General features: G+C 68.3%; 61 protein-coding genes and 1 pseudogene (2 of these 62 running past the window's edge). 22 read left to right on the top strand and 40 right to left on the bottom strand.

Annotated features, from left to right (window positions below):
• The 3 genes in view from JVH1_RS27095 to hppD are tightly spaced (at most 33 nt apart) and all read right to left on the bottom strand, a layout consistent with a single transcriptional unit that may run on beyond the window.
• Positions 1-225, bottom strand: the 5' portion of a protein-coding gene (locus tag JVH1_RS27095; protein WP_009474717.1) for a VOC family protein. 288 nt of this gene lie to the left of the window's left edge; 225 of the gene's 513 nt are visible here — the first part of the coding sequence; the start codon lies at positions 223-225; its stop codon lies off the left edge, out of view.
• A complete protein-coding gene (locus JVH1_RS27090) occupies positions 222-986 on the bottom strand; it encodes an SDR family NAD(P)-dependent oxidoreductase (protein ID WP_011594895.1) in 765 nt (254 codons plus the stop codon). Before JVH1_RS27090 ends, JVH1_RS27095 begins: the two co-directional genes overlap by 4 nt.
• 33 nt (positions 987-1019) lie before the next feature.
• Positions 1020-2228, bottom strand: a complete 1209-nt coding sequence (gene hppD / locus JVH1_RS27085) for a 4-hydroxyphenylpyruvate dioxygenase (RefSeq protein ID WP_009474719.1) — start codon at positions 2226-2228, stop codon at positions 1020-1022.
• Between the two features lie 115 nt (positions 2229-2343).
• Between hppD and JVH1_RS27080 the strand changes: the two genes are divergently transcribed.
• Positions 2344-2859, top strand: a complete 516-nt coding sequence (locus JVH1_RS27080; protein WP_009474720.1) for an Lrp/AsnC family transcriptional regulator — start codon at positions 2344-2346, stop codon at positions 2857-2859.
• Here the strand turns inward: JVH1_RS27080 and JVH1_RS27075 are convergent.
• Positions 2819-3277 carry a MarR family winged helix-turn-helix transcriptional regulator gene (locus tag JVH1_RS27075; protein ID WP_029539324.1) on the bottom strand — a complete coding sequence of 153 codons (459 nt, stop codon included), beginning with the start codon at positions 3275-3277 and terminating at the stop codon, positions 2819-2821. The genes JVH1_RS27080 and JVH1_RS27075 overlap by 41 nt on opposite strands.
• Before the next feature lie 76 nt (positions 3278-3353).
• Between JVH1_RS27075 and JVH1_RS27070 the strand changes: the two genes are divergently transcribed.
• Together JVH1_RS27070 and JVH1_RS27065 are read left to right on the top strand one after the other, a co-directional pair.
• Positions 3354-4208, top strand: coding sequence for an alpha/beta fold hydrolase (locus tag JVH1_RS27070; protein ID WP_009474722.1), 855 nt, complete (start codon positions 3354-3356; stop codon positions 4206-4208).
• 118 nt (positions 4209-4326) lie between these two features.
• Positions 4327-4461, top strand: coding sequence for a hypothetical protein (locus JVH1_RS27065; protein ID WP_272942753.1), 135 nt, complete (start codon positions 4327-4329; stop codon positions 4459-4461).
• Positions 4462-4515: 54 nt separating this feature from the next.
• On the opposite strand, the gene JVH1_RS27060 is transcribed toward JVH1_RS27065, so the two are convergent.
• On the bottom strand, positions 4516-4842 hold the full coding sequence (locus tag JVH1_RS27060) for a DUF3099 domain-containing protein (protein ID WP_237724095.1): 327 nt from the start codon (positions 4840-4842) through the stop codon (positions 4516-4518).
• Between the two features lie 79 nt (positions 4843-4921).
• Here JVH1_RS27060 and JVH1_RS27055 point away from each other — a divergent pair, with 79 nt between their 5' ends.
• On the top strand, positions 4922-5425 hold the full coding sequence (locus JVH1_RS27055; RefSeq protein ID WP_009474725.1) for a hypothetical protein: 504 nt from the start codon (positions 4922-4924) through the stop codon (positions 5423-5425).
• A 60-nt stretch (positions 5426-5485) separates the two neighbouring features.
• Positions 5486-7432: an acyl-CoA dehydrogenase gene (locus JVH1_RS27050; protein WP_009474726.1), complete on the top strand. Its 1947-nt coding sequence runs from the start codon at positions 5486-5488 to the stop codon at positions 7430-7432.
• Here the strand turns inward: JVH1_RS27050 and JVH1_RS27045 are convergent.
• From JVH1_RS27045 to JVH1_RS27005, 9 genes are all read right to left on the bottom strand, one after another.
• The gene (locus JVH1_RS27045; RefSeq protein WP_043778818.1) at positions 7364-7699 is read right to left on the bottom strand and encodes a hypothetical protein; all 336 of its coding nucleotides are present in this window, start codon (positions 7697-7699) and stop codon (positions 7364-7366) included. The genes JVH1_RS27050 and JVH1_RS27045 overlap by 69 nt on opposite strands.
• On the bottom strand, positions 7696-8178 hold the full coding sequence (locus JVH1_RS27040) for a hypothetical protein (RefSeq protein ID WP_009474727.1): 483 nt from the start codon (positions 8176-8178) through the stop codon (positions 7696-7698). The genes JVH1_RS27045 and JVH1_RS27040 overlap by 4 nt, the downstream gene beginning before the upstream one ends.
• 255 nt (positions 8179-8433) lie before the next feature.
• The gene (locus JVH1_RS27035) at positions 8434-9039 is read right to left on the bottom strand and encodes a hypothetical protein (protein WP_009474729.1); all 606 of its coding nucleotides are present in this window, start codon (positions 9037-9039) and stop codon (positions 8434-8436) included.
• A gap of 28 nt (positions 9040-9067) precedes the next feature.
• Positions 9068-10042 (bottom strand): porphobilinogen synthase, encoded by a 975-nt coding sequence (gene hemB / locus JVH1_RS27030; RefSeq protein ID WP_043778866.1) that lies wholly within the window; start codon positions 10040-10042, stop codon positions 9068-9070.
• A 78-nt stretch (positions 10043-10120) separates the two neighbouring features.
• Entirely contained in the window at positions 10121-11686 is a 1566-nt protein-coding gene (locus JVH1_RS27025; RefSeq protein WP_005251986.1) for a bifunctional uroporphyrinogen-III C-methyltransferase/uroporphyrinogen-III synthase, read from the bottom strand.
• A gap of 75 nt (positions 11687-11761) precedes the next feature.
• Positions 11762-12727: a hydroxymethylbilane synthase gene (gene hemC, locus JVH1_RS27020; RefSeq protein ID WP_009474731.1), complete on the bottom strand. Its 966-nt coding sequence runs from the start codon at positions 12725-12727 to the stop codon at positions 11762-11764.
• Entirely contained in the window at positions 12724-14163 is a 1440-nt protein-coding gene (locus JVH1_RS27015; RefSeq protein ID WP_016882766.1) for a glutamyl-tRNA reductase, read from the bottom strand. Before JVH1_RS27015 ends, hemC begins: the two co-directional genes overlap by 4 nt.
• On the bottom strand, positions 14160-15014 hold the full coding sequence (locus tag JVH1_RS27010; RefSeq protein WP_029539322.1) for a redox-sensing transcriptional repressor Rex: 855 nt from the start codon (positions 15012-15014) through the stop codon (positions 14160-14162). Before JVH1_RS27010 ends, JVH1_RS27015 begins: the two co-directional genes overlap by 4 nt.
• A gap of 140 nt (positions 15015-15154) precedes the next feature.
• Positions 15155-15415 carry a glutaredoxin family protein gene (locus JVH1_RS27005; RefSeq protein ID WP_009474734.1) on the bottom strand — a complete coding sequence of 87 codons (261 nt, stop codon included), beginning with the start codon at positions 15413-15415 and terminating at the stop codon, positions 15155-15157.
• Between the two features lie 178 nt (positions 15416-15593).
• Here JVH1_RS27005 and JVH1_RS27000 point away from each other — a divergent pair, with 178 nt between their 5' ends.
• Positions 15594-16580, top strand: a complete 987-nt coding sequence (locus JVH1_RS27000) for an HAD family phosphatase (RefSeq protein WP_009474735.1) — start codon at positions 15594-15596, stop codon at positions 16578-16580.
• A gap of 20 nt (positions 16581-16600) precedes the next feature.
• Here the strand turns inward: JVH1_RS27000 and JVH1_RS26995 are convergent, their stop codons facing one another.
• From JVH1_RS26995 to JVH1_RS26950, 10 genes are all read right to left on the bottom strand, one after another.
• Positions 16601-17620 carry a lysophospholipid acyltransferase family protein gene (locus JVH1_RS26995; RefSeq protein ID WP_016882763.1) on the bottom strand — a complete coding sequence of 340 codons (1020 nt, stop codon included), beginning with the start codon at positions 17618-17620 and terminating at the stop codon, positions 16601-16603.
• Positions 17617-18660 (bottom strand): NAD-dependent epimerase/dehydratase family protein, encoded by a 1044-nt coding sequence (locus JVH1_RS26990; protein WP_009474737.1) that lies wholly within the window; start codon positions 18658-18660, stop codon positions 17617-17619. The genes JVH1_RS26995 and JVH1_RS26990 overlap by 4 nt, the downstream gene beginning before the upstream one ends.
• A 198-nt stretch (positions 18661-18858) precedes the next feature.
• Positions 18859-18960 carry a 30S ribosomal protein bS22 gene (locus JVH1_RS26985; RefSeq protein ID WP_003402602.1) on the bottom strand — a complete coding sequence of 34 codons (102 nt, stop codon included), beginning with the start codon at positions 18958-18960 and terminating at the stop codon, positions 18859-18861.
• Positions 18961-19180: 220 nt separating this feature from the next.
• Complete coding sequence (locus tag JVH1_RS26980) at positions 19181-19417, bottom strand: helix-turn-helix domain-containing protein (RefSeq protein WP_005258384.1); 237 nt, start codon at positions 19415-19417, stop codon at positions 19181-19183.
• Between the two features lie 125 nt (positions 19418-19542).
• Entirely contained in the window at positions 19543-20358 is an 816-nt protein-coding gene (gene proC, locus JVH1_RS26975; protein WP_009474738.1) for a pyrroline-5-carboxylate reductase, read from the bottom strand.
• A gap of 36 nt (positions 20359-20394) precedes the next feature.
• The gene (locus tag JVH1_RS26970) at positions 20395-21237 is read right to left on the bottom strand and encodes a thioesterase family protein (RefSeq protein ID WP_009474739.1); all 843 of its coding nucleotides are present in this window, start codon (positions 21235-21237) and stop codon (positions 20395-20397) included.
• Positions 21234-21869 carry a MerR family transcriptional regulator gene (locus JVH1_RS26965; RefSeq protein ID WP_009474740.1) on the bottom strand — a complete coding sequence of 212 codons (636 nt, stop codon included), beginning with the start codon at positions 21867-21869 and terminating at the stop codon, positions 21234-21236. The genes JVH1_RS26970 and JVH1_RS26965 overlap by 4 nt, the downstream gene beginning before the upstream one ends.
• 108 nt (positions 21870-21977) lie before the next feature.
• The gene (locus tag JVH1_RS26960; RefSeq protein WP_011594910.1) at positions 21978-22919 is read right to left on the bottom strand and encodes a sugar phosphate isomerase/epimerase; all 942 of its coding nucleotides are present in this window, start codon (positions 22917-22919) and stop codon (positions 21978-21980) included.
• A 7-nt stretch (positions 22920-22926) separates the two neighbouring features.
• Positions 22927-24153, bottom strand: coding sequence for a hypothetical protein (locus JVH1_RS26955; RefSeq protein ID WP_009474742.1), 1227 nt, complete (start codon positions 24151-24153; stop codon positions 22927-22929).
• Positions 24150-25103 (bottom strand): Ppx/GppA phosphatase family protein, encoded by a 954-nt coding sequence (locus JVH1_RS26950; protein ID WP_009474743.1) that lies wholly within the window; start codon positions 25101-25103, stop codon positions 24150-24152. Before JVH1_RS26950 ends, JVH1_RS26955 begins: the two co-directional genes overlap by 4 nt.
• Before the next feature lie 66 nt (positions 25104-25169).
• Here JVH1_RS26950 and JVH1_RS26945 point away from each other — a divergent pair, with 66 nt between their 5' ends.
• Together JVH1_RS26945 and JVH1_RS26940 are read left to right on the top strand one after the other, a co-directional pair.
• Entirely contained in the window at positions 25170-25955 is a 786-nt protein-coding gene (locus tag JVH1_RS26945; protein ID WP_009474744.1) for a hypothetical protein, read from the top strand.
• Between the two features lie 69 nt (positions 25956-26024).
• Positions 26025-26360 (top strand): hypothetical protein, encoded by a 336-nt coding sequence (locus tag JVH1_RS26940; protein WP_009474745.1) that lies wholly within the window; start codon positions 26025-26027, stop codon positions 26358-26360.
• Between the two features lie 86 nt (positions 26361-26446).
• Here JVH1_RS26940 and JVH1_RS26935 read toward each other — a convergent pair whose 3' ends face one another.
• The 8 genes and pseudogenes from JVH1_RS26935 to JVH1_RS26900 form a co-directional block, all read right to left on the bottom strand.
• A complete protein-coding gene (locus JVH1_RS26935) occupies positions 26447-27136 on the bottom strand; it encodes a response regulator transcription factor (protein WP_005251956.1) in 690 nt (229 codons plus the stop codon).
• A complete protein-coding gene (locus JVH1_RS26930) occupies positions 27133-28326 on the bottom strand; it encodes a cell wall metabolism sensor histidine kinase WalK (RefSeq protein ID WP_009474746.1) in 1194 nt (397 codons plus the stop codon). The genes JVH1_RS26935 and JVH1_RS26930 overlap by 4 nt, the downstream gene beginning before the upstream one ends.
• Before the next feature lie 149 nt (positions 28327-28475).
• Positions 28476-29231, bottom strand: coding sequence for a phosphoglyceromutase (locus tag JVH1_RS26925; RefSeq protein WP_009474747.1), 756 nt, complete (start codon positions 29229-29231; stop codon positions 28476-28478).
• A 43-nt stretch (positions 29232-29274) separates the two neighbouring features.
• On the bottom strand, positions 29275-30867 hold the full coding sequence (locus JVH1_RS26920; RefSeq protein WP_009474748.1) for an AMP-binding protein: 1593 nt from the start codon (positions 30865-30867) through the stop codon (positions 29275-29277).
• Positions 30868-31017: 150 nt separating this feature from the next.
• Complete coding sequence (locus JVH1_RS26915) at positions 31018-31509, bottom strand: YbjN domain-containing protein (protein ID WP_009474749.1); 492 nt, start codon at positions 31507-31509, stop codon at positions 31018-31020.
• A complete protein-coding gene (gene mshA, locus JVH1_RS26910) occupies positions 31506-32864 on the bottom strand; it encodes a D-inositol-3-phosphate glycosyltransferase (RefSeq protein ID WP_011594914.1) in 1359 nt (452 codons plus the stop codon). Before mshA ends, JVH1_RS26915 begins: the two co-directional genes overlap by 4 nt.
• Before the next feature lie 12 nt (positions 32865-32876).
• Positions 32877-33704 (bottom strand): alpha/beta fold hydrolase, encoded by an 828-nt coding sequence (locus JVH1_RS26905; protein ID WP_043778820.1) that lies wholly within the window; start codon positions 33702-33704, stop codon positions 32877-32879.
• A pseudogene (locus JVH1_RS26900) lies at positions 33650-34853 on the bottom strand (MFS transporter). Before JVH1_RS26900 ends, JVH1_RS26905 begins: the two are co-directional and overlap by 55 nt.
• Before the next feature lie 56 nt (positions 34854-34909).
• Here JVH1_RS26900 and JVH1_RS26895 point away from each other — a divergent pair.
• Entirely contained in the window at positions 34910-35683 is a 774-nt protein-coding gene (locus JVH1_RS26895; RefSeq protein WP_016882757.1) for a PIG-L family deacetylase, read from the top strand.
• Here the strand turns inward: JVH1_RS26895 and JVH1_RS26890 are convergent.
• Positions 35620-36264 carry a hypothetical protein gene (locus tag JVH1_RS26890; protein WP_051033668.1) on the bottom strand — a complete coding sequence of 215 codons (645 nt, stop codon included), beginning with the start codon at positions 36262-36264 and terminating at the stop codon, positions 35620-35622. The two genes, JVH1_RS26895 and JVH1_RS26890, sit on opposite strands and share 64 nt — an antisense overlap.
• Positions 36265-36327: 63 nt before the next feature.
• On the opposite strand from JVH1_RS26890, the gene JVH1_RS26885 reads away from it, so the two are divergent.
• Entirely contained in the window at positions 36328-36732 is a 405-nt protein-coding gene (locus JVH1_RS26885) for a PaaI family thioesterase (RefSeq protein ID WP_009474754.1), read from the top strand.
• Positions 36733-36735: 3 nt separating this feature from the next.
• The gene (locus tag JVH1_RS26880) at positions 36736-37767 is read left to right on the top strand and encodes a tocopherol cyclase family protein (RefSeq protein WP_009474755.1); all 1032 of its coding nucleotides are present in this window, start codon (positions 36736-36738) and stop codon (positions 37765-37767) included.
• Here the strand turns inward: JVH1_RS26880 and JVH1_RS26875 are convergent.
• Positions 37760-38425, bottom strand: coding sequence for a cysteine hydrolase family protein (locus JVH1_RS26875; RefSeq protein ID WP_009474756.1), 666 nt, complete (start codon positions 38423-38425; stop codon positions 37760-37762). The genes JVH1_RS26880 and JVH1_RS26875 overlap by 8 nt on opposite strands.
• 120 nt (positions 38426-38545) lie before the next feature.
• Between JVH1_RS26875 and JVH1_RS26870 the strand changes: the two genes are divergently transcribed.
• Entirely contained in the window at positions 38546-39133 is a 588-nt protein-coding gene (locus JVH1_RS26870) for a DUF742 domain-containing protein (protein ID WP_043778822.1), read from the top strand.
• A 91-nt stretch (positions 39134-39224) separates the two neighbouring features.
• Here the strand turns inward: JVH1_RS26870 and JVH1_RS26865 are convergent, their stop codons facing one another.
• On the bottom strand, positions 39225-40499 hold the full coding sequence (locus JVH1_RS26865) for an ROK family transcriptional regulator (RefSeq protein WP_009474758.1): 1275 nt from the start codon (positions 40497-40499) through the stop codon (positions 39225-39227).
• A gap of 524 nt (positions 40500-41023) precedes the next feature.
• Here JVH1_RS26865 and JVH1_RS26860 point away from each other — a divergent pair.
• The 3 genes from JVH1_RS26860 to JVH1_RS26850 all read left to right on the top strand — a co-directional run bounded on the left by JVH1_RS26860 (position 41024) and on the right by JVH1_RS26850 (position 43998).
• Entirely contained in the window at positions 41024-42214 is a 1191-nt protein-coding gene (locus JVH1_RS26860; RefSeq protein WP_009474760.1) for an MFS transporter, read from the top strand.
• 80 nt (positions 42215-42294) lie between these two features.
• On the top strand, positions 42295-43242 hold the full coding sequence (locus JVH1_RS26855; RefSeq protein WP_009474761.1) for a TauD/TfdA family dioxygenase: 948 nt from the start codon (positions 42295-42297) through the stop codon (positions 43240-43242).
• A gap of 9 nt (positions 43243-43251) precedes the next feature.
• Entirely contained in the window at positions 43252-43998 is a 747-nt protein-coding gene (locus JVH1_RS26850; protein ID WP_009474762.1) for an SDR family NAD(P)-dependent oxidoreductase, read from the top strand.
• Positions 43999-44289: 291 nt separating this feature from the next.
• Here the strand turns inward: JVH1_RS26850 and JVH1_RS26845 are convergent, their stop codons facing one another.
• Entirely contained in the window at positions 44290-45474 is a 1185-nt protein-coding gene (locus tag JVH1_RS26845; RefSeq protein ID WP_009474764.1) for an Ig-like domain-containing protein, read from the bottom strand.
• A gap of 32 nt (positions 45475-45506) precedes the next feature.
• On the bottom strand, positions 45507-46598 hold the full coding sequence (locus tag JVH1_RS26840; protein WP_043778871.1) for a UDP-N-acetylmuramate dehydrogenase: 1092 nt from the start codon (positions 46596-46598) through the stop codon (positions 45507-45509).
• Positions 46599-46623: 25 nt separating this feature from the next.
• On the opposite strand from JVH1_RS26840, the gene JVH1_RS26835 reads away from it, so the two are divergent.
• The 4 genes from JVH1_RS26835 (at position 46624) to JVH1_RS26820 (ending at position 50377) form a co-directional block, all read left to right on the top strand.
• Positions 46624-47121, top strand: coding sequence for a DUF2505 domain-containing protein (locus JVH1_RS26835; protein ID WP_009474766.1), 498 nt, complete (start codon positions 46624-46626; stop codon positions 47119-47121).
• 51 nt (positions 47122-47172) lie between these two features.
• The gene (locus tag JVH1_RS26830) at positions 47173-47673 is read left to right on the top strand and encodes a DUF2505 domain-containing protein (RefSeq protein WP_011594926.1); all 501 of its coding nucleotides are present in this window, start codon (positions 47173-47175) and stop codon (positions 47671-47673) included.
• 21 nt (positions 47674-47694) lie between these two features.
• Entirely contained in the window at positions 47695-48492 is a 798-nt protein-coding gene (locus JVH1_RS26825) for a hypothetical protein (protein WP_009474768.1), read from the top strand.
• A 337-nt stretch (positions 48493-48829) separates the two neighbouring features.
• Positions 48830-50377, top strand: a complete 1548-nt coding sequence (locus tag JVH1_RS26820; protein WP_009474769.1) for a TROVE domain-containing protein — start codon at positions 48830-48832, stop codon at positions 50375-50377.
• Positions 50378-50395: 18 nt separating this feature from the next.
• On the opposite strand, the gene JVH1_RS26815 is transcribed toward JVH1_RS26820, so the two are convergent.
• Positions 50396-51013, bottom strand: coding sequence for a hypothetical protein (locus JVH1_RS26815; protein WP_009474770.1), 618 nt, complete (start codon positions 51011-51013; stop codon positions 50396-50398).
• A 113-nt stretch (positions 51014-51126) separates the two neighbouring features.
• On the opposite strand from JVH1_RS26815, the gene JVH1_RS26810 reads away from it, so the two are divergent.
• Positions 51127-51894: a DUF2993 domain-containing protein gene (locus JVH1_RS26810; protein WP_016882743.1), complete on the top strand. Its 768-nt coding sequence runs from the start codon at positions 51127-51129 to the stop codon at positions 51892-51894.
• A 12-nt stretch (positions 51895-51906) separates the two neighbouring features.
• Here JVH1_RS26810 and deoC read toward each other — a convergent pair whose 3' ends face one another.
• Positions 51907-52572: a deoxyribose-phosphate aldolase gene (gene deoC / locus JVH1_RS26805; RefSeq protein ID WP_009474772.1), complete on the bottom strand. Its 666-nt coding sequence runs from the start codon at positions 52570-52572 to the stop codon at positions 51907-51909.
• 57 nt (positions 52573-52629) lie between these two features.
• On the opposite strand from deoC, the gene JVH1_RS26800 reads away from it, so the two are divergent.
• Both JVH1_RS26800 and purU read left to right on the top strand, forming a co-directional pair.
• Positions 52630-53463 (top strand): class I SAM-dependent methyltransferase, encoded by an 834-nt coding sequence (locus tag JVH1_RS26800; RefSeq protein ID WP_009474773.1) that lies wholly within the window; start codon positions 52630-52632, stop codon positions 53461-53463.
• Between the two features lie 13 nt (positions 53464-53476).
• Positions 53477-54361 (top strand): formyltetrahydrofolate deformylase, encoded by an 885-nt coding sequence (gene purU, locus JVH1_RS26795; RefSeq protein ID WP_009474774.1) that lies wholly within the window; start codon positions 53477-53479, stop codon positions 54359-54361.
• 13 nt (positions 54362-54374) lie between these two features.
• Here purU and JVH1_RS26790 read toward each other — a convergent pair whose 3' ends face one another.
• On the bottom strand, positions 54375-54465 hold the end of the coding sequence (locus tag JVH1_RS26790) for a GntR family transcriptional regulator (protein ID WP_041812366.1). It continues 581 nt past the right edge of the window; only the last 91 of its 672 coding nucleotides appear in the window; its start codon lies beyond the right edge, outside the window — the gene reads right to left on this strand; the stop codon is at positions 54375-54377.

The raw sequence follows: 54465 nt of genomic DNA, 5'->3' as shown, positions 1-54465 counted from the left end.
CGGCTGGATCAGCTCGAGCTGCTGTCCGCCTGCGTATCCGAGCGACACGTGGACCACGTAGTCGGCGGGCTGCCCGCGGTACGTGCAGTGCTCGGGTCCGAAGTGCACGTCCGGGAGCCGCAACCATCGCGCGACGCCGAGCTGATCGGTGAAGTACCGCTCCGCCGACTCGATGTCGTCGACGACCCAGCAGATCTGGAAGATCGGGCCTGCGACGAGGCTCATGCCATCTTCCCGTTGTCCACCGAGTACACGGCGCCGTGGATGGCGGACGCGTCGTCGGATGCGAGGAAGGCCACCGTCTTCGCTACGTCCTCTGGTTCCATCAGCCCTCGCGGGGAGGCCGACTTCAGGACGAGCTCGAAATCGACGCCGTCGGGGAAGGCGAAATTCGAGACCTGCGGCGTCATCATCCCGCCCGGGCAGACGGCGTTGATCCGCAGCGGTGTGCCGGTGAACTCGAGTGCCATCGCGCGGGTGAGACCCACCAGTCCGTGTTTGGCGGCGCAGTAGCCGGCCGAGTACGCCTGCCCCTGCAATCCGGCGACGGACGCGACGTTGACGATGTTGCCTCCGCGTTCGAGCAGATGCGGCAGTGCTGCCCGTGACAGGTAGAACGGCCCGTTCAGGTTCACGGCGAGATCGTGTGCCCAGTCCTCGTCCGTGACGTCGGCGGTGTGCCGGAGGGTGTGCGAACCGGCGACGTTGATCAGGACGTCGAGACCGCCGAGCCCGGCGACGCAGGCTGCCACGGCCCCGCTGCATGCTTCCGGCGACGCCACGTCCGCCGGCGCACAGTGCCCCGCGGCCTCCGGTCCGGCGATCTCGATCATGGCCTGCCGCAGCGCATCCCCGTCCCGCGCGACCCCGAAGACGCGGGCTCCCCGCTCGGTGAGGAGCCGGGCCACGGCGTGCCCGAGCCCCGAGGAGGCCCCGGTGACGAGAGCGACTTTCCCTGCGAACGTTCCCCGATCCCTGTCATCCATCAGTCGATGATGCACTGCGTGCCGATCGGAGGTTCACAGATTGCCGCGCGCCGCCTGCTCACGCTCGATGGATTCGAACAGGGCCTGGAAGTTACCCGCCCCGAACCCGAGCGAACCGTGCCGTTCGATCACCTCGAAGAACACGGTCGGCCGGTCGCCGAGCGGTTTGGTGAAGATCTGCAGGAGGTATCCGTCCTCGTCGCGGTCGACGAGGATTCCGCGCTTCTGCAGTTCCTCCACCGGCACCCGCACCCTGCCGATCCGGGCGCGCAGCTGTGGGTCCTCGTAGTACGCGTCGGGTGTGTTCAGGAATTCGACACCCTCGGCCCGCAACGCGTCCACCGTCGCGAGGATGTCTCCGGTCGCGAGGGCCAGATGCTGGCAGCCCGGCTCACCGTAGAACTCGAGATATTCGTCGATCTGCGACTTCTTCTTTCCCACCGCGGGTTCGTTGAGCGGGAACTTCACCCGGTGATTGCCGTTCGCCACGACCTTCGACATCAGCGCCGAGTACTCCGTGGCGATGTCGTCGCCGACGAATTCGGCCATGTTCGTGAAGCCCATGACGCGGTTGTAGAACCGGACCCAGTGATCCATCCGGCCCATCTCGACGTTGCCGACGGCGTGGTCGAGCGCCTGGAACAATCGCGGGGGTTTACCCGGTCGCGCCGCGAAACCGCTGGAGCGCGCGACGAATCCGGGGAGGTAGGGGCCGTCGTACCGGCTTCGGTCGACGATGGTGTGCCGGGTGCTGCCGTACGTGGCGATCGCCGCGAGCCGCACGGTGCCGAACTGATCCGTGACGTCGCGCGGCTCCTCGAGAATGGTGGCCCCCTGCGAGCGTGCATGCGCGATGCAGCGGTCGACGTCGAGAACTTCCATCGCCAGGTCCACCACGCCGTCGCCGTGCGCCCGGTGATGGTCCGCGAGCGGGCTCTTCGGATCGACGGCGCCGTGCAGCACGAACCGTGCCGACCCCGACTCGAGGACGAAGGACTTGTGCGAGCGCTGACCGGTCTCCGGCCCGGCGTAGGCGACGAGGGTCATGCCCCACGTGGAGACGAAGTACTGCGTGCTCTGCGTCGCGTTGCCGCACACGAACACCACGGCATCCATCGCGACCACGGGAAACGGATCCGACGCGTCGTCGTGTTCGACGAGCCCGACCAACTGCCGGAGCTCGTCGGTCTCCAGATGTGCGGCCACCTCGCGGGGCGTCAGGCGAATGTCGGCGGTAGTCATACCTCACTGTGATCCAGCACACAGCACTGCGCAACGGTGCCTCTTGACGCTGTTCAATCTGTACAGAATGCTGGATCAAAAGACGGATCGACCCTACATATTGACCAGGGACGCCATGAGTATCGATAGCCTCGACGCCGCGCTACTCGACCTGCTGCATGCCGAGCCGAAAGTCGGCGTGCTCGAGGCGTCGAGACGCCTGGGCGTGGCGCGCGGCACCGTTCAGGCGCGTCTCGACCGGCTCGAACGCACCGGCGTGATCACCAGTTCGGCACCGACCCTCGACCCGGAGGCACTGGGGTTTCCGGTGGTCGCGTTCGCCACCCTCGAGATCGCCCAGGGCAACGGGCACGCCGCGGTCGTCGAGCATTTGACCGCCATCCCCGAAGTTCTCGAGGCGCACACGATCACCGGAGCCGGCGACGTCCTGGTCCGTGTGGTGGCGCGCACCCACGCCGACCTGCAGCGGGTGATCAACTCGATCGTGGACGGGCACAACGTCCTTCGCTCGTCGACCGTCATCGCGACGCAGACCCAGATCGCCCTGCGTCACGAGCAGCTCGTCCGGGCGGCGGTTCCTCCGCCCACAGTCAGCGATCCTCGGGACTCAGCTCGTCCAGCAGTGAACTGAGCACGTAGCAGGCGTCGTCGAACCGGTCGTGGCCGACGATGCCGCCCCAGCGGTGCTCGATCTCGGCGACCCGCACGGCGGCGTCCTGCAGCGCCCGCCGTCCCCGCGCGGTCGGGACGACCAGTTTCGCCCGCCGGTCCGTTGCGTCCGGAACCCGCTCGACGTACCCGAGATCCTCGAGATCGTTGATCAGTTCGGACGCGGCGGACAAACTCAGTTCGGCACGGGAGGCGATCTCCGTCAACCGACGCCCGTCCCAGCCGATGTTGCCGAAGATCTGCAGATGCGGCGGGCGGATGTCGCCGTAACCGCGTTCTGCCATCGGCTCGCTCAACTCCCGGCGGAACTCGTGCAGCAAACGAACCAGCAACTGCCCCACCGCAGGGCGATCGGACGGCAGACCCCTTGACCGTTCCATGACACAGGAGAATACTACGGTTACCGAAGTTTCGGTTTCCGAAGCAATACTCGAGCACACGCACCTGGGGCATCCCATGGACACACAATCGATCACCCGGACCGTCCCGACGAGCGTCGGGAACCTCGCCGTCCACGTCACCGGCAGCGGACCGCCGACCGTGCTCTGGCACAGCCTTTTCGTCGACTCGACGACGTGGGCGCCTCTGCGCAGCCACCTGGTCGGGCACCGGCAAGTGATATCGATCGACGGACCCGGCCACGGAGCGAGCACCGCCGTACAGCGGCGGTTCACGATGGAGGAGTGCGCGGAGGCGGCGATCACCGTCCTCGACGTGCTCGGCGTCATCGAGCCCGCCGACTGGGTGGGCAATGCCTGGGGTGGACACGTCGGGCTCGTCGCGGCCGCCCACACTCCCGACCGGTGCCGCACCCTGGTCACCATCGGGACACCGACCCAAGCCCTCACGCGCAGGGAACGCGCCAGGATCGTGCCGATGGTGTGGGCCTACCGCATCGCCGGGCCGATTCCACCGCTCACTACCGCGGTGATGAACGTCCTTCTCGGCAAGGAGCTTTCACGAACCCACCCGCAACAGTTCCAGGCCGTCGCCAGGACCTTCCGGCAGGTACCACGACGCGGCATGCACCAGGCGATGGAGTCGATCATGCTGCACCGCAAGGGCCTCGACCCTCTCCTCCCCCGGATCGAGGCGCCGACGCTGATGGTCGTCCCCCGCGCAGACACCATGATCTCCCTCGAGCAGGCACGGGCCGCCGCGGCGACGATGCCGCACGCCGGGGCCACCACCGTGGACGGCGCCGGCCACATCACACCACTGATCGCCGACCCGGCCGCACTCACCGACCTGATCACCGCCTTCTGGCGCGACCCCGTGGGATATCTCGCGATGATCAGCACGTCGGCCTGACTCGACTGGTCCACTCCTGGTTCCGGCATCGAAGGCCGCCCGGCTAACGAATCGGCTCTCGGCGCCGATGGACCGAGAGCATCCGCTGAACAAGATCGAACACACTGGGGAGGTAGTCGTGGGATCGGCTGATCTGGCCGCCGGGATCGGCCATTGGCTTCAGGCCGGGCTTCTGAGCGGAGATCCACTGGCGATCGCGGCCGGCTTCGTCGTCATGGTCGTGGGTGGACTGTTCATGGGATTGCCGTTCTGACAACGTCGGCGGGCCGCCGGTGACGAGCGGCCACTCGATCCCGGACCTCACCCACTACCCGTGCGACTCGTCCTTCTCCCACGGCGGCAGGTCGTCGACGATCAGGGCAACGAGCCACGGCAGGGGCAGCGACACACCGATGATCGCCACAGCCACCCACGGGTTGCCGGACAGACCGTAGACCACCGCGGACAGCAGGAAAGCGAGAAACCTGAACGACGCCACGATCACGTACTTGCGCACCCGTACCCGATGCTGTTGTTCGAGTGACACCGATGCCGTGGTGATACTGATCGGGTGACGGGCGGTGCCACTCGGTGCGGAGGTCCACCGGAAGGCCGGGCCCGTGACGGCGGCGCGAAGTATGCGGGAAAAGTTCACCACACCGGAATACCCAGGACATTACAGAGTGCAACGCCCATCGCCGATGTTACGGTCGGCCAGAGGAAGGTGATCGCAGATGCGTAGAGTACGAATGCTTCTCGGAGGTATCGGTATCGCAACGGCGGTCGCCATGACCGGCACGGGCATCGCAGCCGCAGCCCCCGACGCTCCCCCGCCGGGTGAGCGCGTGACCACCCTGCAGGTTCCGCCCATCGGCATGAGCCCGGTTCTGGCCGCCTACTTCACGGTCGAGGCAGTCACGGGTCGTGCTCCCGGAGTCGTTCTGTTGCGGACCGTGAGCGAGTGCTACCTCCTGAACTCGATCAGTGCGCAGCAGACCTGCATACCCGGCCCGGGCAATTCCATGCGGGCGAACGCGGTGCGGGTGCATTGGCTGAACGTGAACACCGGAGCGAGTGGCGCGGCCACGATTCCCATCGGCACCGACGGCTCGACCGACTCGCCTCGCCCGGAGGTCGATGTGGCCACCGGCGCCGGACGAATCGTCGTCAGCACGACGGCGCCGGCCGAGTACCCACAGTCGTTGCTCCCGGGCTTCGGCACGTTCGATGTGCCCTGATCGCCGGACCTGTTCCTCGACCGACATCACGCGCCTCGGAGCGACGGCTAGTGTCGAGTCATGGCCACCAAAGCTGACCACCTGAGAAGCACACTCGACGGACGCTGGCGGGAGGTACGCGAGCGCGTCAGGGCGGAATTGTCCGGCTCCCCCGACTTCGCACCGCACTACACCCCCGACCTCGACGAGGCCCGCGCCAAGACGCTGGCGCAGTTGCGTCTGCTCGCGAGCAACGGCTACGCCGCCGACGGATTCGCGAAAGACCACGGCGGCACCGGTGACGCGGGCGCCGCAGTCACGAGCATCGAGATGCTCGCGATGTCGGATCTGTCCCTGATGGTGAAGGCCGGCGTGCAGTGGGGACTGTTCGGTGGCGCGATCGAGAACCTCGGTACGGCGCGCCATCACGAGGCGTACGTGAAGCGTCTCGTCGACCTGGATCTGCTGGGTTGTTTCGCGATGACCGAGACGGGTCACGGCAGCGACGTGCAGGCGCTCGAGACCACCGCGACGTACGACGCGGACGCGGGCGAATTCGTCATCCACTCCCCCACGCCGTCCTCGCGCAAGGACTACATCGGCGGGGCGGCGCAGCACGCGACGATGGCGGCCGTGTTCGCGCAGTTGATCACGGGCGGCGAGTCGCAGGGCGTGCACTGCTTCGTGGTGCCGATCCGGGACGAGGACGGCAACGACCTCCCCGGCGTCCACACGTCGGACTGTGGTTACAAGGGCGGACTTCCCGGCGTCGACAACGGCCGGATCACGTTCGACCAGGTCAGAATTCCGCGGGAGAACCTGCTCAACAAGTACGCCGACGTCGAACCCGACGGCACGTACACCTCACCGATCGACAACGCGAACCGCCGATTCTTCACGATGGTGGGCACTCTCGTGCGGGGACGCGTCACGGTGGGCGGGTCCGCAGGCGCCGCAGCCCGCGTCGCATTGTCGATCGCCACCCGATATGCGTTGCAGCGCAGGCAGTTCAATGCCCCGCAGGCCGAGGACGAGGTGCTGCTCATGGACTACCTCGTCCACCAGCGCAGGCTGTTCCCGTTGATCGCACGCTCCTACGCTCTGCAGTTCGCCCAGAACGAGCTCGTCGCCAAGATGCACGAAATCCAGAGCAGCGCCGACGCCGACCCCCAGGAACAGCGTGAGCTCGAGGGCCGCGCCGCCGGGCTCAAGGTTGCGAACACATGGCACGCCACTCGTGCGATCCAGGAGGCCCGTGAAGCGTGTGGCGGCGCCGGGTACATGGCCGAGAACCGCCTCACGGCACTCAAGGCCGACACGGATGTGTTCACCACGTTCGAGGGCGACAACCACGTCCTGACGCAGCTCGTGGCCAAGGAACTGCTCACGTCCTACGCGGACGAGGTGCGCGGCATGAGCCCCGTCGAATGGATGCGCTTCGCTGCCACCACGGTCTCCGACGTCGTCAAGAAGCGCACCGCCGCGCAACAGATCATCCAGACGATCCTCGACACGAGGCAGGACAACGAGGAGGACGGCAGCCTCTTCAACCGCGGCACCCAGCTGACGATGTTCGAGGACCGCGAGCAGTACCTGCTCGCGACCGCCGCCCGTCGCCTCCAGGGTGCGCAGAAGCGCGAGGAGAACCCGTTCGACGCCTTCAATTTCGTGCAGGATCACGTGCTGCATGCCGCGCAGGCGCACATCGACCGGATCGTGCTCGAGGCGTTCGTCGCCGGCATCGACGAATGCGAGGACGATGACGCCCGCGACCTGCTGAGCGATGTCTGCGACCTCTACGCGCTGAGCGTGATCGAGGAAGACAAGGCGTGGTTCATGGAGCACCGGCAGCTGTCGGTGGAGCGGTCGAAGGCGGTGCAGCGGGGAATCAACGAGCGCTGCCGGTCGCTGCGGCCGCACGCGCAGACGTTGATCGAGGGACTCGGGGTTCCCGAGGCGCTACTCGGCTCCGCGATGCTCGACGGTCCCGGGACCGACACCGTCCGCAAGACCCAGATCTTCCGGTGACGAGGACGGCTCGGCGGGTTCGCCCGCCGAGCCGGACCGGAGCCGGCGCACCGAGTCGATCACCAGCAACCCCGCGACCGTCACCAGGCCGGCGGCGACGGCGATCCACGACCCCGAGTACTCGGTTCCGTCGAAGGACGGTGCACCCGGCGCCACGGGACCGAACTCCGATGTGACCTGGGCGTGGTTCCAGCACCACACCGCGGCCACGACACCGGCCACGGTGCCGATCCACTCCGCTGCCACCACCGCGGTCCGGCGGTTCATTCCGCCGACCCGCCCGCCGACTTCGCGAGCAGCGATTCGAGCTGCGCGCGCAGTGCCTCGTCGTCCTTCGCCCACGCCTGTACCAGGGCGCCGCCCCGCAGTCGCAGCCCGATGCCCGTCCGCCGGCGGGGAACCGCGGACAACTCCCCCAGACTCCGGGCGGTTTCCCACGGCTGCTGCTCGTACGACTCCGGGTCGGCGGGGGGCATGATCTTCAGGATCTCGGTGATCGGCAGGTCTTCGGTGCCCTGCCGCAACGATGACGTCGTGAGTTCGACGCTGGCATGCCTACGGGCGGCCACCACCTGCACGTAGACGAAACCGCTGAGCAGCACCGCGAACAGCGACAGCGCGAACCAGTGCACCACCGGGCCGGTCAGTAGTTCGATGATCAGGGCGATCAGGCAGAAGACCGGGCCGAACGCCACCATCCGCCAGCGGGCGCCGGGCTCACTGAACAGGACGGCTGGTTCGCTCACACGCTCATCCTGCGACATCGTGGCCCGCGAGGAAAACGTGGGGCACGTCAGGAGAGGGCGCCCGGGATCACGACGAGCAACAGAGTCAGCAGCACGAAGGCCACGATGATGGCGAACATCAGTGCTTCTTTACGAGACCCGTGAGCTCGATCGTCAGCGCGCATGGAGAAAAGTCCTTCGGTCGAAATGAAGTCTGCGGTCTGCCCTTGTGACGTACTTCACGGTACATCTTTATATTTCACGAGCAAATCGAAGCTACTCGTCGGAGGGGGGCAACCTCAGGAAGTAGCTGTTGGAATCCTTGCGGTGCATCAGCACGACGGCTCCGACGGCCACCACGGCCTGGAGGATCTGCACGCCGCCGAGAGCGAGCGCGGTGCCGCTTCCGTCGGATCCGATGCCGAAGAGCACCGGGACGGTCCACACCACCATCATCACGCACGCGATGGTGAGCAGCATCCTGGCCCAGTTCCGGCCCTTGCGCATGAAGTGCACGAACAGGAGGAACAGCCCGGTGAGGATCAGGATGAGGACGACCGTGAACCCGATACCCACGTAGAAGAGGGACTCCACGCTGTCGCGGCTCATGTCGACCTCGCCGGATGTGACGCTGGGGTTGTTCATCAGTTCGTCGACGAACGTCGACTTCTCCCCCACCACCAGAACCATCGCGGCCAGTGCCTGGATCAGACCGAGCCCGGCCACCGCCCAGAGCAACTGGGCCGCCGTGCCCACATCGACCGGTGCCGGGCGTTCGGGCTTCGGCTGCGGCACCGGCGGGGGGTACGGGAAATCGTGCGGAGACGGGCTCTGCTGCTGCGGAGCCTGGTGCGGCGGTGTCGGTGGCCACTGCTGGGTCATGGCACTACCGTATCCGCCGACGAGACGATCACAACCAGCCGGCCGCTTCGGTCGCCCAGTACGTCAGCACGACGTCCGCGCCTGCGCGGCGGATACTGGTCAGCGATTCGAGGATCGCGGCGTCCCGGTCGATCCAGCCGTTCTGCGCGGCGGCCGTGATCATCGAGTACTCGCCCGAGATCTGATACGCCGCAACGGGGACGGGAGAGCGGTCCGCCGTCTCACGCAGGACGTCCAGGTAGGACATCGCCGGCTTCACCATCACCATGTCGGCGCCCTCGTCGATGTCGAGGTCCACCTCCCGCAGCGATTCCCGGCGATTGGCCGAATCCTGTTGATAGGTACGGCGATCACCCTGCAACGACGAACCGACGGCTTCCCGGAACGGGCCGTAGAACGCCGACGCGTACTTCGCCGAGTACGCGAGCTGCCCGACGTCGGTGTAGTCCGCGTCGTCGAGGGCCTTGCGGATGGCGGCGACCTGGCCGTCCATCATTCCGCTCGGACCGAGCAGATGCGCACCGGCCTCGGCCTGCGCGACCGCCATCTCGACGTACCGCTGCAGCGTGAGGTCGTTGTCGACCGCACCGCTCTCGTCGAGAACGCCGCAGTGACCGTGGTCGGTGAACTCGTCCAGGCAGGTGTCCGCCATGATCACCGTCGCATCGCCGACTTCGCCTGCGAGCCAGCGTAATCCGCGGTTCAGGATACCGTCCGGGTCTGACGCGCCGGACCCCTCGGCGTCCTTGTCGTCGGGACGGGGCACCCCGAAGAGCATGAGTCCACCGAGTCCCGCCTCGACCGCTTCCGTCGCCGCCCGACGCAGCGAGTCGGGCGTGTGCTGGAAGACGCCGGGCATCGACGAGATCTCACGAGGCTCGTCGATACCGTCCGCCACGAACATCGGCAACACGAGATGCCGTGGCTCGAGCGAAGTCTCGGCGACGAGACGACGCAGGGCCGGTGTCCGGCGGAGCCGTCGCGGCCGGTGGGTCGGGAACAAGGACATGCCCTCCTTCGTCGGGCCCGTGAGTGGTTGAGGAGTGTCTGGACTCCTCAACCACTCACGGGCGCGTAGCGCCTATCGCCGAGCGCGGGACTTCTTGCGCGGCGGGGGCAGTGCGCCCTCGGCACGCAGGCGCGCGGCGTGCTCGGCGAGAGCCTCCACCAGCGGGCCGACCTGAGCGGTCTCCGGCTGCACGTCCACGCGCAGGCCGAACTCGATGGCCGTCTCGGCGGTCTTCGGACCGATGCAGGCGACGAGGGTGCGCGCGTGCGGCTTTCCGGCGATGCCGACGAGGTTGCGGACGGTCGAGGACGAGGTGAAGCAGACGGCGTCGAACCCACCGGTCTTGATCATCTCGCGGGTCTCGGCCGGCGGCGGCGCGGCCCGGACGGTGCGGTACGCGGTGACGTCGTCGATTTCCCAGCCACGTTCGCGCAGGCCCTCGGCCAGCGTCTCGGTGGCGATGTCGGCGCGGGGCAGCAGAACGCGGTTGACCGGGTCGAACACGTCGTCGTAGGGGGCGAATTCGGCCAGCAGGCCTTCGCTCGACTGCTCACCGGAGGGCACGAGTTCGGGGTTGATTCCGAACGAGCGGACCTTGGCGGCCGTGGCCTCGCCGATGCAGGCGATCTTGACGCCGGAGAACGCGCGGGCGTCGAGCCCGAATTCCTCGAACTTCTCCCACACCGCACGCACCGCGTTGGTGGAGGTGAAGACCACCCACTGGTAGCGGCCGTCGACGAGGCCCTTGACGGACCGTTCCATCTGCGCCGGGCTGCGGGGCGGCTCGACGGCGATGGTGGGCACCTCGATCGGGATGGCACCGTGCGTGACGAGGCGGTCGCTCATCTCGCCTGCCTGATCCTTGGTGCGCGGCACCAGGACCTTCCAGCCGTACAGTGCGCGCGACTCCCACCAGGACATCTTGTTGCGCTGGGCGACGACCTTGCCGACCGTCACGACCAGCGAACCGACCAGTTCGGAACCGGCCTCGTTCAGCGTCGCAAGGGTGGCCTCGACGGTGCGCTGCTGCCGGGTGGTGCCGCGGACCGTGATGGCGGCCGGGGTCTGCGGAGCCAGGCCGTGCTCGACGAGGGCGCTCGCCGTCTCGGCGAGGTGACCCGACGTGGCGTGCAGGACCAGCGGTCCGGGTGCGGCGGCCAGGGCGGCCCAGTCGACCTCGCCGCGGACGTCGGCCTCGGTGTGCCCCGATCCCAGTGCCATACCGGCGTAGGAGGGGACGGCGGACGCGGACGGCAGGCCCGGCAGGACCTCGAACTGCACCTGGGTACGGGCGACGGCGGTGACCTCGGCGATCACGGAGTCGGTGGTCAGCGGGTCGCCGGACACCAGACGCACGACGTCGTGGCCGTTCCTCGCCTCGTGGACGAGGGTCTTCGCTACCTCCGCCGGCTCACCCAGCGCGGGACGGACCTCGGCGAGCGGCTCCCCGGTCTCGGCGTCGACGCCCAGGTCGGTGCCCACCAGGACCGTGACGCCCTTGTCGACGTCGGGGTCGGTGAAGGCGAGGGTTGCTGCGGCAAGGACGTCCCGTGCGTGCACGGTGAGCAGTGCCGGATCGCCCGGTCCGGATCCCACGAACAGGATTCGTCCGGGGGTGTTCTTGCGGACTCGGCTCATCGGTAATTCTCCAGTGCGATCATGTGTCGAGATGGGTACAGGAAGCGGATCGGCCGATCAGTCGGCCTTCGCACATCAAACATCGGCATCACCGGCCTCGGTGACATTCATCAGCTCCCGCGCACCGAGCTCGAGAAGCTCACGCGCGACGGAGCGGCCGAGTTCTTCGGCGTTCTCCGGGGAGCCCACGGCCCCCGTGCGTACGACGTCGGAACCGTCGATGGCTGCGGCGCAGCCCCGGACGGACAGTTCGTCGAAGATGCGGCCGTCGTCGTCGAGTGATTCGACGACCTCGGCGATGGCGCCGACGGGCGCGGTGCAGCCGGCTTCGAGCTCGGCGAGCAGTGCGCGTTCCGCGGTGACGGCGGCGCGGCTGTTCGGGTCGTCGAGCTCCGACAGGATCGCGACGAGTGCCGTGTTCGCGGACAGGCATTCGACGGCGAGCGCGCCCTGAGCGGGTGCGGGCAGCATCTGGACCGGTTCGATGGACTCGGTGATCAGGTCCAGACGTCCGATCCGCGCCAGGCCCGCGCGGGCCAGGACGACGGCGTCGAGTTCGCCGGACTCGACCTTGCCGAGGCGCCGCTGCAGGTTGCCGCGCAGCGGACGGATGTCGAGGCCGAGGCCCAGCGCCCGGAGCTGCGACGTGCGCCGCGGTGCGGACGTGCCGACCTTCGAACCGGCGGGCAGTTCACCGAGGACCAGTCCGTCGCGGGCCACGAGCGCGTCGCGGGGATCCTCGCGCGGCGGAATGGCGGCGATGGTGAACCGTTCGTCGGGGGCGGTCGGCAGGTCCTTGTAGGAGTGGACGGCCACGTCGACGCGGCCGTCGGCGAGCGCTTCCCGGAGTTCGGCGGTGAAGACGCCGACGCCGATCTTCTCCACCGATTCCATGGACTGGTCGCCCTTGGTCTTGATGATGACGAGCTCGGCGTCGTGTCCGGCCGAGATCAGTGCGTCGCGCACGGTCCCGGCCTGGGTGGTCGCGAGCTCACTCCCACGGGTTCCGATCCGCAGCGTACGGGTGCCGACGGCGCTCATGCCTGCGATTCCTTCCCATGGTTGTCGTCTGTGACGAAGCGGCGCAGGCGCGGGTCCTGGCCGGCGATGAAACCGTCCGTGATGTCGATGGCGCTCAGGTCGGTGGCGCCGCCGAGGTCGGTGGGCTTGGCGACGGCCTCGACGGATCCGGGGCTGAGTTCGAACAGCTCGCGCAGGGCGGCTGCGTAGGAGTCGCCACCGGGTGCGGAGGCGAGCTGCTTCACCCGGACGGTGGGCGCGTGGAGGAGCTTGTCGACCACTCGCCGCACGGTGCGTGCGACCTCGTCGCGCTCGGGGTCGTCGAGTCCGGGCAGACGCGAATCCAGTCGCATCAACTCCGCCTCGACCACGTCCGCAGCGCGCTGGCGCAGGGCGGTGACGGTCGGCGTGACCTCCGCCAGCCGCTGGCCGGCGAGGTAGTTGGCGAGTTCGGCGGCGACGATCGTCCGGGCGGCGTCGGCGTCGGATGCGGCGGCGCCTGCGGCGGGATCGCGCTGCAGCGATTCCATGTCGAGGACGGTGACCCCGGGCAGACCCGACACTGCGGGCTCGACGTCGCGGGGCAGACCGAGGTCGCAGATGACGAGGGGGCGTTCGGCGTCGCGGCCGGGCTGTGCCAGCGCGCGGTGGGTGTCCGCGAGCGTGACGACGGCGCCGACCGCGCCGGTACAGGTCACGAGGACATCCGCCTGGGCCATCGCGGCCGGGAGTTCGCTCAGTTCGAGGGCTTCCGCCTCGACGCCGTTGGACCGGGCCGTGTCGGCGAGGTGTTCCGCGCGCTCCTTGGTGCGGTTCACGACGACTATGCGGCCGATCCCGGCACGGGTGAGGTGTGCGACCGACAGGCCGCCCATGGATCCGGCACCGACCACGACGGCGGTGCGTCCGGTCAGTCCGCCGTCGCCGACGATGCCGGCGGCCCGGTCGAGGGCCACGGACACGACGGAGGCGCCCGCCGAATCGATGCCGGTCTCCGAATGCACCCGCTTGCCGACGCGCAGCGCCTGCTGGGCGAGTTCGTGCAGCGTGCGGCCCGCGGCCTGCTGCGCGTCGGACGACGCGTAGGCGGTCCTGATCTGCCCCAGGATCTGCTGCTCGCCGATCACCATCGAGTCGAGGCCGCTGGCCACGGCGAACAGGTGCTCCGCCGCAGCCTCGCTGTAGCGCACGTACGCGTGCCGGTGCAGATCGGTGAGATCCAGTCCGGAATGGTCGGCGAGCAATTCGCCGACCTCGGCCAGCGCACCGTGGAACGCATCGACGACGGCGTAGATCTCCACCCGGTTGCAGGTGGAGACGATCATCGCCTCCGAGATGTGCGACGACGCCAGAAGCTTGTCCGTCAACTTCGGGCGATCGGTGTCGGTGACAGCCACCCGCTCGAGAACCGGCACCGGGGCCGTCCTGTGCGAGACCCCGACAAGCAGAACACTCACGGCGCGATCACTGATCCGTTTCTTGGTGCGGTGGACGGGACAGCCGAATGTCCGATGCGGACGCGGGGAGCGGTGGGGACCGACTCCGTATTGCGTGCGCTGTTGAACGAGAGGACCTGCATTTCGACCGCGAGGTCGACGCGGCGCATCTCGACGTGATCGGGGACGTCGAGCGAAGTCGGCGAGAAGCTGAGGATGCACCGCAGTCCGGCGCGCACCAGGCGGTCGGCGACTTCCTGCGCCGCCTCGTCAGGCGTCGAGATGACGCCGATGGTGGCCTCGAGTTCGGCGCAGGCCTGCTCGAGTTCGTCGACGTGCCGCACGGTGAGGTCGCCCACCGGCGCACCGACCCGCGCCGGGTCGCTGTCGAACAGACCGACCATGGAGAACCCGCGACGGCCGAAGCCGCCGTAGCCGGCGAGCGCCTGGCCGAGGTTTCCGACGCCGACGAGCACCACCTTGTGTCCGCGGTCCAGGCCGAGTGCGCGTTCGATGCGGGCCCGCAGGCGCGTCACGTCGTAGCCGACGCCGCGCACACCGTTCGGCCCCAGGAAGGAAAGGTCCTTGCGGAGCTTCGCGGAGCCGACACCGGAAGCGGCGGCGAGTTCCTCGCTCGAGACGATGATCGTGCCGCGTTCCGTCAGCACTCCGAGGACCCGCAGGTACGTCGCGAGGCGCGTCACCGTAGCCTGGGGGATATCCCGCGATTCGGGGAGCGGAGCCGCGCCGGCGACCGAGGGGGCCGGAGACCCGACCATCGACTGCCCGACCGCCCCCGTGACGCCAGGGGCCACAGACCCATGCGTCTGGTGCGTTTCGGTCACGTCGTTGGCTCCTCGTCCGACCGGCATTCGATGCCGTTCTTCACGATGCTCCGGGGAATTGTTCACACCACGGTAACTGCTTGTGAACCCATGCACAAAGTCGCTGCGACTGCGCGACATGCGGTCCTACCTGCACGGCATCGGAAGATCCCACTTTTAGGGTTCCCTTACTTGCGTAAATCCGAGCGAAGGCGCTCTTCGTCGACCTCCCAGTAACTGTGCTCACGTCCGTCGAGCAATACCACCGGCAATCGGTCGCCGAATTCGGCCCGCAATTCGGGGTCCGTTGCCGCCGCCTCGTCGACGTCTATGCACGTCAGTTCCAGCCCGAACTCCTCGCACAGAACCAGCAGCAGCTCGCGGGCCGGCGCGCACGCACCGCACCCCGCCCTCGTGAGAAGCGTCACCTCGTGTCCGCCCGTGCTCATCCTCGTCACTTCCTTTCGACGCCTCCGGTGGAGTCACTGTGCCGTTTCGGGGTCCGCAGACGCCAATCGGCTCCGAGATGAACGTCACACAGTTCCCTCAGCGCGGCCATCCACCCGCCCCGTCCCCGATTCGGGGGATAGGCTGCTCCCAGAGGCTTCTGCGATACGGGAGGTGCGAGTGCCTGCGCGATCACTACCGAACGGCACGGGTTTCGGTTCAGGTCTGGCGGGGATCATCCTCCCCGGCCGACGCCAGTTCAGGAATCCGCTGGGACCCAGCGAAGCCGAGGTACGTGCCAATGTCGCAGGTGAGGCGAGTGCCGATGCGGCCCTCGCACTCCAAGTCGCGTCCGGCGAGGAAACCGAGCTGGTGGAACACGACGTTCCCCTCGACCTCACGGCGGCCGCGTTCTTCGACGTCGACAACACGATGGTCCAGGGCGCCTCGATCATCCACTTCGCCCGCGGACTCGCCGCCCGCAAGTACCTGAAGACGTCCGACCTCGTCGACTTCGCGTGGAAGCAGATCAAGTTCCGCGTCACCGGCAAGGAGAGCAGCGACGACGTCGCCTCCGGCCGGGAGAAGGCCCTCTCGTTCGTCTCCGGACGGTCGACGGCCGAGCTCGCCCGGCTCGGTGAGGAGATCTACGACGAGGTGATCGCCGACAAGATCTGGCCCGGCACCCGCGCGCTGGCGCAGATGCATCTCGACGCCGGGCAGCAGGTGTGGCTGGTCACCGCGACCCCGGTGGAGCTGGCCCAGGTCATCGCGAAGCGCCTCGGCCTCACCGGTGCCCTCGGCACGGTGGCCGAGAGCGAGGACGGGATGTTCACGGGACGTCTGGTCGGCGACATCCTGCACGGCCTCGGCAAGGCGCACGCCGTGCGCGCCCTGGCCGTCCGCGAGGGGCTCAACCTCAAGCGCTGCACCGCGTACTCGGACAGCCACAACGACGTGCCGATGCTGTCGCTGGTCGGCACGGCCGTCGCGATCAACCCCGACACCGATCTGCGCGAGCTCGCCAAGAACCGGGGCTGGGAGATCCGAGACTTCCGGACCGGACGCAAGGCCGCCAAGATCGGCGTCCCCACGGCGCTGCTCCTCGGCGCTGCCGGCGGCGCACTCGCCGCGATCGTCGCGCGCCGCCGCGAACAGGCGGCCTGAGCCGCGCGGCGGTCAGCGATTCAGCCGAGGAACACGTTCCGGCGTTTCGCGAGGAGCCGGTACAACGTCTGCTGGATGGTCTCCCGGACGTGGTCGGTGACCTCGAAGAGTTCCATCGGGTCGTCGGCCGCCGCCGCGTCGTAGGTGTCGGTGACGATCGGCTTGCCGAATTCGATGTACCACTTCGACGGCAGCGGGACGAGGCCGAGCGGTCCGAAGTGCGGGAACAGCGGGGTCACCGGGAAGTACGGCATTCCCAGCAGCCGGGCGAGCGTCCCGAGTTCGCCGATCTTCGGGTAGATCTCCTCGGATCCGACGATCGAGCACGGAATGATGGGCGCACCGGTCCGCATGGCGGCGGACACGAAGCCGCCGCGGCCGAACCTCTGCAGCTTGTAGCGTTCGCTGAACGGTTTGCCGATGCCCTTGAAACCTTCGGGGAACACGGCGGCGACCTCCCCGTCCTGCAGGAGGCGCACGGCGTCCGGGTGGCACGCGAGGGTGTGCCCGGCCTTGCGGGCGACCCCGCCGACCAGTGGCATCTCGAAGGCCAGGTCGGCGGCCAGCATCCGCAGCGGGCGATGCGCGGGGTGATGGTCGTGGACGGCGACGGACGTCATCAGACCGTCGATGGGCAGGACACCGGCATGGTTGGCGACCACCAGCGCGCCACCGGTCGACGGGATGTTCTCCAGACCGCTGACCTCGACGCGGAACCACTTGTCGAACAGTGGCCGCAGGATGGGGAGCCACACGTTCTCGGCGAAGTGCGGGTCGTAGCCGAAGTCGTCGACGTGATAGTCGCCCGACAGCCGGCGTCGCACGAACTCGGCGGTGTTGACGATCTGCTCGGCCAGGGCGTTGCGGACGGCGTCGACGGCCGAAGTCTCGGTGACGGGCTCGGGTGGGGTGATCACGGCGGGTGGAGGCATTGCGGACGGATGTCGGCTCTCGCTCTGCTCACGCCTCGAACGTCCGATAGCGGCCCCGCGCGCGGCTGTCGCACCGTGCAGCGGAATGACCTTCGCCACTTCGTTCACCTCTCCCCTTTCGCCGTGCCGGTAAGAGCGAGTAGTGCGTTTTCTGCTGCGTCGACCCATTCGTTCTTGATGATCGCCTTGACGCCTGCCGCGCGAGCGAAGTCGTCGAGCGCCTGCATCGAGGTCCACCGTGGCTCGAAGGATAGTTCGCTTCGCATGCGGGTGGTGTCGAGTCCGCAACCGAAGTGGAAGTACTCGAGTTGCTCGGTGGTGTACGACCGCATCACCGGACCCATCAGCGCACGTCCGACGTTGCGGAACAACCCGAACGGCATCGGGACCTCGATCCGCCCGGCGCGGCGGATGGCCTGGGACATCATGACCACGCCGTCGCCGGCGACGTTGAAGGTGCCCGCCGGGCCCGACACCGTGGCCCGTTCCAGTGCGGCGAGCGCGTCTTCCTCGTGTAGCACCTGCAGGCGTGCGTCGCGTCCGAGGATGGTCGGCACCACCGGTGAGGTGAGGTACTGCGCGACGGTCGCGTTGAGGCGGGGCCCGACCAGCGGTGCGAGGCGGAGAATCGACACGGCGATGTCGGGGCGCCTGCGCCCCATTCCCCGCAGATAACCCTCGATCTCGATGCAGTCCCGTGCGTAGGCGCCCGCGGGACGCCGCCGGGCGCTCATCTCCTCGGTGAACTTGGCGGGGTCCTTGGCGCTGCAGCCGTACACCACGGAGGCCGAGCGCAGCACTACCTTCCGGACGGTCGGCGCCTTCTGGCAGACGGCGAACAACTGCATCGCACCGATGACGTTCATGTCCTTCATGGCCGCGCGACTGCCCGATTTCGGCGGGCGCGCCAGCGTCGAGGCGTGCACGACGGTATCGACCTCGGCATTGCGAATGACCTTGCCGATCAAAGGATTCCGGATGTCGGCGCGCACGAACTCGGCGCGGCCCATGCGGCGCAACATGTCCTTGCTCGGCGAGACCGCGTCCACCGCGATGACCCGCTCGATGTCCGGATTCTGAGCGAGCCGGGTGACCAGGTACCCACCCAGAAACCTGCTTGCCCCAGTGACCAGCACGACGCGCGGCACCGCCGTCCGCGTAGTACTGTCTCCGTCACTCACAACCACTAGAACCCCCGATCACGTAGCGAGTGACGTCAACGATACGTGCAGGAGGGGGATGGCGCTCCGCACAACGACAATTGGTCGGTCGCCCACTACGCGGAGGGTGCCGTGGAAACGACGGATGCCCGCCACCGGAGGTGACGGGCATCCAGACGCAACTCTTTACTTACCGAGTTTCCTGCGCTGCACTCGGGTGCGGCGAAGCAGCTTGCGGTGCTTCTTCTTCGACATGCGCTTGCGTCGCTTCTTGATCACTGAACCCATAGCGGGTGTCCCTCACGTTCTTCTCTAGCGTTCCTGCGCACGCCGGTCACGTACGCCTGCGCCGCTCTGGCGCCTGGGCCTCGTTTTAACTAGCTCAGCGCCTTACGACACCAGCTGGCTGGTACGACAGTCGCTAATCGTACCGGTGCGGGTCCGCTCTCTGAAAACTAGGTCGCACCGTTACCGGCGAAACCGAGATGACCCTCTTCGTGCCGATCGGTCAACCGGCGTCGAAGTACGAGGTTTCGAGGTAGTCGTGCACTGCTTTCGCATGCACTCTGAACGAGCGGCCCACACGGACGGCGGGCAGTTCGCCGCTGTGCACCAACCGATACACAGTCATCTTGGACACTCTCATCAGCGTCGCTACCTCGGCGACGGTGAGAAATTGCGTTCCGGCCAGGGCCGGTTGTCCGTCCGGGGCCGAGCCCTTGGACGGCTTTTTTGCAGACGTCATCAACCACTTACCTCCGGCACGTCTCGCGCCGCCGGCTTCCCCTCCGGCGGAACAGACACGCACGTGCTACTTCGAGCTTAGCGGGACGGATGGGGTTACTGCGACGGGTGTGGGCAATCGAATATTCATTCGGTCGACGTACCGAGTTCGGCGGAACGAATCTTCGCGGCTTCGAGAGCGTCGAAAAAGGCTGTTCGGAGCCCGTTTCCCTCCAGCCGGCGGATCGCGGCCGCGGTGGTTCCGCCGGGCGAGGTCACGGCGGCACGGAGTTCGGTCGCACTCTCCCCCGACCTGTCGAGCATCGCCGCGGAGCCGACCATGGTCTGCACGACCAGTTCGGAAGCGGTCGCCCGGGTCAGTCCCAGCCCGACGCCCGCGTCGATCATGGCCTCGGCGACCAGGAAGAAATAGGCAGGACCGGAGCCGGAGACGGCGGTGACGGCGTCGATCTGCGATTCGGGGACGACGACGACCTTGCCGACCGACGACAGGACGCCGCGCACCAGTTCGAGGTGCTCCTTCTTCACGTGCCTACCGGGGGCGAGCACACTGACGCCCTCACCGACCAGCATGGGCGTGTTGGGCATGACCCGGACCACCGGGAACCCGGCGGGCAGTCTCGTCTCGTAGAAGGCAGTGGGGATACCGGCAGCGAGCGACACGAGCAGCTGCTCGCGCTCGCCGTCGAGTTCCACCTTGGACACCTCGGTGAGCGCGGCCTCGACGTCGCCCGGCTTGACGGCGATCACGATGACGTCGGCGCCTTCCGCGGCGTCGGAGGGGGTGGTGACCCGCACCGCGTACGCCGCGGCCAGCTCGTCGGCGCGCGCCGGATGCTGCTCGGCCACCACCAGATCCTTGACGGCGTGACCTGCCTGCAGAAGCCCCGAGATGAGGGCCTCGCCGATCTTGCCGCCTCCGATTACCGCAATTCTCGTCATGCCGAACAGCCTGCCACGACGCTCCGCGGCGCCTTCCTAGCGGGGGATCATCGCCAACTGCCGGCTCTGCACGACGATCGCCCCGGTCGAGTCGAGCACGGTGTGATCCTCCTCGAACCACGCACCGCCGAGCACCGTGCTGCTGGCCATCACGCGCAGCCACCCCGGCACCGGCTGCCTACGCAGGTACGTGGTCAGCTGCACCGTGGGCGCCCAGCCGAACATGCCGCGGTTCATCGTCACGGGGGCGCTGATGTCTCCGGTCATGATCGCGAACAGGGCCGCCGTGTCGGGATCGTCCTCGTCGCCCGCGCGCGGTCGCACCCACATGCGCACCTCGGGTTCGCCCTGGTTGCCGGTGAGGAAGTGCGCCGACGTCCCGTCCACCCGCATGTCGCAGCCCTGCGACACGTGAACGATCTTCCCCATCGGATGGTCGGCCGTGAGCACGACGGCGTCGGCGGGCGGTTCCACCGGGAGCTGGGACAGGGCGTGGTCTCCGCTGTACTGCGGCTCCCCGGCGTCGGGGACGCCGAGCGTGACCGACGCATGCACGGCGACGCGGTCGCCCTGCTTCAGCTCCACGTCGACGAACGACACCTGCTTGCCCTGCTTGCGGACCGTCGTCGACAGCGTCACCTCGCCGGGGTCGGGAGCGGACAGGTAGTTGGCCCCGACCGCGAGGGGCTGCACCCGGGACAGCTCGGCGTCGCTGTTCTCGTCGAGCAGCCGCCTGCGGGCCGCGGCCGCGCACAGCGACATCATCGAGCCGCCGTGCACCTTGGGGCCGATCGTCCAGATCGGGTCGATCGATGCCTGATAGGTCCCGTCACCGGCAGCGGTGAGGACGTTGAGGTCGCGGAAGGGAGTTGAGCTCACTGCTGATCCTGTTCTTCGGGGTTCCGGAGGCGCTTCTGCGCGACGTCCTGGTGTGCGAGCCGGCGCATCGCGGCGATCACCGGCTCGTAGATGGCGGTGCCGAGCACCGCGTAGCGGATCGCGTCCTCGGCCGATTCGGTGGGCATGAGCCCGATGTCGATCTCGGCGATCCCGCGCACGTGCCGACCGTAGGCGTCGAGCCGCTCCTCGGTCATCGGGATGCCGGCCTCTTCGAGCCCCTCGAGCGCACGTTCGAGCTGGCCGACCGCGACGTACCGCGGGTCGTACACCTGCCCGAGCCTGTCGAGGACTGCGCGTGCCCGCGGGAACTCGTCCCCGTCGTCGACGGCGGCGTCGAGGTAGGGCGGGAGTTGCGCGATGGCCTCGCCGAGCACCTCGAACAGCGAGCCGTCGGGATGGTCGACGAGCCGGAGGATCTCCCGGATGCGCGGAATCGGGAGTCCGGCCCCGGCCAGCGCCTTGACGAGGCCGAGTCGCTCGACGTGCTTCTCGCCGTACCGGGCCTGGGTGGCGCTCGTCGCCTCGCCGGGCATCAGCAGACCTTCGCGCAGGTAGTACTTCACCGTCGCGAGCGGAACGCCGGTACGGGCGACCAACTCGGAAACGCGCACGGCCCCTCCTTCGGCTCATCGACTCTCGACCTCGGATACCCCAGCACTAGATACTAAGACTATCCAATATGGCGACGAGCTTACCGCAGCAGGAAGGCGGCAGAGTTGTCAGGTGTCGTCGTGATCGCCACCGGAATGGCTGCGGGGCGACCCCGAGGCGGCGCGGCCCGGCTCGAGGTGCTCACGGGCGAAGGCCAGCGCCTGCGCCAGCATCGACGACCGTTCCCGCTGCGTCCGGGCGTTCTGAGTGTTGATCTCGATCACCGCCTGCCCGTCGAATCCGGTGTCGACGAGATGACGGCACAACTGCGCGCAGGGCTGGGCACCGTGACCGGGGATGAGGTGCTCGTCCATCGACGCGCCCCGGCCGTCGGCGAGGTGGAGATGCGCGAGGCCCTCCCCCATGCGCTCCGCCAGCTTCATGGCATCCATGCCGGCCGTGGCCGTGTGCGACAGATCGAGGGTGTAGTGGGCGTGTCCCGAATCGGTGGGGTCGTAGGACGGGCTGAACGCCGACAGCGCCGCCCCCGGTCCGCCCCGCCTCCGGAGCCGCTGTGCGGATCGCTCCTTGCTGCCGAAGAAGCCGTCCGCGCGCATGGGAAACATGTTCTCCACCGCGACGATCACGTCGCTGCGCTGCTCCAGGTCGGCCACCTGATCGGCGAAACCCTCCGCGTACCGGCGCTGCCAGCGGAACGGGGGATGCACCACGACACTCGTCGCCCCGAGCGACTCGGCGGTGCGGACGGAACGCTCCAGCTTCGCGACCGGATCGGCGCCCCACACCCGCTGCGAGATGAGCAGGCACGGCGCGTGGATCGCCTGAACCGGAATCGCGTACCTGCGCACCAGCCCGGCCACGGCCCCGACGTCCTGGCTGACCGATTCGGCCCACACCATCAGTTCGACGCCGTCGTATCCCAGATCGGCTGCGTACCGGAACGCCGCCTCCGTGTTCTCCGGGTACACCGAGGCCGTCGACAGGCCCACCAGTACCTTCCGCCCGCGCGGTGACCGTCGAACCTGCCCGTGCCCACTGTCCCCGACCATGAGCAACTCAGCCCGACGCAAGCATGAAGGCTAACGGCCCCAGAGTGACGATCATCCCGACCACGACGGCGATCACGAAACTGGTGATGTCGTCGGTGCGACGAAGGACGCGGACCATCGCGACCAGGCCCACGATGACGAGCAGGGCCAGGATCAGCGCGACCCACGGAAATACGTCCCACAGCTTCTCGAAGCCCTTGAAGAGCAGGGCCCCGGCGATGACGGCTACGACGCCCTGACCGATGAGGACGGCCCACTCCCGGGTGGAGTTCTCGCCTGCCTCGTCCTTCTTGCCTGCCTTCTCCGCTTTCGCGGCCTCGGCCTTCTCGGCCTTCGCCTCCTTGCGGGAACGGCGAGGGCTCTCGGGCTTCTGTGTGTCGCCCTCGTGCTTCTCCGTGTCCCCGGCGTCGGTGGCGGCCTCGATGAGTTCCGTCTCCTCGCCCGCGTTCGCCGCGTCTGCGTCCCGGGACTGCCGCATCAGGTCGCCGGCCAGCGTCGAGCCGGACAGCAGTGCGGGTTCCGGCTTCGCCTTGGCGGGAGCGCCGGGCTTCGGCGTCTTCACGAACGTCGACGCGCCGTTCGTCGGCGCGGCGGGACCCGCCTTCGCGGGGGTTCCGGATTTCGCCGGTGCCTCGGTTTTCGCCGGTGCCTCGGGCTTGGCGGGCGCGTCGGACTTCGCCGCCGGTTCGGCCTTGGCCGGGGTGTCGGGCTTCGGCGCCGGCTTCACGCGGGGAACGGCGACGGTCGGGGCGGGCTCCGGCTTCTTCACGACCGGGGCGGCCACGGTGGGCGCCGGTGCGGGCGCGGCGGCCTCGGGCGCCTGCCGTTCCTTCTGGACGGATCGGCTGACCCAGGTTCCCTGGTGATCACGCGACGTCCCACCCGACACCACTCCGCGGCCGCGGCCGGCGGGGCGACTGGCGATGGGCTCGTCGTCATCGTCGTCGTCGTCGACGGGAGCCTTGAACGCTGCGGTGCGCTCGTCGGCGCGCGCGGACGGCGCCGCCGGTGCGGACGCGCGGGGCGTCTCGGGCGCGGCAGGTTCCGGTTCGGGTTCGGGTTCGAGTGCCCGCGAATCGGATGGATCCCGGACCACCGGAATTTCACCGGTCAGCTCGGCAACGGAGATTCCCCCCTTGACGCCGCGACGACGCCGCCCGCCCCGGGACTCCACCTGCTGCCCGTTGCGTTTGAGCAGCTCTGACACAGAGATCTGCTGACTGTCCTCGGTCATCGAGCACCCACCATCAATTCACCGCCCATTTCCGTATCGAGCTTGCGGAGGATCAAACCCTCACGCAGAGCCCAGGGGCAGATTTCCAGTTCCTCCACGCCCAGTGCTCTCATGCTGGCCTCCGCAACGAGTGCTCCGGCCACGATCTGCTGCGACCTGTCGGAGCTCACCCCTTCCAATTCTGCACGGTCCGAGGCCGTCATCCGCGAAATGAAAGCTATGAGTTGCCTGAGACCGCTGGCGGTGAGGGTGCGCTTGACCCGCGGGCCGGCGCCGGACGGCGCCGCGCCCGTCAGCCGGGCCAGCGAGCGGAAAGTCTTGGACGTGCCGACGGCCCGATCCCACTGCCCCGCCGCGCGCAGTTCCTTCGACGGGACGGTCAGTTCGGCGTCCAGCCAATCCCTCAGCACCGCCACGCGGCGCTTGCCCGGCGGGTCGGCCTCGAGCCAGTCCCGGGTGAGCCGTCCCGCGCCGAGTTGCAGCGACAGCGCCACGTCCGGGTCCTCGTCGCCGCCCGTCGTCAGCTCGAGGGATCCGCCGCCGATGTCGAGGTTCAGGATGCGGCCCGCGCTCCACCCGAACCAGCGGCGCACGGCGAGGAAAGTCAGCCGGGCCTCGTCGACACCCGACAGAACCTCGAGCGTCACCCCGGTCTCGGCGTGTACCCGCTCGAGCACGGCGTCCGAATTGTTGGCGTCGCGCACGGCGGACGTGGCGAAGGCCATCAGCTCACCGCACCCCGACGTCTTCGCGATGCTGGCGAAGTCTGCCACCGTCGAGACCAGGCGATCCGCACCCTGGGAGGTGATGTCACCGCGGTCGTCGGTGTTCTCCGCCAACCGCAGAGTCGACTTGGTCGAACTCATCGGTGTGGGGTGGCCGCCCCTGTGGGCGTCCACTACGAGAAGATGGACGGTGTTGCTTCCGACGTCGAGTACCCCTAGTCGCACATTGACACGGTACTGGGTCTACCGTCGGGCTTTGTGACAGCACGTAAAGCAGGGCGTTCACACAAGATGACACCCAGCCCGGAAGTACCCCTCGACTTCGCTCGCGAATGGGTCGAATTTCCCGATCCCGACAACAGCGAGCACATCATCGCCGCGGACATGACATGGTTGCTCTCCCACTGGACCTGCGTGTTCGGCACCCCCGCCTGCCAGGGCATCATCGGCGACCGGCCGGACGACGGCTGCTGCTCCCACGGCGCGTTCCTCTCCGACGAGGAGGACCTGGAGAAGCTGAACACGTCAGTGAAGATGCTCACACCCGAGGACTGGCAGTTCATGGAGAAGGGTCTCGGCAAGAAGGGTTACGTCGAGGAGGACGACCTCGAGGACGAGCCCGCGCTGCGCACCCGCCGCTACCACGGCGCCTGCATCTTCCTGAACCGTCCCGGCTTCGAGGGCGGCGTCGGGTGCGCGCTCCACTCGATGGCCCTCAAACGCGGGATCGAGCCTCTCGAGGTCAAGCCCGACGTGTGCTGGCAGCTCCCGATCCGCCGCACCCAGGAGTGGGTGGAACGCCCGGACGGCGAGCAGATCCTCAAGACCACCATCAGCGAGTACGACCGGCGCGGCTGGGGCGAGGGCGGCTCCGACCTGGACTGGTACTGCTCCGGCTCCCCCGACGCCCACGTCGGCGTCAAGGCCGTCTGGCAGTCGTACGCACCCGAGCTGACGGAACTGCTCGGCAAGGCGGCGTACTCGGAGTTGGCGAAGATGTGCAAGCGCAGGGCCGGTCTCGGCCTCGTCGCCGTGCACCCCGCCACCGCGGCCGCTCAGCGGAAGGCCGCCGAGTAACGCATCAGACCCATCGGTCGATTCACCCGTCACGGCCCCATTCCGGGCACAGCCATGACGGGAGAGATCATGTTCGCTCGAATTCTGACAGGTGCCCTGTTGACCGCCGCCGCGACGCTCGCCCTCGCGCCGGCCGCCTCCGCCCAGCCGACCCCGGATTGGAACACCTTCTACGACAAGACGGCGAACTTCGTCGCACCGTTCGATCCAGGCGCTTTCGGCGACAAGGGTGACCGGGCGCTCGTGCTGAGCCCGTACGGCACCGGCCGGGTCATCGAGTGCAAGGGCGACGGACACTATGTCGCGGTCTACTGCAGGCAGTTCGACGACCAGGGTCGCGAGCACGCCCTCACGCAGGTGATCTCGACGCCGTTCCGCGGTGTGTACGTGTACAACCCGTTCTGACGAATGCCCACGAATTCGTCAGCCGCACAGGCAATTGCGTGTGCGGCTGACGAATTCGTCTGCAACTGTGGCGGATCGGCGTCCGCTCACGCCTCCAGTTTGTAGCCGAGGCCGCGGACGGTGACGAGGTGTTCCGGCTTGGCGGGGTCGGTCTCGATCTTCGAGCGCAGACGCTTGACGTGCACGTCGAGGGTCTTGGTGTCGCCGACGTAGTCCGCGCCCCACACCCGGTCGATCAGCTGCCCGCGGGTGAGCACCCGTCCCGAGTTCCGAAGCAGGTACTCGAGGAGGTCGAACTCCTTGAGCGGCAGCGTGACGGCCTCGCCGTTCACCTGGACCACGTGACGTTCGACGTCCATCCGGACCGGTCCCGCCTCGAGGACGGCCGAGTCCTGCGCGACGTCGAGTTCGCTGTCGACGCCGCGGCGCAGCACCGCGCGGATGCGGGCGATCAGTTCCCGCGCCGAGTACGGCTTGGTCACGTAGTCGTCGGCGCCGAGTTCGAGTCCCACCACCTTGTCGATCTCGCTGTCCCGTGCCGTCACCATGATGACGGGGACACCGGAGCGGCTGCGGAGTTGCTTGCAGACGTCCGTGCCGCTCATGCCGGGCAGCATGAGGTCGAGGAGGACGATGTCGGCACCGGCCCGGTCGAACTCGGCGAGCGCGGACGGTCCGTCGCCGACGATCGTCGTCTCGAACCCTTCCTTACGTAACAGGAATGCCAATGGGTCGGCCAGTGACTCCTCGTCTTCCACGATCAGCACACTTGTCATCGCTTGGCCTCCATACCGGTTTCTCTCTTCCCGACGTTTCCGCTCTCGGCGTCCACTGTCTCGATGTGTGCAGGAATCTGCAGGGTAAACGTCGAACCTGTTCCGGGCTTGCTCCACAGGTCGATGGATCCGTTGTGGTTGGCGGCCACGTGTTTGACGATCGCGAGACCGAGTCCCGTTCCGCCGGTCGCGCGGGCGCGCGCCTTGTCGACGCGGAAGAAGCGTTCGAACACGCGCTCCTGGTCGGCCTTGGCGATGCCTTCGCCGCGGTCGGTCACCGAGATCGCCACGTTGTCGCCGCGGATCGACCGGCTCACCGACACCGGGGCGCCCTTCGGGGAATAGGCGATCGCATTCTGGACCAGATTGGACAGGGCGGTGACGAGCAGGGCGCGGTCGCCGAGCACCTCGTAGCCGCTGCTGTGGTCCGTGGTGACGGCGATCCCGGCGGCTTCCGCGGAGATCTTGCAGCGCTGCAGCGCCTCGTCCACCACCTCGTCGACGGAGACGGCCTCGAGGTCGGGCAGTTTCTCGGCGCCCTGCAGCCGCGACAGGGCGATCAGTTCGGTGACCATCTTGCCGAGCCGGACGGATTCACTGAGCACGCGTTCGCCGAAGTGCCGGACCGACTCGGGGTCGTCCGCCGATTCGAGGAGTGCCTCCGCCAGCAGACCCATCGCGCCGACCGGGGTCTTGAGTTCGTGGCTGACGTTGGCGACGAAGTCGCGGCGGGTCGCCTCCATCCGCACCTGCTCGGAGTCGTCGTCGGCAAACAGGACCACGAAGTTGTGGTCTTCCTTGCTGAGCAGACGTGCGGTGCCGCGCACCGCGATCCGATCCCGTCCCCGCTGCGGGTTCTTGGTACTCAGGTCGACCTCGACGGGTTCGCCGGTTTCGAGGACCCGGAGTGCCGCCACCCACGCACGGTCGTCGACGAGCCGGTTCCGCACCAGGCCCAGCTCCTCCGCCCGGGGGTTGAACAGGACGACGTCGTGGAACTGGTCGACCACGGCGATGCCGCTCTCGGATGCCAGGACGATCAGGTCGAGCACCTGCGACATCGTGAGCCCGGACTTCTCTTCCATCCGCTGCGCCTGCCGGGTGGACAACATGGGGATCAGCACGCCACCGACGAGGTAACCGACGAAGCCGCCCACGATGGCAAGCAAGACGGCTTGAACAACACTCACGTCTGAATCGTACGTTCGCGCGGCGGTCCGGTTACGCAGGGTCCAGGCATTTCCGCGCACGTCACACGCGGGAACCGGAGTCTTCGTCCGCAGTTAACCTGCTGTTGGCCGGACGTCCCGCGAACGGGACGTCCGGCCGGACGCACGAGTTACTTCCCGCCCTGGTTCGCGACCGCGGCGGCACCCGCGGCGGCGGCCTCGGGGTCGAGGTACGTGCCACCGGGGTTGAGCGGCTTCAGGTTCTCGTCCAGGTCGTAGCGCAGCGGGATGCCCGTCGGGATGTTCAGGCCCGCGATGTCCTCGTCGGAGATTCCGTCGAGGTGCTTGACGAGGGCGCGCAACGAGTTGCCGTGCGCGGTGATCAGCACGGTCTTGCCGGCCTTCAGGTCGGCGGAGATCGTGTCCTCCCAGTACGGGATCAGGCGGACGACGACGTCCTTCAGGCACTCCGTCAGCGGGACCTTGTCGAGGTTCGCGTAGCGGGGATCGGTGTCCTGGCTGTATTCGCTGCCTGCCTCGATCGGCGGCGGCGGGGTGTCGTAGCTGCGGCGCCACAGCATGAACTGCTCGTCGCCGTACTTCTCCTTGACCTGCGCCTTGTTGCGCCCCTGCAGGGCGCCGTAGTGGCGCTCGTTGAGACGCCAGTCGCGGATGACGGGAATCCAGTGCCGGTCGGCGGTGTCGAGCGCGATGTTGGCGGTGCTGATCGCGCGGCGCAGCAGCGACGTGTACAGCACGTCGGGGAGCAGGTTGTGCTCGAGCAGCAATTCGCCGGCGCGCTTGCCCTCGGCGATGCCCTTATCGGTCAGGTGGACGTCCACCCAGCCGGTGAACAAGTTGAGCGCATTCCATTCGCTCTCGCCGTGGCGGAGCAGCACAAGGGTTCCGGTACTCATGCCGTTCATCCTGGCATGCCTCCCGGAACCCTCGCGCCGTGAACCCCTGCCGTCAGCTTCGGCCGGCCTCGCTGGCCCGCAGATCCTTGCGGAGGATCTTGCCCGCGGCGGACTTCGGCACCAGGTCGATGAACTCGACCTTGCGGACCTTCTTGTGCGGCGACACCCGCTCGGCGACGAACGCGATGACCGCAGCCTCGTCCAATTCGGCACCGGGCTGGCGGACGACGAACGCCTTCGGCACCTCCTCGCCCTCGTCGTCGAGAACACCGATGACGGCGGCGTCGGCGATCTGCGGGTGCGTCAACAACAATGCCTCCAGCTCGGCGGGCGGCACCTGGTAGCCCTTGTACTTGATCAGCTCCTTCATCCGGTCCACGATCGTCACCACCCCCTCGGAGTCGACGGTCGCGATGTCGCCGGTGTGCAGGTACCCGTCCGCATCCAGGGTCTCCGCGGTGGCCTCGTCGTTGCCCAGGTACCCGGCCATGATGTTCGGGCCCTTGCACCACAGCTCACCCGGTGCGCTGACCCCGTCGGCCGGGTAGGCGACCTCCTCGCCGGTGGCCGGGTCGACCAGCTTGCATTCCATGTTCGCGATCGACGGACCCACCGAGTCCAGGGCGATGTCGTCACGGTCGAACGGGATCGCATGCGAGACCGGGCTCATCTCCGACATCCCGTAGCCCTGCCGCACCCGGCAGCCGAGCCGGTTCGCGACGGCCTTGCCCAGCTCCTGATCCAGCGGGGCGGCGCCGGAGAAGATCGAATGCACGCTCGACAGGTCGTACTCGTCGACCAGCGGGTGCTTGGCCAACGCCACCGCGACCGGCGGGGCGATGAACACATACGTGCACTTCTGGCCGGAGACGATCGACAGGAATTCGACCAGGTCGAACTTCGGCATCGTCACCAAACTCGCCCGGTTGAACAGGGCCGCATTGAGCAGCACCGTCATCCCGTAGATGTGGAAGAACGGCAGCACCGCCAGCAGTTTGTCGTCGGCACCGATGCCCATCCGCGGGTTGATCTGACACACATTCGCCACCAGGTTGCGGTGCGTGAGCATCACCCCCTTCGGCCGGCCGGTGGTCCCGGATGAATACGGCAGCACCGCCAGCTGGGTGGCCGGATCGAAAGACACCTCCGGGGCGGGGGCGCCCTCGGCCAGCAGATCTTTCAGCGACGGGTGCCCGTCGGCGCCGTCGAGGACGATCACGTTCTCCACCGGGATCCCGACGCGGGCCGCCGCATCCTTGGCCTGCGGCAGCAGCGGGGAGACGGTGAACAGGAACTTCGCCTTCGAGTCGGTGAGCTGCTTGGCGATGTCCTCCGCGGTGTAGAGGGCGTTGATGGTGGTCGCGACACCACCGGCCCGCAGGATCCCGTGGAACACCGACGCGAACGCCGGAACGTTCGGCGAGTGCAGACCCACCACCTCGCCGACGGCGAGACCGCGCGCGGCCAGCGCCCCGGCCACCCCGTTGATCTGGGCGACCAGCGACTGGTAGGTGGTGACCGCGCCGGAGGCACCGTCGATCAGCGCAGGCCGGTCCAGGTCGGCCGGGTCGACCTGGCCGAAGAGGAAATCGTAGACACTGAGGTTCGGAATCTCGACGTCCGGAAACGGGCTCTTGAAGCTCACTGGGGCCTCTCCCTCGAAGTGTTGCAGCAGCAGTTGTCGGTACAAGTTTCTGTGAACATCAGACACATGTACCTAACCTGTGACAACAGTCACAAGCTCGCCGCAACTCTACCCGCGCGTATTTCCCGTCCGCGGGCGGTCGACCAGCAGTCAGGGCTGCGAGTCCTCAATGAGATGCTCGAACGGTTTCAGGTTCGCCAGCGACTCCCCTCGTGAGACGCGCCACTCCCACTCACGCTTGATGGACTCGGCGAATCCGAGCTCGAGGAGGGTGTTGAAGTCGCCGTCGGCCGCCTCGAGCACCTGCCCGAGAATCCGGTCCAGTTCGTCCGCGGTCACCGCGTGCTCGGCGATCTGACCGACCAGGTAGATGTCGCCGATCTTGTCGATCGTGTACGCCACCGAGTACAGCCGGCGATTGCGCCGCAGCAGGTACTTGTAGACGCCTTCGAAGTTCTCGTCGGGTTTGCGGCAGACGAACGCCTCGACGCGCAGACCGTGCTTGCCGACGGTCAGGAGCGTGGTCGTCTTGAGCTTGCGCTCGCCGGGCAACTCCACGATGAAATGCGTCGAGTCCTTCCTGGTGAAGTCCATCTCACGTTCGGTCAGGGCGGACTCGATCACGTCGGCCAGCTCGCTCATGCGCGCACTCCCCCGGCCCTGCGCAGCTTCCACAATCCGCCTGCACGTCGCGGGGCGAATTCGCTGGGGCCGTGTCCGTAGTTGTAGTTGACGGTCGCCATCCGATAGCTCTCGAGGAGACCGTCGGCGGTGTGTTCCCAGGAGAAATTCTCGGCATGACGCGGAGCCTCGGCGGCCAGCGCGGCGAGCCTGCCGGGCTCGGACACCAGCGACTGCAGCGCCGTCGCCCAGTCCTCGGTGCGGTGCCCGTCCACGAGAAGCCCGGTTTCGCCGTTCCGGACGGCGACACCGAGACCCCCCACGTTCGCGGCGATCACCGGCGTGCCGCAGGCTTGCGCCTCGATGGCCACCAGCCCGAACGACTCCGAATAACTCGGCACCGCAACGAGATCTGAAGCCCGGTACACGTCGACGAGCCGGTCGGGCGCCTGCGGCGGGAGGAACGTCACCCGCGCGGCGATGCCGAGCGAGGACGCGAGTTCGATCAAGGCGTCCGGCCGGGCCAGCCCGGAGCCGGACGGGCCGCCGACCACGAGCACCCGCAGTGTCGATTCGGGATCTCGGGCGATCAGTTCGGCGGCGGCGCGGAGCAGGACGTCGGGCGCCTTGAGCGGCTGGATTCGTCCGACGAACGTCACGACGGTCTCGCGCGGGTCGAGCCCCAGCTTCGCCCGGGCGGCGGCCCGGTCGCCCGGCCGGTACCGCGTCAGATCGGCGCCCGGCGCCACCACGTCGATCCGGTTCGGGTCGGCGCCGTAGTGGCGGACCAGCTGATCGGATTCCTCGGTGGTGTTGGCCACGAGCCGGTCGGACTCGGCCACCACCTGCTGCTCGCCGATCTGGCGGGCGGCCGGTTCGGGAGTGTCACCGTCGGCCAGCGACAGATTCTTGACCGCAGCGAGCGTGTGCGCGGTGTGCACGAGCGGCACGCCCCAGCGGTCGCGGGCGAGCCAGCCGACCTGCCCCGACAACCAGTAGTGCGAGTGCACCAGGTTGTAGTAACCCGGTTCGTGGCGGGCCTCCTCGCGGAGCACCCCCGCGACGAACGCACAGAGCTGCGTGGGCAGATCCTGCTTGTCCAGCCCCTCGAACGGGCCGGCCACCACGTTGCGGACGAGGACCCCCGGCGCCGCTTCCTGGACCGGTGCGTCGGCGGACGACGTGGCCCGGGTGAAGATTTCCACCTCGACGCCGCGCCGCGCCATCTGGATGGCGGACTGCAGCACGTAGACGTTCATGCCGCCCGCATCGCCGGTACCGGGCTGCGCCAGCGGTGAGGTGTGGACCGAGAGGACGGCCACCCTGCGGGGGCGCGAGTTGTGCATGGGCGTCACCACTCCATAGTGCTCCCTCACCGATCGGCCCCTTTAACCGAGGTTGTCGACGAACTCGCCGACCTCCTTCACGAACCTGTCGGGATCCTCCACGAACGGCCCGTGATCGCAGCCTTCCCAGAACGACGCCCGCGCCTGCGGGATCAGTTCTGCAGCGTGCCTACCAGCCGAGACGTCGACGACGGAGTCCTCGGTGCCGTGCAGGACGAGCACCGGCACGTCGAGCGACCGGAGCAGGTCGTCGTGACTCGCGGAGCGGTTGAAGAGGGCGGCCCGCACCCGGGGCGGGGTGGCGAGGCTGGCCCCGAACAGCGCCTGCGACTGTGCGCCCTTGCCTTCCGGCGGTCCGGTGAGCGCGTTGCCGAAGGCGCCCAGCGCGCGGATCGCCTCGCGCGGCTCCTCGGACATCGCGCCGGGGATCGCCGCGCGCATCGCCGCACCGACCTTGCCGCCTGCCTCCCCGCGACCGATGCTGGTGATGGCTCCCACGAGGACAACGCCGTCGACGGCGGACGTGCCGTGCGACGCCAGGTAGTCGCAGATCACGAGGCCGCCGTAGGACCAGCCGAGGAGCACGGCGCCGGACGTGACGCCTTCGGCCGTGAGCACCGCGTCGACGTCCCCGGCCCAGATCGCGGAATCGTCGTAGCCGGCGTCGGGCGCACCCGAGTAGCCGTGTCCGCGCAGGTCGACGGCGATGACGCGGTAGCGGGCCGCGAGTTCGTCGAGCACCCCGGGGCCCCAGCACTTCGAGGATTGCGCCCAACCGTGCAGGAGGACCAGGGTCCGCGCGTCGGGGGCACCGGTCACCGAGTAGACGAGGGGCGTTCCGTCGACGCCGACTGTTTCACGAATAGCCATGGGGTCACCATAGAGGCCAGCAGCGCGGCGACCGCCGCCACCGCGTAACCCGCGGTCGTGCCGAATTCGTCGATCATCCGGCCCGCGAGTGCCGACCCCACCGCGACGCCGACACCCAGCCCGGTGACGATCCAGGTGATGCCCTCGGTCAGCGCGGCCGCGGGCACGATCTGCTCGACGAGACCGGTCGTGACGATCATGATCGGCGCCACCGTCATCCCCGCCACCGCGTAGGCGACGGCGAGCGCCGGAATGCTGTCGGCGAGAAGCAGCGGAACCGTCAGAACCGCCACCGCGAGGACTGCGACCATCAGCTGTTTCCGGAGCGACGCCGACACCCGGATCGCGCCGAACACGATGCCCGCCACCGCGGAACCGGCCGCGAACAGGGCCAGCACCACGGTGGCGGAGGCGGGTGCGTCGTGGCTTCGGGTGAAGGCGATGGCACCGACGTCGATGACGCCGAAGATCGTGCCCATCGACACCATGACCGCCACGAGGATCCACACGGCGGGCGTCCGGACGACGGACGGGCGTCCATCGTGCGTTGCCGAATGCACGGGCGGTTCGGTGCCGCGCTGCGCCACGAGCGCGAGGGTGCCGACCACGAGCAGGACGAGGCCCGCGAGCGGTCCCGCCTCGGGGAACACCGTGACGGACAATCCGACGGAGACCACGGGTCCAGCGATGAAGCACAGTTCGTCCACCACCGCCTCGAACGCGAACGCCGTCCGCAGCAGTGGCGTGCCGCGGGTACAGCTCGGTCCAGCGGGCGCGCACCATCGCACCGATCGTGGGCATGCAGCCGGCGGGGACGGCCCACACGAACAGCACCCAGTCGGGCGTCCCGAACCGGACACACAGCAGCATCGCAGCGATGGACGTCGCGCTGATCCCCGACGCGACGGGAAGGACTCGCGACTGCCCGTACCGGTCGACCGCCCGGGACACGACCGGGGTGATGAACGCGTAGGTCAGCGCGAACACCGCGGCGAGGGCACCGGCGAGTGCGTAGTCGCCGCGCAGTTCTGACAGCATCGTGACGATGCCGATGCCGACCATGGCGATCGGTACGCGCGCAACGAATCCTGCGGCCGAGAACGCTGCGGAGCCGGGGGCGGCGAAGATCTGACGATAGGTACCGAGCACGCGTCGAGCCTCACAGATCGTGGCCGCGACTTCCAGCACGTGCAAGTATTGCGCTCATGAGTGTCCTGGTGTGTTTCCACGCCCATCCCGACGACGAAGTGTTCACGACGGGCGGCGTGATGCGTCAGGCCGCCGACGCCGGTCATCGCGTCGTCGTGGTCACCGCGACGGACGGGGCGCTCGGCGAGGCCCCCGACGGGATCCTGACCGACGGCGAATCACTCGCCGAGCGCCGGCGCCGCGAGCTGGAGGAGTCGACGTCGCTGCTCGGCGCCCAGCGTGTGGTGTTGCTGCACTACGCGGATTCCGGGATGGCGGGAACGCCGGAGAACGAGAACCCTGCGGCGTTCTGCAACGTCGACGTCGAGGAGGCCGCCGCCAGGCTGGCCGCGATCCTCGTCGAGGAGTCCGCCGACGTGATCACCATCTACGACCCCAACGGTGGCTACGGCCATCCCGATCATGTGCAGGTCCACCACGTGGGCATCCGGGCCGCCGAACTGGCCGGTGTGCCGCACGTCTACGAGGCCGCCGTCAGCCGCGACCACATCCGACGACTCATGGCCGCGAATCCGGAGTGGTCCGAGAACACCCAGCCACCGGACCTCGACACGTTCGGTCTGCCGGACTCCGAGATCACCACGGTCGTGGACGTCACCTCGGCCATGGACGCCAAGCGCGCCGCGATGCACGCGCACGCCACCCAGATCGGGGACTTCGGCCCGTTCCTGCAGATGCCCGAGGAGCAGTTGCGCGCGGCGTTCGGTCAGGAATGGTTCCGCCGTCGCGGGGCACCGGCCGGGCTTGCGGAGTCTTCGCTGCCCCTCTGATCGACCGGGCCGGGTGTCCTCCTGCCGGAGAACCTCTTCCCCGCCAGGGTGGGGACGGCTGCGGCGAGGAGGCATCCGCCCGCCCCGATCCCGGTCACCGTGCCGGGTGCCACGGTGGTCGTCAGACCCACGACGAGCCCGGCCGCGGCGACCACGACGAGCAGCGCACCGAGCACGGTCAGCGACGACTCGCCGAGTACGCCGGCCAACGGCACGAAGTGGACGCCGACGGTGAAGCACACCCAGACCGGTATCCACGCCGACAGACTCGTGTTTCCGAGAACGGCGGCGCCCGCCCAGATCACCGCGAACTCGACCACCACCACGAGGGTGTACCGCCGCCGGACCGCCCGGTCCGCCAACGCGGAACTCTCGGCGGGACTACGCACGGCGAGTACCGCTCCCAGCATGGCGACGACGAGCGCCACCACGATGGCGGCGTCGAGGAGCACGGTGAGGGGGCGGGGAAGGTCGACGGCCATGGCCCAGCCGAACCAGGCTGCGGCGAAGAATCCGACCACCGCGGCGGCGCTCCCCCGCGCCCGGCCCGACCGGCGGGCAGCTTCCGACAGACTGGACATCCCGCCAATCCAGCCCCGCGAACCGCCTGCGCGGGTGTGGTTCCGCGCCTAGCATCCACGGGTATGAATCCCCCTGATCTCGTCGCGACCATGCCGTTCGCCGTGCACACCGGGGTTCGCCTCACGAAGGCCGCGCCCGAGGAGGTCGTCGGGCACCTCGAGTGGGAACAGCACCGCACGACCGCGGGAAACGGCATGCACGGCGGGGCGCTGATGACGCTTGCCGACAGCGTCGGAGCCGTCTGCGCGTTTCTCAATCTCCCGGCGGGAGCGTCCACCTCGACCACGAGTTCGAGCACGGTGTTCACCCGCGGCGTCCGCAAGGGCACCGTCACCGCGACCGCGCGTCCGCTGCACGCCGGACGAACCACGGTCGCCGTCGTCACCGAACTGCGGGACGACGAGGACCATCTCGTGGCGCAGGTGACGCAGTCGCAGGCGGTGCTGCACCCCCAGCCGGGAAGCTGACCGATGTCGCGACTGCTGCGGACGTACCGCGCCACGGGAGCGGATCTGCCGTTCGGCAACCTCCTCGCCGCGCACGACGTCGCGATGGAAGGCTATTTCTGGCGGTTCACCCAGCCCGCGACGGGACAGGTCGTCATCGCGCTGGCGGGTATCAACCGGGCCGCGGACGGGCACTGGGCGACGCTCGGTCTCGCCGGTCATCCCACCCGGTTCCTGCGGACCGCCGCGCATCCGGAGGGCTACGCCAACCCGGCCGGACTCGGCGGGTTCGCAGGCGACGCGTTCCGCGGGTCCGTCGACCGCGTGTGGGTGGATCTCGGGCCGGACGCCCGCCTCGACGTCCGGGTCGGCGCCCAGGTTCCGTGGCCGCGGCGCAGGCTCGGCGGGTCGAGTGTGTTCCAGACCGTGCCCGCACTGAACCAGTACTGGCACCCGTGGCTACTCGGCGGCCGGGCCGAGGGAACGGCCGTGCTGGGCGGCACCGAGATCGACCTCGACGGTGCCCAGGTCTACGGCGAAAAAAATTGGGGCAAGGGCGGATTCCCCGAATCCTGGTGGTGGGGCCAGGCTCAGGGTTTCGCCGACCGGCAGGCATGTGTCGCGTTCGCGGGCGGCGAGATCACCGCGGGCGGGCTGCACACCGAGGTCACGGCCGTCGTCGTCGCGCTGCCCGACGGCACCGTGTTCCGCCTCGGCAACCCGGTCACCTCCCCCGTCCGGGCGCACGTCACGGACGATCGGTGGTCGCTGCGGGGCCGCAATCGCACGTGGAGCGTCGAAATCGAGGGCGGTTCCCCGCTGAGCTCGGCACACGTGCTGCCGGTTCCACTTCCCGCCGAGCGTCGCAACATCCCCGGCGCCCTCGAGCACCTCGCCGGCTCGATGAGTGTGACGGTCCGCCGTCGCGGTGAGCTCGTCTGGGCCGACGAATCACCACTCGCCGCGTTGGAACACGGCGGTATCGAGCGGGCCCGCGCGGAGCTGCGCAGGCGGGGTGCGCCACCGGACGCGACATCGGCGCCGCCGCTCAGCTGATCACCTCGAGCTCGGGTGGCTGCAATGCCTCGACGATCTCGTCGGTCTCCGCATGGAGAACCCCTATTCGCCCAGCCTCCTCCAGGTGACGCGCGTCGACGCCCGAGATCGCATCGGCGGCGACGAGCACCTTGTAGTCGCGTTCGCTGGCGTCGAAGATCGTGGCGCGCGGGCAGTTAGGATAGTTGCATCCCGCGATCACCACGGTGTCGACCCGCCACTGGCGCAGGCGGTCGTCGAGTTCGGTGCGGTAGAACGAACTCCACCGGGGTTTGAACAGGATGTGCTCGGTGGGCGATACGGTCTGGAGCCTGCCGCCGAGGAGCGACTCGGGGTCGAGCGGTGGCACCCCCAGCTCCGGCGCCACCTGGGAGCCCGCGGTGCCCGGTCTGGCGATGACGAGTCCGGCCGCGATCATGCGGCGCCGGCACAGGTCCACGTCGTCGCCCTCGTACAACCGGACGACATGCACGATCGGGGCCGAGGCCTCCCGGTAGGCGTCCACGAGACGCGCGATCGCGGGCAACACCGCCGACGTGCCGGGAATCGGCGCCGTCCCGCCGTCCACGAAGTCCACCTGCGTGTCGACGACGAGCAGCGCGGACCGGCCGAGATCGGGAGCGAGGAACGGATCCGAGTTCTGCCGCCAGTGGGTCACGCAGCAAATCTAACGCTCGCGCACACCCTGTAGCGGGAATCACAGGGACCGGTTCGTTCACACGAAACGCGAGTTTGGGACCATGGAGTGGGTGGGGTAGTGCGAGAAGGGTCCCAACCGATGACTGTGAGCGATGAGAACTGGCCGTTGATCGGCGCGACAGGGGCGCGCTTCGGATCAGCCGGCCGGCGCCGCAGCGCCAGGAAAGAGCAGGACCCGAGCCCACCGCAGTCGGCCGAATGGGTGGAACCCGCCCCGGCCGAGGACGCTCCCGAGCAGGTCGGACCCGTGTCCGAACCCGCGGATCGGACTCCCGAGGTGGCCGACAGTCCTGCTGTCGAGTCCACCGAGTGGGTGGCGCCCGAGGGCACCGTCTCCATCGTCCGGCCGTTCATTCTCACGGGCGGGCGGACCGAGTCCGGGGTCGATCTGCCACTGGAGGCGGTCATCATCGCCCGCGCGGACGGCGACACCGTGGTAGACGGAATGCTTGCACCGGACGAACTGCGCCGCGTCTTCGCGCTGTGCGCCGAACCGCGGTCGGTGGCCGAGATCGCGTCGCTCGCGTCGATCCCGCTCGGGGTCGCGCGCGTACTTGTCGGCGACCTCGCGGCGGCCGGGGCGGTCACCGTGAACGAGACGGCCGGGTCCACCGGCCCGGACCGGAAACTGATAGAACGCGTCCTCGACGGGCTGCGCAAACTCTGAGACCTGCCGGGGAGCGAGCACCCGGACGGACGCACACGAATTCGTCAGCCGCACAGGCTATTACCTGTGCGGCTGACGAAGTGCTGTGACGCTAGATCGACGTCCGGCGCATCGCTCCGACCGGATCGGAGTAGATGGTGCTCAGCGACACCACCGTCGAGGCGTACTCCTGCACCCGGTTGCCGAATCCGGAAATGCGAATGTCCCTGCGCTCCAGCGACGATGCCTGCGCGAAGGCCTCGGCGACGTGCGGGATACCGGCCGGGTACTCGGTGAACGCCTGGCCTCCGAGGATCACCCGGTCCGGGTTGAACAGGTCCCGCAGCATGGCGACCGTCTTCCCGAGCACCTGAGCACGTTCCACCAGAAGTTCGTGCGCGGGAACGGAACCCGACGACGCCGCCTTGTAGAGCGCACTCATCGTCGGCCGCTGGTTCGACTCAGCCAGGATGCCCGCATCGAGGGCGGCGGAGATGACCGCGCGATCGCTGATCGTCGCCTCGAGGCACCCGCGTGAACCGCACGAGCACTGCGCCGACGAGCCCGTCGGCAAGTGCGCGATCGATCCGGGACCGCTCGACGGAGTGTGAACGCGGCCGTCGATGGTGATCGCGATGCCTGCCGTCTCGCGGGCGTAGAAGTACAGGCCCGTTTCGCCTTGCGCGACACCGTCTTCGCTGTCCGGGCTCAGCAGCAGCTCGGATGCGGCCATCGCCTCGACGTGCGCCGCGACGGAGACGGGCAACCCGAGTCCGGTTGCGATGATGGCGCCGACCTGGGCGGACTTCCATCCCAGCCGGGGATGGTCGACGACACCGGTCTGCGGATCGACGCGACCGCCGAGTGCGACACCCGCCCACAGCGGGCGACGCCGATGCCAGCGGGAGGCGAAGGCCCGCGCGCTGCGTGCGATGCCGGCGAGTGCGTCGGCGGACGCTCCCTGCGGGGTGGGTACCTCGACCGCGCCGAGGACCTTCCCGCGCAGGTCACTGGCGATGATGCTGGTCACGACCGCGCCGATGTGGATGCCCACTGTCAGGTAGGGCTCGTGGTTGACCTCGAACGGAACCCGCGGACGACCGATGGCGCCGGACGGCGTGAGGTCGCCACGTTCGCGCAGCAGCCCGAGGTCGAGGAGCGCCGACACCTGACGGTTGACGGTGGCGATGCTCAGGCCGGTCGCTTTCGCGGCGACGTCCCTGGACAGCGGCCCGCGAGATCGGGCCACCCGCAGAACACCGGCGGCCGGGCCGTCGCTGATCCGCAGCTCAGGGGGAACGATGTGGAGACGGGGACGGGACACGGGCCGCTGGAATCGAGATGCGGAGCCGGTCCGGGTGGGGCTGGAAAGAGTGGGGGTAGACACGTGGCAGTCCTTGCAAGCGGAGGCGGTGCGCACCTTCGTCCGAACGCTGCATCCGTCCCGGGCCGAGAGTGGGACGACCGAGGACGATCGATCAGGAGAAGACTGCGCGAATTAGCTGCAGATGCTGAGACAGCGACAACACAGTTCCCGCGCCAAGGGCAGCCGCGAGCCCAGCGCGGAAGTCACATAGGTGACCCGCGGAGCGGTCGACTGGCCTGAAGACATGACACGAAACTAGCAGCTTCGGTCGGTTTCACCAATCGGAGGGCGCGTCGGCGTGTGGCTCCGCGCCGCGCCACTTCCGCAGTTCCCGCCATTGCGAGGCGCCGCCTGCGGCGCACATCGGAGAGCATCACCACTCTTGATGGCAACAGTGTTTCACGACACAATACGCCGAGATACCAACCGAACGTACGGTTATAGGAGCGGGATGCCGATGTGGTCGGCTCCGCGATGACGCTGATCAGACGGCAGAGACCGCCATCCTGACCGAACAGTCGTTCGCACCATCGGAGGAAATCGACATGACCTCCACCCAGATCTCCGTGACACCCCGGGCCACCGTCCGGCCACTGAAGGTGGCCGGCGCCAGCCTCATCGGGACCGCCTTCGAGTGGTACGACTACTTCATCTACGGCATGGCCGCGGCAATCGTGTTCGGCCCGTTGTTCTTCCCGTCCTTCTCCTCCATCGCCGGGACGCTGGCCGCGTTCGCGACGTTCTCCGTCGGCTTCATCGCACGGCCGATCGGCGGCGTCGTGGTGGGCCACTTCGGTGACCGCATCGGACGCAAATCCATGCTCGTGCTGTCCCTGATGCTGATGGGCGGCGCGGTACTGATGGCCGTCGAGCACGCCCCCGCCGACAAGAAAGGCTTCTACGGGAGCTTCCCGCAGATGGGCGTGCCCGGCGGCCTGATCCTGGCCAACCTCGTGTTCCTGGGGGTCTCGACGAGCCTCAGCGAGGACGCATTCCTCTCCTGGGGCTGGCGGGTCCCGTTCCTGGCCAGCGCCGCGATGGTGCTGATGGGGCTCGTCATCCGGTTCACCATCACCGAGAGCCCCCACTTCGAGAAGGTCGAGAGCACCCACCGCGATCAACGACTGCCGATCGTCACCGTCCTGCGGGAGAACCTGCGCGAAGTGCTGCTCGCCGCGGGCGCATTCATCGGCATCAACACCGTCGGATACATCTTCATGGCGTACCTGCTGTCCTACTCGACGAAGGTCCTGGGCATGAGCAAGACACTCGTGCTCGTCTTCACCCTGATCGCCTCGTTCGTATGGCTGATCGTCATCCCCGTCGCGTCGATGCTCTCGGACCGCTACGGCCGCCGGCGACTCCTCGTCACCGGCTCGGTGGGGCCGACCTTCTGGGCGGCCGCACTGTTCCCACTGATCGACCTCGGCAACCCCGCGGTGATGATGCTCGCCCTCCTCGGCACCGCGGTGTTCATGGGCATCGTCTACGGGCCGATCGCCGCACTGTTCACCGAACTGTTCGGCGCCGAGGTCCGCTACAGCGGCGCATCCCTCGGCTATCAGATCGGGTCGGTTCTCGGCGGCGGACTCGCCCCCACAGTGGCCGCCGCGCTGTACGCGAACTGGGGCTCGTCCGCACCCATCACCCTCTACCTCACCGCGGTCACACTGCTCAGCCTGCTCTGCGTCGTCGCGATCACGCGGAAGGTCCGCGGCCCGTTGCGATCAGGGTGACGCAAAGCCTTCCGGCGACACACCGCCCGATGGTTCGGTTACGGGACTCCACACCGTCTCCGGTATCCGAAAGGCTCACCATGTCCATCGATTTCGCGCCCGAGCACGTGACAGACGCCGAGGGTTCCCCGAACGCGGCGAGCGTCGTCAAGCTCGGTGCCCACATCGGCGCCCGGATCGACGGCGTCCGGCTCGGCGGCAACCTCGACCCCGCCACCGTGTCGCTCATCCGCCAGGCCCTGCTCGAGCACAAGGTGATCTTCTTCCGTGGCCAGGAACATCTGACCGACGACTCGCAGTACGAGTTCGCGGAGCTTCTGGGTTCCCCCACCACGGCGCATCCGACCGTCACGTCGCGCGGCACCAAGGTGCTGCCCATCGACTCCGACTACGGCAAGGCCAACAGCTGGCACACCGACGTCACGTTCGTCGATCGCATCCCGAAGGCGTCGATCCTGCGCGCCGTGCAACTCCCCACGTACGGCGGATCCACCACCTGGGCGTCGGGTGTCGCCGCCTACAACGCGCTGCCCGAGCCGCTGAAGGTCCTCGCCGACAACCTGTGGGCGACGCACACCAACGTCTACGACTACGCGGCGACCAGCGCGGAACGCACGCAGGACGAGAAGTCGAAGGAGTACCGCGCCGAGTTCCAGTCCACGTACTTCGAGACGGAGCATCCGGTGGTGCGGGTGCACCCCGAGACCGGCGAGCGCACGCTGCTGCTCGGTCACTTCGTCAAGAGCCTGGTCGGTCTGAGCAGCACCCAGTCGCAGGCGCTCTTCCGGGTTCTGCAGGATCACGCGATCTCGCTCGAGTTCACGACCCGGTGGAACTGGCAGTCGGGTGACGTGGCGATCTGGGACAACCGTGCCACTCAGCACTACGCCGTCGCCGACTACGACGATCAGTACCGGCGACTCAACCGCATCACCCTGGCCGGCGACGTCCCCGTCAACATCCGGGGCGAGCGCAGCCGCAGCGTCGCCGGCGACGCAAGTGGCTACTCCGTCATCGACGAGCCCTAACATGTCGGCATGACCTTTTCACCTGACACCCGCATCGCCGTCGTCACCGGGGCGAGCTCCGGAATCGGAGAAGCCACCGCCCGCACCCTGGCCGCGCAGGGATTTCATGTGGTCATCGGGGCCCGGCGACTGGATCGTCTGGAGAAGATCGCCGAAGACATCGGCGGTACCGCGCTCGAACTCGACGTCACGGACCAGGATTCCGTGGACGCGTTCAGCGCGGTACTGCCGAGGGTCGACGTGCTCGTGAACAATGCGGGCGGCGCCAAGGGACTCGCCACCGTCGCCGAGGCCGATCTCGACGACTGGCGGTGGATGTGGGAGACCAATGTCCTGGGCACCCTTCGGATCACCAAGGCGCTGCTGCCGAAGTTGATCGAGTCGGGTGACGGTCTGATCGTCACCATCACGTCGCTGGCCGCGCTCGAGGCGTACGACAACGGTTCCGGATACACGACCGCCAAGCACGCGGAGGCCGTCCTGCACCGCACGCTGCGCGGAGAACTGCTCGGCAAGCCGGTCCGTCTCACCGAAATTGCGCCGGGCGCAGTGGAAACCGAATTCTCGCTGGTGCGTTTCGAAGGCGACCAGGAGCGTGCCGACAAGGTCTACGAGGGCATCACCCCGCTCGTCGCCGCGGATGTCGCGGACGTCGTCGGGTTCGTCGCATCGCGGCCCTCCCACGTGAATATCGACCAGATCGTCGTCAAGCCACGAGATCAGGCTTCGTCCGGGCGTTTTCACCGCACGACGTAGGCGCGTTCGCGGCGGTCCGCCGGTCCTGGTGCTCGAGCACCAGGACCACGGTCCACAGCCCCGCCACAATCGTCACGACCCCCAGCAACATCCATCCCATCCCACAGCCCCCCTGCCGATCAGCGACTTTCGACCGAAACGGACTGTCGGGGTCGTCCGTCGACCCCTCGACAGCGGACGACTCCCCACAGTTGTGTGAACCGAGAACACGGCGCCGTCGACGCGTCCTCATTCAGGTAGACGCAGCGGCCCCGGTTTCGGTTCCACCGGCTGTGAAGAAAGTTCGCTCGCCTATGCGAGGGCCGACATGGACTGCCATTCGGGCCAGCTGAGGGCCCAGTCGTAGATGTCGCCGTCAGCGGCCGAGAGGTCGATGGACGTCCCGGTCACCTCGACGGGATCGCCGTACATCGCGGTGCCGAAGTACTGCTGGGCGTCCCCGAGGGACAGGTTGATGCAGCCGTTGGTGACGTTCGACGAACCCTGGACGCCGATGGTCTCGGGATTCGCGTGGATGAACTCGCCGTTGTTGGAGATGCGGACCGCCCAGCGCTCGCGCACGTTCTCGTAGAACGGCGGGTTGGACATGAGGAAGTCCTCGTGCTTCTCGGTCACCATGTGGATGCCGCTGCGAGTGACGTTGCGGGCCTCGTTGCCTTCGCCGTAGCTGACGGGGATGTCCATGATGGTCTCGCCGCCGCGCACCACCTGCATGCGGTGGCTGGGCGCGTTCGCGATCACGATCTGGCTGCGACCGACGGTGAAGTTCAGCGACAGATCCTCCGCGCCGTACGCGCCGCCGCCGAAGTCCAGTCCGTACAGCCGGGCGTCGAGGCTCACGGTGGTGCCGGGTGCCCAGTAGTTCTGCGGACGCCAGTGCGCGCGCGACCCGTTGTCGTCGGGCAGCCACGCCCACGAGCCGGGTGTGGGCGGGTTGGTCGTGACGGTCATCGCCTTCTCGACCGCCGCCTTGTCCTCGACGGACTCGTGGAACTGGACGATGATCGGGGCGGCGATGCCGACTTCCTGACCGTCGGCGATGTTGAGTGTGGCGCCGATCGTCTCGTCGGGCTCGACCGTGGTGAAGCTGCCGTCGACGGCGACGGACTTGCCGTCCGTGCCGAGCGCCGTGCCCTTCCACGTGTACGTGTTGCCGTAGCCCAGCGCCTCCCCGACGGTGAACGTGGTCCGGTCGGGTGACAGCACACCCTGCACGGCACGCCCCTCGGCGTTGACGAGGGAGATGTCGGTGAACGTGCCCTGCGACGCGGTTGCGGAGATCGGCGCCACCGGATTGACGTCCTCGGTGCCCGACGCCGGATTCTGGGTGACCTCGACTGCCGGTTCGGGCGGCGCGGTGGCGGTTCCCGACTCGGAGCCGGCCGTGCATCCGGTCAGCAAAACGAGAAACGCGATCAGCGCCGTCGCGATCAACGCGACGCGCGACCGACTTGTCCGAGAACCCAGTTCATGCACAGCTAACAGGTTACCTGCGCTACGGACCTGTCTCAGATCGCGCAGCCCACCGTCACCGGTTCGGGTTCGAGCCGGACACCGAACGCCGACTGGACGCCGTCCCGGACATCGCGAGCCAATGCCAGCAGGTCCTCGCTCTTCGCAGCACCTCGATTGGTCAACGCAAGGGTGTGCTTGGTCGACAGCCGCGCGACAGCGTTCTCGCCGGGATACCCCTTCGAGAAGCCGGCCCGCTCGATCAGCCACCCCGCAGACAACTTGGTTCCGCCGTCGGCCGGGTACCGGGGAACGGCGACGTCGCCGAGGCGGGTCTCGATTGCTGCGAGAACATCCGCCAACTCCCCGTCGGGCACGACGGGGTTGGTGAAGAAGGAGCCCGCGCTCCAGGTGTCGTGATCGTCGGGATCCAGGACCATGCCCTTGCCCCGCCGCAGGTCCAGCACGGCGTCGCGGACCTGCGCCGACGGCAACCTGTCGCCCTCGGCACTATCGAGCGCGGAGACCAGTTCGCGGTAGCGCAGCGGCTCGCCGAGTCCGTCGGGGTGCACGGTCAGTTCCACGGCCAGCACCAGGGCGGCGTCGGAGTGCTTGAGGACGCTCGTGCGGTAACCGAGACCGAGGGCGTCGGGTTCGACCCAGCGCGCCTCACCGGTGCGTCGATCGAGGAGGTGGACCCGCCGCAGCATCGACCCCACCTCGACGCCGTACGCGCCCACGTTCTGCACCGGGGTGGCACCGGTCGACCCGGGAATCCCCGACAGGCATTCGAGCCCGCCCAGCTCGGCGGCGACGGTCTGCGCGACCACCTGATCCCACTCGGCGCCCGCCTCGGCAGTGACGAATCCCTCCTCCAGTCCGACGGTGGTGTTGCACACACGCACGACCACACCGTCGAATCCGTCGTCCCCGACCACCAGATTGGAGCCGCCGGCGAGGATCAGTGTCGGGATGTGCGCGGCGTCGAGGAGACGCACCACGTCGACGAGGACCTGCGTGGTCGGGCACTCCGCCACGATCCGCGCCGGCCCGCCCACGCGCAGCGTGGTCATCCCCGACAGTTCGAGGTTCTCGGTCGCGTGTGCGCCCGAATCGACGAGTTGACTGACAATGCTCACGTCCCACACAACCGCAAACGGTAGCCTGCGGATCGTGAGTCGCCGCATCGAGCATTCGTCGTCCTATGCGTTTCCCGTCGCCCAGGTCCATGCGGGCCTGATCACCGCGCAGTACTGGCGCGACCGTCTCGACCGGGTGGGAGGACCGGGGGCAACCCTGGACGAGGTCACGACCGGCCCCGGCACCATCTCGGTGGCCATGTCGCAGTCGATCCCCGCCGAGCACCTGCCCAGCATCGTCTCGAAGGTCCGTTCCGGCGATCTCGTGATCAAGCGCACGGAGACGTGGGGCACGCTCGACGGCGATCACGCCGAGGGCACGTTCACGGCCGAGGTCGTGGGTGCGCCTGCGACGATCTCCGGGACCCAGACGCTGACGGAGGACGGTTCCCGGTCGAAAGTGCAGGTCGAAGGCAAGGCCGACGTCAGGATCCCCCTGATCGGCGGCAAAATCGAGAGCGCGATCGCGGACGAGGTCCTCCGGCTGATCGCGAAGGAGCAGGAGTTCACGGAGCAGTGGCTCCAGGGCTGACCTGGGGCGGGTGTCCATTGCGTTCCGTCACAGCCGGTAACCTTGGCGATCATGGCTCGCCGCATCGACTACTCAGCCCGCTACAAGCACACCCCGAAAGAGGTGTACAACGCGTTCACCAACCGTGACTACTGGGATGCGCGCATCGAGGAGATGCGGAAGTACTCCGAGAATCACATCGAGCACTTCGAGGTGAACGACGACGGGATCGACATCGTCCTGCACCACATCCTGCCGCGGTCGGAACTTCCCGAGATCGCGCAGACCGTGATGAAGAAGGACATGGTCATCACGCGCAAGGAGTCGTACACGCCCTTCGGTGAGCCGACCACGGGCACGTACGAGGCGTCGATCCCCGCAGGCCCGGGCAGCCTCACGGGCACCATGAAACTGTTCGCCACCGAGACGGGCTGCACGTTCCGCACCTCGTCCGAGGCCAAGGTGTATCTGCCGTTCATCGGCGGGAAGCTCGAACAGCTGATGCTCGTCAACCTGATCGACCTCTTCCGCGCCGAGGCCGAGATCACCGAAACGTGGTTGTCGCAGCACTAGCAACCACCGCACGGATTTCCCATGACTTCAGCGACGCTGAAGCGGCCTCACGGTGTCATCACCCGGGGTACGACAGGCATCAATCGGCTGCGACGCAGCGACCGCTGGCTCGTCCACGACGCGCTGGTGCGCCGCACGCTGCACGCGTCCGCCGACCCGCTCGTCGTCGACCTCGGGTACGGCGCACGGCCGCACACCACGTTCGAGCTCGCCGACCGGTTGACCGCCGTGCGCGGCGACCGCCGGGTGGTCGGGCTCGAGATCGATCCCGAGCGTGTGGTCGAGAGCAGGAACGGAGTGAGTTTCGCCCGCGGCGGGTTCGAGCTCTCCGGACTGCGACCCGTCCTGGTCCGCGCGTTCAACGTGCTGCGGCAGTATCCCGAGGATGCGGTCGGGCCTGCCTGGGCGCGGATGCAGTCCGGGCTCGCACCGGGCGGGCTGATCGTCGACGGCACATGTGACGAGTTGGGCCGCCGCTGCGCGTGGGTGCTGCTCGACGCCACCCGCCCGCTGTCGCTGACGCTGGCGTGGGATCCGTTCGCCGTGGAGAAGCCGTCGGACATCGCCGAACGGCTACCCAAGGCGCTGATCCATCGCAACGTCCCGGGTGAACCGGTCCACGCCCTCCTCGCGGCAGCGGATCGTGCGTGGGCCACCGCGGCGCCGCACGGCTCGTTCGGACCGCGGGTGCGGTGGCGGGCCGCCCTCGAACTGCTGCGCGCGCAGGGACTTCCCGTGCAGCCCCAGCGCCGCCGGCTCCGCGACAACATCCTCACCGTTCCGTGGCACCTGGTGGCGCCCGGTTCCGGCACGAATTAATTCACGCGACATCCCCCGCAGCGCGCCGTAGAGTCACGTCACGAAACATGTTGTGCCGGTGCGCAGGCGAGGACTACTTCGACTGTGGATCGCGTGGTCGCCGGTTCGAATCCGGTCAGGGACGCAGGTCCCTGTAGCTCAGTGGTAGAGCGCGTCCGTGCCTCCGCCGACTCCGAACTCGGCACGACATGTGTGCGCGCCACCCGGTGCGTAGACGACGGATACTTCTCTGGCGAAGTGCGCAAGCACGCGGTTCGACTCCGCACCCCGTCGTCGCCTCGATCTCGGGTGGCGCGCACTCCACGAGCACCGACACCTCCCGGAAGGAGGAACACCCATGAGCAAGTTAAACCTGAAGACGCTGCGCCGCACCAAGGTACAGAGCCCCGTCACGTCGGAAACGCAACCGGCCGGCCGCACGTTCGAGGGCGGCAGCGGCTACGCCCACGACGCGAAGAGCGAGCTGTTCCTCCTCGCCGTCACCAACATGGTGGGTGAGCACACGTTCTACGAGTCGGCTCCGGACCGTGACGGCCGGTTCGTCGAGCTCGTCCACGAGGTCACGCTGTCGGACCCGGAGTGGACCGCCCGCCTGATCGGGTGGCTGCGCCGCGACGCACATCTGCGTTCGGCGTCGGTGGTGGCCGCGGCCGAGTTCGTCCGGGCCCGGCTGGGCGCCGGTCTGCACGGCGGCAACCGCGCCGTGATCTCGTCGGCGCTGGATCGGGCCGACGAGCCGGGTGAGATCCTCGCCTACTGGATTGCGCGCCACGGTCGTTCGATCCCGAAGCCGGTCAAGCGCGGTGTCGCCGATGCCGCTGTCCGCCTGTACTCGGAACGCTCACTGCTGAAGTGGGATTCCGACTCGAGGGACGTCCGCTTCGGCGACGTCCTCGAGCTCACCCACGCGTCGCCGTCGGCGACGTGGCAGGGCGAGCTGTTCCGGCACGCGATCGACCGCCGGCAGGGACGCGAGAACACGATCCCCACCGGCCTGCGGATGCTCACGGAACGGGCGGCGCTGGCGGCACTCCCGCCGGAGGACCGGCGTGCCGTCCTCCGGACCCCGGAGCGGCTGTCCGCGGCCGGCATGACGTGGGAGTCGCTCGCCGGCTGGCTGCAGGGACCGATGGATGCGGCGGCGTGGCAGGCGGTGATCCCGTCCATGGGATACATGGCGCTTCTTCGCAACCTGAGGAACTTCGACGAGGCCGGAATCCCCGACCACGTCGCGGAACAGGTAGCGGCCCGGATCGCTGATCCGGGGGAGGTCGCGAAGTCGCGGCAGCTCCCGATGCGGTTCCTCGCGGCCTACCGGAACGCGCCGAGCCTGCGGTGGGGACATGCACTCGAGCGTGCACTCGGGGCTTCGCTGTCGGCGGTCCCCTCGCTGCCCGGCCGCACCCTGGTGCTCGTCGACCGGTCCGGATCGATGTTCTACAGCCGCGTCTCGGCGCGGTCGGAACTGACGCGGGCGGACGCGGCCGCGGTGTTCGGCACCGTACTGGCGGCGCGCGCCGAGCGGGCCAACCTGGTCGAGTTCGGCTCGGACAGCCGGTTCGTGCCGTTCAAGCACCAGCCGGCGCTGAGGGTCGTCGACAGTTTCGGGGACCTGGGCGGCACGGACACGGCGTCGGCGGTGCGCAAGCACTACCGCGACCACGATCGCGTCGTCATCGTCACCGACGAGCAGGCGGCGTGGGGCGATCCGACGCGGCACGTCCCGGCCGACGTCCCCGTGTACACGTGGAACGTGGCGGGCTACCGCCACGGACACGGGCCGACGGGGTCCGCGAACCGCCACACGTTCGGCGGACTGTCGGACGCGGGATTCTCGATGATCCCGCTCCTGGAGGGCACCCGGAACGGCGAGTGGCCGTTCTGATCCCGGAGCGGTGATCCGTCAGGTGCAGGTGGCCAGTGCGTGTTCGACGCGCTGCGCCACCTGCGCCGGCAGGGATCCGCACTCCCCGTGCAATGCGCGCGCATTCAGTCGCCCGATCGCAACGCCGTCGGCGACCACCTCGTCGAGCAGTTCCTGCGAGATGCCGCTCGCGGCGAGGTCGAGTGCCGTGCACAGCGGCGTGGTGATTCGCAGGGGGCCGACCTGCTCGCAGTCCTCCGGGCGGAGCGAACGCCGGTGCAGCGCCAGCTGCTGCGTCGGCGAAGGCGGTGACAGCACCGTCGAGAGGTGGATGAACCGCGGGTACAGATGCCCGAGGCCGTGAAGTTCGGCGGCACTCTGGTGGGAGACCGCGGCGGCGGCACCGAACCAGGTGCACCACTTCGCGAACTCCTCGAGATCGGAGTGCGGGCAATCCTTCAAGCGGAACAGATCTCGCTCGACCTTGACCCACGAGCCGTCGGCGACGCGCTCATCGATCTCGTCGGAGGCGAAACCGAGGCGCAGCACCTGCGCAGTGGTGAAGAAACCCGCCTGAGCCGTCGCGACGCGTGTCAGCTCTTCACCGACACCTTCGCGCTCCGGGTCACCGGGACGTGGAGCCAACCATCCGGACATTCCCCTAGATTACTGGGCGTTTGTGGCACGCATCACAATTTCTGCGGATCTCGGCGACCCGCCGCGGGCGCATTCACAGAATTTGTTCAGAGTTGTCGGGAAGAATCCGTGTAATGGCAGCCCGAACGAACTCCGCACCCCGAAGTAACCGTGTGCTCGTCATCTCTCTTGTCGTCATCGCCGCGCTCGTGGCCGTCCTCGTCGGCGGCGAACTCTACGTGCGCAACAGAGTGAAGACCTGCATGGCAGACCAGTTCGAGAGCCAACTCGGCTCGCAGGTGGACGTGGGGCTGAGCTGGAAGCCGGTCCTGCTCCAGTCGGTCGACAAGAACGTCCCGTACATCACCATCGACAGCGACGACACCAAGTTCGGCCCCGCCCAGGGAATGCAGGTGCACGCTCAGGTCAACGACATCCGGATCGAGAACACCGCGGACAGCAGCGGCACCATCGGCAGTTCCGACGCGGACATCACCTGGTCCACCGCGGGAATCCTCGCGACGCTGCAGCAGCAGGCATTCGGCTCGCTCATCAGCGGTGTCACAGCCGATTCGAGCGCGGGAACCCTGAGGTTCTCCGTCGGCCCGGCCGGGCTCGCGGACCTGACCGTCAAACCGGAGGTCGTGAACGGGACCGTGAAGGTGGAGACGGTGGGTGCGGAGATCCTCGGTTTCGGTCTTCCCACCGACCTGGTGGACGGGGTCGTCCAGACCCTGACCTCGAGCCTGCAGACCTACCCGCTGGGCATGCAGCCGACGTCGTTGAAGGTCACCGACGACGCCATCGAGATCACCCTCGAGGGTGGCGCCTACACGATGCCTGCCGCCGGCAGCCAGCAACAGCAGCAGGAACAGCAGAGCAGCTGCGGCCTCCTGGTCTGATCGACCGTCGGGTCAGTCGGGCAGCCCGTCCAGGACGGCACGGGTACCCGACAGTCCCAGCCGCGTCGCACCGGCCGCGATCATGTCGAGCGCGGCCTGTGCGGTGCGGATCCCGCCGCTCGCCTTCACGCCGATCCGCCCGCCGACGGTCTGCGCCATCAGCCGCACCGCCTCCACGGTCGCTCCCCCGGCAGGATGGAATCCGGTGGACGTCTTCACGAAGTTCGCCCCGGCCCGCTCGGCGGCCCGGCACGCTTCCACGATCGCCTCGTCGCTGAGCGCGGCGGTCTCGAGGATCACCTTCAGGACCGTGTGGTCGCCGACTGCCTCGCGGACGGTGAGGACGTCGGCCAGCACCGCGTTGAAGTCGCCGGCCACGGCGGCCCCGATGTCGATCACCATGTCGATCTCCTGCGCGCCCTGGTCCACGGCGAGCCGGGCCTCGGCCCCCTTGACCAGCGAGTGGTGCTTGCCCGACGGGAACCCGACCACCGCCGCAGTCACCAGACCCGGCGCCTTGACCGGCAGCATCGACGGCGACACGCAGACGGCGAGCACACCGAGCGAGCGCGCCTCGGCAATCAGCGCCGTCACGTCGTCGGTGGTGGCCTCGGGCTTGAGGAGCGTGTGGTCGACGAGGTCGGCCACCTGGGAGCGGGTCAGTGCAACGTCGGACATACCTGTGAGCTTCGCACAATGGCTTCCAGGGCTTGCGGCACGGCCTAGCATCGCCGTATGAGTGATCCGGGATCGATCTTCGACGAGGCGCGGCTGGAGTTCGACCGGCTGACGACGGCCGTGTGGACGCCGGCCGGGCAGTCACTCGCCTTCCAGCTCGGGCTGCGTCCCGGCGACGCCGTCCTCGACGTGTGCTGCGGCGCAGGGTCTTCGGCGCTCCCCGCAGCCACCGCCGTGGGTCCGTCGGGCCTCGTCCACGGCGTCGACCTGGCCGACGAATTGCTCGAGCAGGGGCGGGTGAAGGCGTCGGAGCGCGGATTGCAGAACATCGAGTTCGTCTGCGCGGACGCCACCACCTGGGAGCCGCCGAGCACCGTCCCGGAGGCGGGTTACGACGCGCTCGCCTGCTCGTACGGCGTGTTCTTCCTGCCCCACATGGATGCCGCGTTCACCCGGCTCGCCGGCCTCGTCCGGCCGGGCGGCAAGGTCGGGATCACGGTGTGGCGGCGGGGCGCGTTGCGCGACTTCGCGAGCGCGTTCCAGGACGCCGTGGCCCGGCACCGGGAACCCGAGCCCGAACCGGCCGGGTCGCCGTTCGATCCACTCGAACGCATCGACACCCCGGACGCGCTCCACCAGTGGCTGGGCGAGCTGGGCGCGCACTCGACCGAGGTACGGGAGCTGTCCAACATCATTCCCGCCACCCCCGAGTTCGCCTGGGACCTCGTCCTGGGTGGGAACTTCCGTCGCGCGCTCGCCCCGTTCGATGCCGGGACGGTCGAGCAGATTCGTCTCGATCTCCTGCAGCTGCTCACCGAACGCGCGATTCACGACATCGACGCCGGCACCCTCGTCGGCACCGCCGTGGTGAACGGCCGGAGCCCGACCTGAAAGACTGTTGCCCATGAGCGCTGCTTCGACCGAGGACCACCGGTACGTTCTTTCTCTCGGCTGCCCCGACCGCACCGGCATCGTCGCCCGGATCTCGACGTTCCTCGCCGAGGTCGGCGGCTGGATCGTCGAGGCGGCGTACCACGCCGACGCCGACACCGGCTGGTTCTTCACCCGGCAGGCTGTGCGCGCATCCTCGGTCGACATGTCGATCGAGGAACTCCGGGAGCGCTTCGCGGCCGTCGCCGCCGAACTCGGCCCCGAGACCGAATGGACCGTGTCCGACACAGGTGAGCGCAAGCGGGTGGTGCTGTTGGTGAGCAAGGAGGCGCACTGCCTCCACGACCTGCTCGGGCGCGCGGCCGGAGGCGAGTTGCCCGCCGACATCTGTGCAGTGATCGGCAACCACCGCGACCTGGAAACCGTCACCAGGCAGCACGGCATCGACTTCCATCACGTCCCGTTCCCGAAGGATCCCGCCGAACGCGGACCCGCGTTCGAGCAGGTGCGTGAACTGGTCGACGCCCACGACCCCGATGCCGTCGTGCTGGCGCGTTTCATGCAGGTGCTGCCCTCGGAACTGTGCGAGCACTGGGCCGGCCGGGCGATCAACATCCACCACAGCTTCCTGCCGTCCTTCGTCGGCGCCCGCCCGTACCACCAGGCATTCGCCCGCGGTGTGAAGCTGATCGGCGCCACCTGCCACTACGTGACGGCCGAACTCGATGCGGGCCCCATCATCGAGCAGGACGTGATCCGCGTCGACCACGCCGACGAGGTCGCGGACATGGTCCGGCAGGGTCGCGACATCGAAAAGCTCGTGCTGTCCCGCGGTCTGCGCTGGCATCTCGAGGACCGCGTCCTCGTCCACGGCCGTAAGACGGTGGTGTTCAGCTAGATTCGTCGTCCCGCTACTGGGACGGCAGCAACGCCAGCACCTCCGGGACTGGCCGCAGGTGGGCGGTGAGAATCTCCAGCGCCTGGTCGGCGTCGACGGCGTCG

Source organism: Rhodococcus sp. JVH1, from assembly GCF_000280725.2.
Taxonomy (GTDB): Bacteria; Actinomycetota; Actinomycetes; order Mycobacteriales; family Mycobacteriaceae; genus Rhodococcus_F; species Rhodococcus_F jostii_A.
The sequence above is the reverse complement of the archived record's forward strand: the minus strand, read 5'-3'. Positions and strand labels throughout refer to the sequence as shown.

What these genes read in the sequence shown, in the direction of transcription:
- JVH1_RS27045 (WP_043778818.1), bottom strand. Translation starts at nt 7,699, where the DNA reads ATGAACCGCCGGACCGCGGTGGTGGCAGCGGAGTGGATCGGCACCGTG.
- JVH1_RS26825 (WP_009474768.1), top strand. Translation starts at nt 47,695, where the DNA reads ATGACTTCAGCGACGCTGAAGCGGCCTCACGGTGTCATCACCCGGGGT.
- hppD (WP_009474719.1), bottom strand. Translation starts at nt 2,228, where the DNA reads ATGACTACCGCCGACATTCGCCTGACGCCCCGCGAGGTGGCCGCACAT.
- JVH1_RS26890 (WP_051033668.1), bottom strand. Translation starts at nt 36,264, where the DNA reads ATGTCCAGTCTGTCGGAAGCTGCCCGCCGGTCGGGCCGGGCGCGGGGG.
- deoC (WP_009474772.1), bottom strand. Translation starts at nt 52,572, where the DNA reads ATGTCCGACGTTGCACTGACCCGCTCCCAGGTGGCCGACCTCGTCGAC.
- JVH1_RS26945 (WP_009474744.1), top strand. Translation starts at nt 25,170, where the DNA reads ATGACACCCAGCCCGGAAGTACCCCTCGACTTCGCTCGCGAATGGGTC.
- JVH1_RS27010 (WP_029539322.1), bottom strand. Translation starts at nt 15,014, where the DNA reads ATGCCGGTCGGACGAGGAGCCAACGACGTGACCGAAACGCACCAGACG.
- JVH1_RS26815 (WP_009474770.1), bottom strand. Translation starts at nt 51,013, where the DNA reads ATGTCCGGATGGTTGGCTCCACGTCCCGGTGACCCGGAGCGCGAAGGT.
- JVH1_RS27035 (WP_009474729.1), bottom strand. Translation starts at nt 9,039, where the DNA reads ATGACCCAGCAGTGGCCACCGACACCGCCGCACCAGGCTCCGCAGCAG.
- JVH1_RS26855 (WP_009474761.1), top strand. Translation starts at nt 42,295, where the DNA reads ATGTCCATCGATTTCGCGCCCGAGCACGTGACAGACGCCGAGGGTTCC.
- JVH1_RS26940 (WP_009474745.1), top strand. Translation starts at nt 26,025, where the DNA reads ATGTTCGCTCGAATTCTGACAGGTGCCCTGTTGACCGCCGCCGCGACG.
- JVH1_RS26915 (WP_009474749.1), bottom strand. Translation starts at nt 31,509, where the DNA reads ATGAGCGAGCTGGCCGACGTGATCGAGTCCGCCCTGACCGAACGTGAG.
- purU (WP_009474774.1), top strand. Translation starts at nt 53,477, where the DNA reads ATGAGCGCTGCTTCGACCGAGGACCACCGGTACGTTCTTTCTCTCGGC.
- proC (WP_009474738.1), bottom strand. Translation starts at nt 20,358, where the DNA reads ATGACGAGAATTGCGGTAATCGGAGGCGGCAAGATCGGCGAGGCCCTC.
- hemC (WP_009474731.1), bottom strand. Translation starts at nt 12,727, where the DNA reads ATGAGCGCCGTCGGCACCCGTACGCTGCGGATCGGAACCCGTGGGAGT.
- JVH1_RS26895 (WP_016882757.1), top strand. Translation starts at nt 34,910, where the DNA reads ATGAGTGTCCTGGTGTGTTTCCACGCCCATCCCGACGACGAAGTGTTC.
- JVH1_RS26820 (WP_009474769.1), top strand. Translation starts at nt 48,830, where the DNA reads ATGAGCAAGTTAAACCTGAAGACGCTGCGCCGCACCAAGGTACAGAGC.
- JVH1_RS26925 (WP_009474747.1), bottom strand. Translation starts at nt 29,231, where the DNA reads ATGAACGGCATGAGTACCGGAACCCTTGTGCTGCTCCGCCACGGCGAG.
- JVH1_RS26810 (WP_016882743.1), top strand. Translation starts at nt 51,127, where the DNA reads ATGGCAGCCCGAACGAACTCCGCACCCCGAAGTAACCGTGTGCTCGTC.
- JVH1_RS27055 (WP_009474725.1), top strand. Translation starts at nt 4,922, where the DNA reads ATGCGTAGAGTACGAATGCTTCTCGGAGGTATCGGTATCGCAACGGCG.
- JVH1_RS27025 (WP_005251986.1), bottom strand. Translation starts at nt 11,686, where the DNA reads ATGAGCCGAGTCCGCAAGAACACCCCCGGACGAATCCTGTTCGTGGGA.
- JVH1_RS26935 (WP_005251956.1), bottom strand. Translation starts at nt 27,136, where the DNA reads ATGACAAGTGTGCTGATCGTGGAAGACGAGGAGTCACTGGCCGACCCA.
- JVH1_RS26870 (WP_043778822.1), top strand. Translation starts at nt 38,546, where the DNA reads ATGACTGTGAGCGATGAGAACTGGCCGTTGATCGGCGCGACAGGGGCG.
- JVH1_RS26860 (WP_009474760.1), top strand. Translation starts at nt 41,024, where the DNA reads ATGACCTCCACCCAGATCTCCGTGACACCCCGGGCCACCGTCCGGCCA.
- JVH1_RS26800 (WP_009474773.1), top strand. Translation starts at nt 52,630, where the DNA reads ATGAGTGATCCGGGATCGATCTTCGACGAGGCGCGGCTGGAGTTCGAC.
- JVH1_RS26960 (WP_011594910.1), bottom strand. Translation starts at nt 22,919, where the DNA reads ATGGTCGGGGACAGTGGGCACGGGCAGGTTCGACGGTCACCGCGCGGG.
- JVH1_RS27005 (WP_009474734.1), bottom strand. Translation starts at nt 15,415, where the DNA reads ATGAGCACGGGCGGACACGAGGTGACGCTTCTCACGAGGGCGGGGTGC.
- JVH1_RS27050 (WP_009474726.1), top strand. Translation starts at nt 5,486, where the DNA reads ATGGCCACCAAAGCTGACCACCTGAGAAGCACACTCGACGGACGCTGG.
- JVH1_RS26830 (WP_011594926.1), top strand. Translation starts at nt 47,173, where the DNA reads ATGGCTCGCCGCATCGACTACTCAGCCCGCTACAAGCACACCCCGAAA.
- JVH1_RS26980 (WP_005258384.1), bottom strand. Translation starts at nt 19,417, where the DNA reads ATGACGTCTGCAAAAAAGCCGTCCAAGGGCTCGGCCCCGGACGGACAA.
- JVH1_RS27070 (WP_009474722.1), top strand. Translation starts at nt 3,354, where the DNA reads ATGGACACACAATCGATCACCCGGACCGTCCCGACGAGCGTCGGGAAC.
- JVH1_RS27080 (WP_009474720.1), top strand. Translation starts at nt 2,344, where the DNA reads ATGAGTATCGATAGCCTCGACGCCGCGCTACTCGACCTGCTGCATGCC.
- JVH1_RS26880 (WP_009474755.1), top strand. Translation starts at nt 36,736, where the DNA reads ATGTCGCGACTGCTGCGGACGTACCGCGCCACGGGAGCGGATCTGCCG.
- JVH1_RS26850 (WP_009474762.1), top strand. Translation starts at nt 43,252, where the DNA reads ATGACCTTTTCACCTGACACCCGCATCGCCGTCGTCACCGGGGCGAGC.
- JVH1_RS26985 (WP_003402602.1), bottom strand. Translation starts at nt 18,960, where the DNA reads ATGGGTTCAGTGATCAAGAAGCGACGCAAGCGCATGTCGAAGAAGAAG.
- JVH1_RS26905 (WP_043778820.1), bottom strand. Translation starts at nt 33,704, where the DNA reads ATGGCTATTCGTGAAACAGTCGGCGTCGACGGAACGCCCCTCGTCTAC.
- JVH1_RS27090 (WP_011594895.1), bottom strand. Translation starts at nt 986, where the DNA reads ATGGATGACAGGGATCGGGGAACGTTCGCAGGGAAAGTCGCTCTCGTC.
- JVH1_RS26885 (WP_009474754.1), top strand. Translation starts at nt 36,328, where the DNA reads ATGAATCCCCCTGATCTCGTCGCGACCATGCCGTTCGCCGTGCACACC.
- JVH1_RS26955 (WP_009474742.1), bottom strand. Translation starts at nt 24,153, where the DNA reads ATGACCGAGGACAGTCAGCAGATCTCTGTGTCAGAGCTGCTCAAACGC.
- JVH1_RS27075 (WP_029539324.1), bottom strand. Translation starts at nt 3,277, where the DNA reads ATGGAACGGTCAAGGGGTCTGCCGTCCGATCGCCCTGCGGTGGGGCAG.